74 protein-coding genes are annotated in these 52,163 nt (G+C 52.9%); 45 read left to right on the top strand and 29 right to left on the bottom strand.

Features of this window, described 5'->3' with window-relative positions; translation table 11 throughout:
• Positions 1–203 precede the first annotated feature (203 nt).
• Both pntA and pntB read left to right on the top strand, forming a co-directional pair.
• Positions 204–1,733 carry a Re/Si-specific NAD(P)(+) transhydrogenase subunit alpha gene (pntA, locus tag ACJBF3_RS06335; protein WP_045329101.1) on the top strand — a complete coding sequence of 510 codons (1,530 nt, stop codon included), beginning with the start codon at positions 204–206 and terminating at the stop codon, positions 1,731–1,733.
• A gap of 10 nt (positions 1,734–1,743) precedes the next feature.
• A complete protein-coding gene (gene pntB / locus ACJBF3_RS06330; RefSeq protein WP_045329100.1) occupies positions 1,744–3,132 on the top strand; it encodes a Re/Si-specific NAD(P)(+) transhydrogenase subunit beta in 1,389 nt (462 codons plus the stop codon).
• Between the two features lie 120 nt (positions 3,133–3,252).
• Here pntB and uspE read toward each other — a convergent pair whose 3' ends face one another.
• The 22 genes from uspE to ACJBF3_RS06220 all read right to left on the bottom strand — a co-directional run bounded on the left by uspE (position 3,253) and on the right by ACJBF3_RS06220 (position 15,151).
• Positions 3,253–4,203 carry a universal stress protein UspE gene (gene uspE, locus ACJBF3_RS06325; RefSeq protein ID WP_032640084.1) on the bottom strand — a complete coding sequence of 317 codons (951 nt, stop codon included), beginning with the start codon at positions 4,201–4,203 and terminating at the stop codon, positions 3,253–3,255.
• 135 nt (positions 4,204–4,338) lie between these two features.
• Positions 4,339–5,625: an Arm DNA-binding domain-containing protein gene (locus tag ACJBF3_RS06320; RefSeq protein WP_406544836.1), complete on the bottom strand. Its 1,287-nt coding sequence runs from the start codon at positions 5,623–5,625 to the stop codon at positions 4,339–4,341.
• A complete protein-coding gene (gene xisR, locus ACJBF3_RS06315) occupies positions 5,625–5,840 on the bottom strand; it encodes an excisionase family protein (RefSeq protein WP_047717825.1) in 216 nt (71 codons plus the stop codon). The genes ACJBF3_RS06320 and xisR overlap by 1 nt, the downstream gene beginning before the upstream one ends.
• Before the next feature lie 160 nt (positions 5,841–6,000).
• Positions 6,001–6,273, bottom strand: coding sequence for a hypothetical protein (locus ACJBF3_RS06310; RefSeq protein ID WP_045328204.1), 273 nt, complete (start codon positions 6,271–6,273; stop codon positions 6,001–6,003).
• A 40-nt stretch (positions 6,274–6,313) separates the two neighbouring features.
• Positions 6,314–6,583, bottom strand: coding sequence for a hypothetical protein (locus ACJBF3_RS06305; RefSeq protein ID WP_223239933.1), 270 nt, complete (start codon positions 6,581–6,583; stop codon positions 6,314–6,316).
• Complete coding sequence (locus tag ACJBF3_RS06300; protein WP_102053938.1) at positions 6,573–6,887, bottom strand: DUF4222 domain-containing protein; 315 nt, start codon at positions 6,885–6,887, stop codon at positions 6,573–6,575. The genes ACJBF3_RS06305 and ACJBF3_RS06300 overlap by 11 nt, the downstream gene beginning before the upstream one ends.
• Positions 6,865–7,548, bottom strand: a complete 684-nt coding sequence (locus tag ACJBF3_RS06295; protein ID WP_186436264.1) for a hypothetical protein — start codon at positions 7,546–7,548, stop codon at positions 6,865–6,867. The genes ACJBF3_RS06300 and ACJBF3_RS06295 overlap by 23 nt, the downstream gene beginning before the upstream one ends.
• Positions 7,549–7,559: 11 nt before the next feature.
• The gene (locus ACJBF3_RS06290) at positions 7,560–7,781 is read right to left on the bottom strand and encodes a TraR/DksA family transcriptional regulator (RefSeq protein WP_063923935.1); all 222 of its coding nucleotides are present in this window, start codon (positions 7,779–7,781) and stop codon (positions 7,560–7,562) included.
• Positions 7,782–8,099: 318 nt separating this feature from the next.
• A complete protein-coding gene (locus ACJBF3_RS06285) occupies positions 8,100–8,318 on the bottom strand; it encodes a hypothetical protein (RefSeq protein ID WP_284968191.1) in 219 nt (72 codons plus the stop codon).
• A 2-nt stretch (positions 8,319–8,320) separates the two neighbouring features.
• Positions 8,321–10,588: a Dam family site-specific DNA-(adenine-N6)-methyltransferase gene (locus ACJBF3_RS06280; protein ID WP_284968192.1), complete on the bottom strand. Its 2,268-nt coding sequence runs from the start codon at positions 10,586–10,588 to the stop codon at positions 8,321–8,323.
• Positions 10,585–10,737, bottom strand: a complete 153-nt coding sequence (locus ACJBF3_RS06275; protein WP_006809793.1) for a DUF1317 family protein — start codon at positions 10,735–10,737, stop codon at positions 10,585–10,587. Before ACJBF3_RS06275 ends, ACJBF3_RS06280 begins: the two co-directional genes overlap by 4 nt.
• Entirely contained in the window at positions 10,737–10,958 is a 222-nt protein-coding gene (locus tag ACJBF3_RS06270) for a hypothetical protein (RefSeq protein WP_047717812.1), read from the bottom strand. The genes ACJBF3_RS06275 and ACJBF3_RS06270 overlap by 1 nt, the downstream gene beginning before the upstream one ends.
• A 25-nt stretch (positions 10,959–10,983) precedes the next feature.
• On the bottom strand, positions 10,984–11,481 hold the full coding sequence (locus ACJBF3_RS06265; RefSeq protein WP_284968193.1) for a single-stranded DNA-binding protein: 498 nt from the start codon (positions 11,479–11,481) through the stop codon (positions 10,984–10,986).
• A complete protein-coding gene (locus ACJBF3_RS06260; protein WP_047717808.1) occupies positions 11,482–12,207 on the bottom strand; it encodes a Rad52/Rad22 family DNA repair protein in 726 nt (241 codons plus the stop codon). It abuts the gene before it with no gap.
• Positions 12,204–12,362: a hypothetical protein gene (locus tag ACJBF3_RS06255; protein WP_165816352.1), complete on the bottom strand. Its 159-nt coding sequence runs from the start codon at positions 12,360–12,362 to the stop codon at positions 12,204–12,206. The genes ACJBF3_RS06260 and ACJBF3_RS06255 overlap by 4 nt, the downstream gene beginning before the upstream one ends.
• Complete coding sequence (locus tag ACJBF3_RS06250) at positions 12,359–12,556, bottom strand: hypothetical protein (RefSeq protein ID WP_047717807.1); 198 nt, start codon at positions 12,554–12,556, stop codon at positions 12,359–12,361. Before ACJBF3_RS06250 ends, ACJBF3_RS06255 begins: the two co-directional genes overlap by 4 nt.
• An 8-nt stretch (positions 12,557–12,564) precedes the next feature.
• Positions 12,565–13,479: a hypothetical protein gene (locus ACJBF3_RS06245; RefSeq protein ID WP_284968194.1), complete on the bottom strand. Its 915-nt coding sequence runs from the start codon at positions 13,477–13,479 to the stop codon at positions 12,565–12,567.
• Between the two features lie 76 nt (positions 13,480–13,555).
• On the bottom strand, positions 13,556–13,762 hold the full coding sequence (locus tag ACJBF3_RS06240) for a cell division protein FtsZ (RefSeq protein WP_001752704.1): 207 nt from the start codon (positions 13,760–13,762) through the stop codon (positions 13,556–13,558).
• Positions 13,759–13,917, bottom strand: a complete 159-nt coding sequence (locus ACJBF3_RS06235; protein WP_023294196.1) for a hypothetical protein — start codon at positions 13,915–13,917, stop codon at positions 13,759–13,761. The genes ACJBF3_RS06240 and ACJBF3_RS06235 overlap by 4 nt, the downstream gene beginning before the upstream one ends.
• The gene (locus ACJBF3_RS06230; protein WP_174412786.1) at positions 13,914–14,270 is read right to left on the bottom strand and encodes a hypothetical protein; all 357 of its coding nucleotides are present in this window, start codon (positions 14,268–14,270) and stop codon (positions 13,914–13,916) included. Before ACJBF3_RS06230 ends, ACJBF3_RS06235 begins: the two co-directional genes overlap by 4 nt.
• A 159-nt stretch (positions 14,271–14,429) precedes the next feature.
• Entirely contained in the window at positions 14,430–14,822 is a 393-nt protein-coding gene (locus tag ACJBF3_RS06225; protein ID WP_284968195.1) for a hypothetical protein, read from the bottom strand.
• A 116-nt stretch (positions 14,823–14,938) separates the two neighbouring features.
• Complete coding sequence (locus ACJBF3_RS06220) at positions 14,939–15,151, bottom strand: hypothetical protein (protein WP_001514161.1); 213 nt, start codon at positions 15,149–15,151, stop codon at positions 14,939–14,941.
• 345 nt (positions 15,152–15,496) lie between these two features.
• Between ACJBF3_RS06220 and ACJBF3_RS06215 the strand changes: the two genes are divergently transcribed.
• The gene (locus ACJBF3_RS06215; protein ID WP_023313997.1) at positions 15,497–15,694 is read left to right on the top strand and encodes a hypothetical protein; all 198 of its coding nucleotides are present in this window, start codon (positions 15,497–15,499) and stop codon (positions 15,692–15,694) included.
• Positions 15,695–15,826: 132 nt separating this feature from the next.
• On the opposite strand, the gene ACJBF3_RS06210 is transcribed toward ACJBF3_RS06215, so the two are convergent.
• Positions 15,827–16,714: a P63C domain-containing protein gene (locus tag ACJBF3_RS06210; RefSeq protein ID WP_045328216.1), complete on the bottom strand. Its 888-nt coding sequence runs from the start codon at positions 16,712–16,714 to the stop codon at positions 15,827–15,829.
• A gap of 51 nt (positions 16,715–16,765) precedes the next feature.
• Positions 16,766–17,407 (bottom strand): LexA family transcriptional regulator, encoded by a 642-nt coding sequence (locus tag ACJBF3_RS06205; RefSeq protein ID WP_052254344.1) that lies wholly within the window; start codon positions 17,405–17,407, stop codon positions 16,766–16,768.
• Between the two features lie 103 nt (positions 17,408–17,510).
• On the opposite strand from ACJBF3_RS06205, the gene ACJBF3_RS06200 reads away from it, so the two are divergent.
• From ACJBF3_RS06200 to ACJBF3_RS06140, 13 genes are all read left to right on the top strand, one after another.
• Positions 17,511–17,726, top strand: a complete 216-nt coding sequence (locus ACJBF3_RS06200; protein ID WP_006809779.1) for a helix-turn-helix transcriptional regulator — start codon at positions 17,511–17,513, stop codon at positions 17,724–17,726.
• Positions 17,727–17,756: 30 nt separating this feature from the next.
• Positions 17,757–18,302 carry a toxin YdaT family protein gene (locus ACJBF3_RS06195; protein ID WP_032665738.1) on the top strand — a complete coding sequence of 182 codons (546 nt, stop codon included), beginning with the start codon at positions 17,757–17,759 and terminating at the stop codon, positions 18,300–18,302.
• Positions 18,303–18,387: 85 nt separating this feature from the next.
• On the top strand, positions 18,388–19,257 hold the full coding sequence (locus ACJBF3_RS06190; protein WP_284968196.1) for a replication protein: 870 nt from the start codon (positions 18,388–18,390) through the stop codon (positions 19,255–19,257).
• Positions 19,242–20,114, top strand: coding sequence for an ATP-binding protein (locus tag ACJBF3_RS06185; protein WP_196607612.1), 873 nt, complete (start codon positions 19,242–19,244; stop codon positions 20,112–20,114). The genes ACJBF3_RS06190 and ACJBF3_RS06185 overlap by 16 nt, the downstream gene beginning before the upstream one ends.
• Positions 20,111–20,410: a protein ren gene (locus ACJBF3_RS06180; RefSeq protein ID WP_284968197.1), complete on the top strand. Its 300-nt coding sequence runs from the start codon at positions 20,111–20,113 to the stop codon at positions 20,408–20,410. Before ACJBF3_RS06185 ends, ACJBF3_RS06180 begins: the two co-directional genes overlap by 4 nt.
• Complete coding sequence (locus ACJBF3_RS06175) at positions 20,407–20,637, top strand: hypothetical protein (RefSeq protein WP_284968198.1); 231 nt, start codon at positions 20,407–20,409, stop codon at positions 20,635–20,637. Before ACJBF3_RS06180 ends, ACJBF3_RS06175 begins: the two co-directional genes overlap by 4 nt.
• Positions 20,634–21,362: a hypothetical protein gene (locus ACJBF3_RS06170; protein ID WP_406544826.1), complete on the top strand. Its 729-nt coding sequence runs from the start codon at positions 20,634–20,636 to the stop codon at positions 21,360–21,362. Before ACJBF3_RS06175 ends, ACJBF3_RS06170 begins: the two co-directional genes overlap by 4 nt.
• Positions 21,363–21,546: 184 nt before the next feature.
• Positions 21,547–21,978, top strand: coding sequence for a recombination protein NinB (locus ACJBF3_RS06165; RefSeq protein WP_047723645.1), 432 nt, complete (start codon positions 21,547–21,549; stop codon positions 21,976–21,978).
• A complete protein-coding gene (locus ACJBF3_RS06160) occupies positions 21,971–22,543 on the top strand; it encodes an NUMOD4 motif-containing HNH endonuclease (protein ID WP_284968200.1) in 573 nt (190 codons plus the stop codon). Before ACJBF3_RS06165 ends, ACJBF3_RS06160 begins: the two co-directional genes overlap by 8 nt.
• The gene (locus tag ACJBF3_RS06155) at positions 22,536–22,706 is read left to right on the top strand and encodes a NinE family protein (protein ID WP_047723641.1); all 171 of its coding nucleotides are present in this window, start codon (positions 22,536–22,538) and stop codon (positions 22,704–22,706) included. Before ACJBF3_RS06160 ends, ACJBF3_RS06155 begins: the two co-directional genes overlap by 8 nt.
• Positions 22,699–23,331: a recombination protein NinG gene (locus ACJBF3_RS06150; protein WP_047723640.1), complete on the top strand. Its 633-nt coding sequence runs from the start codon at positions 22,699–22,701 to the stop codon at positions 23,329–23,331. The genes ACJBF3_RS06155 and ACJBF3_RS06150 overlap by 8 nt, the downstream gene beginning before the upstream one ends.
• On the top strand, positions 23,328–23,444 hold the full coding sequence (locus ACJBF3_RS06145) for a hypothetical protein (RefSeq protein ID WP_102053937.1): 117 nt from the start codon (positions 23,328–23,330) through the stop codon (positions 23,442–23,444). The genes ACJBF3_RS06150 and ACJBF3_RS06145 overlap by 4 nt, the downstream gene beginning before the upstream one ends.
• Complete coding sequence (locus tag ACJBF3_RS06140) at positions 23,444–24,208, top strand: antitermination protein (RefSeq protein ID WP_047723639.1); 765 nt, start codon at positions 23,444–23,446, stop codon at positions 24,206–24,208. Before ACJBF3_RS06145 ends, ACJBF3_RS06140 begins: the two co-directional genes overlap by 1 nt.
• A gap of 18 nt (positions 24,209–24,226) precedes the next feature.
• On the opposite strand, the gene ACJBF3_RS06135 is transcribed toward ACJBF3_RS06140, so the two are convergent.
• Entirely contained in the window at positions 24,227–24,613 is a 387-nt protein-coding gene (locus ACJBF3_RS06135) for a hypothetical protein (RefSeq protein WP_131701690.1), read from the bottom strand.
• A 180-nt stretch (positions 24,614–24,793) separates the two neighbouring features.
• Between ACJBF3_RS06135 and ACJBF3_RS06130 the strand changes: the two genes are divergently transcribed.
• From ACJBF3_RS06130 to ACJBF3_RS06000, 27 genes are all read left to right on the top strand, one after another.
• A complete protein-coding gene (locus tag ACJBF3_RS06130; protein ID WP_023622516.1) occupies positions 24,794–25,018 on the top strand; it encodes a class II holin family protein in 225 nt (74 codons plus the stop codon).
• Positions 24,996–25,490 carry a lysozyme gene (locus tag ACJBF3_RS06125; protein WP_047723638.1) on the top strand — a complete coding sequence of 165 codons (495 nt, stop codon included), beginning with the start codon at positions 24,996–24,998 and terminating at the stop codon, positions 25,488–25,490. The genes ACJBF3_RS06130 and ACJBF3_RS06125 overlap by 23 nt, the downstream gene beginning before the upstream one ends.
• On the top strand, positions 25,487–25,948 hold the full coding sequence (locus ACJBF3_RS06120) for a lysis protein (protein WP_047723637.1): 462 nt from the start codon (positions 25,487–25,489) through the stop codon (positions 25,946–25,948). The genes ACJBF3_RS06125 and ACJBF3_RS06120 overlap by 4 nt, the downstream gene beginning before the upstream one ends.
• 111 nt (positions 25,949–26,059) lie before the next feature.
• A complete protein-coding gene (locus ACJBF3_RS06115) occupies positions 26,060–26,278 on the top strand; it encodes a hypothetical protein (protein ID WP_047723636.1) in 219 nt (72 codons plus the stop codon).
• Between the two features lie 165 nt (positions 26,279–26,443).
• Complete coding sequence (locus ACJBF3_RS06110; protein WP_047723632.1) at positions 26,444–27,046, top strand: hypothetical protein; 603 nt, start codon at positions 26,444–26,446, stop codon at positions 27,044–27,046.
• The gene (locus ACJBF3_RS06105) at positions 27,046–28,518 is read left to right on the top strand and encodes a terminase (RefSeq protein WP_047723630.1); all 1,473 of its coding nucleotides are present in this window, start codon (positions 27,046–27,048) and stop codon (positions 28,516–28,518) included. Before ACJBF3_RS06110 ends, ACJBF3_RS06105 begins: the two co-directional genes overlap by 1 nt.
• Positions 28,519–28,529: 11 nt before the next feature.
• Positions 28,530–29,981, top strand: coding sequence for a DUF1073 domain-containing protein (locus tag ACJBF3_RS06100; protein WP_406544822.1), 1,452 nt, complete (start codon positions 28,530–28,532; stop codon positions 29,979–29,981).
• Complete coding sequence (locus ACJBF3_RS06095) at positions 29,935–30,915, top strand: phage minor head protein (protein ID WP_406544879.1); 981 nt, start codon at positions 29,935–29,937, stop codon at positions 30,913–30,915. The genes ACJBF3_RS06100 and ACJBF3_RS06095 overlap by 47 nt, the downstream gene beginning before the upstream one ends.
• Before the next feature lie 37 nt (positions 30,916–30,952).
• On the top strand, positions 30,953–31,291 hold the full coding sequence (locus ACJBF3_RS06090) for a hypothetical protein (RefSeq protein WP_047723626.1): 339 nt from the start codon (positions 30,953–30,955) through the stop codon (positions 31,289–31,291).
• Between the two features lie 70 nt (positions 31,292–31,361).
• Positions 31,362–32,747 (top strand): DUF2213 domain-containing protein, encoded by a 1,386-nt coding sequence (locus ACJBF3_RS06085; protein ID WP_047723624.1) that lies wholly within the window; start codon positions 31,362–31,364, stop codon positions 32,745–32,747.
• A gap of 3 nt (positions 32,748–32,750) precedes the next feature.
• Positions 32,751–33,182, top strand: coding sequence for a hypothetical protein (locus ACJBF3_RS06080; RefSeq protein ID WP_047361809.1), 432 nt, complete (start codon positions 32,751–32,753; stop codon positions 33,180–33,182).
• 11 nt (positions 33,183–33,193) lie between these two features.
• On the top strand, positions 33,194–34,279 hold the full coding sequence (locus ACJBF3_RS06075; RefSeq protein WP_047723622.1) for a major capsid protein: 1,086 nt from the start codon (positions 33,194–33,196) through the stop codon (positions 34,277–34,279).
• 11 nt (positions 34,280–34,290) lie between these two features.
• Complete coding sequence (locus tag ACJBF3_RS06070) at positions 34,291–34,668, top strand: hypothetical protein (protein ID WP_047723620.1); 378 nt, start codon at positions 34,291–34,293, stop codon at positions 34,666–34,668.
• Between the two features lie 2 nt (positions 34,669–34,670).
• Positions 34,671–35,051, top strand: a complete 381-nt coding sequence (locus tag ACJBF3_RS06065) for a hypothetical protein (RefSeq protein WP_047723618.1) — start codon at positions 34,671–34,673, stop codon at positions 35,049–35,051.
• Positions 35,051–35,224 carry a hypothetical protein gene (locus tag ACJBF3_RS06060; protein ID WP_032669786.1) on the top strand — a complete coding sequence of 58 codons (174 nt, stop codon included), beginning with the start codon at positions 35,051–35,053 and terminating at the stop codon, positions 35,222–35,224. The genes ACJBF3_RS06065 and ACJBF3_RS06060 overlap by 1 nt, the downstream gene beginning before the upstream one ends.
• Positions 35,224–35,574, top strand: coding sequence for a hypothetical protein (locus ACJBF3_RS06055; protein WP_284968207.1), 351 nt, complete (start codon positions 35,224–35,226; stop codon positions 35,572–35,574). The genes ACJBF3_RS06060 and ACJBF3_RS06055 overlap by 1 nt, the downstream gene beginning before the upstream one ends.
• Before the next feature lie 2 nt (positions 35,575–35,576).
• Positions 35,577–35,945, top strand: a complete 369-nt coding sequence (locus tag ACJBF3_RS06050; RefSeq protein ID WP_047723610.1) for a hypothetical protein — start codon at positions 35,577–35,579, stop codon at positions 35,943–35,945.
• On the top strand, positions 35,942–36,325 hold the full coding sequence (locus tag ACJBF3_RS06045) for a hypothetical protein (RefSeq protein WP_047723608.1): 384 nt from the start codon (positions 35,942–35,944) through the stop codon (positions 36,323–36,325). The genes ACJBF3_RS06050 and ACJBF3_RS06045 overlap by 4 nt, the downstream gene beginning before the upstream one ends.
• A 57-nt stretch (positions 36,326–36,382) precedes the next feature.
• The gene (locus tag ACJBF3_RS06040) at positions 36,383–37,138 is read left to right on the top strand and encodes an Ig-like domain-containing protein (protein WP_047723607.1); all 756 of its coding nucleotides are present in this window, start codon (positions 36,383–36,385) and stop codon (positions 37,136–37,138) included.
• A gap of 50 nt (positions 37,139–37,188) precedes the next feature.
• Positions 37,189–37,932, top strand: coding sequence for a DUF6246 family protein (locus tag ACJBF3_RS06035; protein WP_047723605.1), 744 nt, complete (start codon positions 37,189–37,191; stop codon positions 37,930–37,932).
• A gap of 71 nt (positions 37,933–38,003) precedes the next feature.
• Positions 38,004–38,378, top strand: coding sequence for a hypothetical protein (locus ACJBF3_RS06030; RefSeq protein WP_047723603.1), 375 nt, complete (start codon positions 38,004–38,006; stop codon positions 38,376–38,378).
• 56 nt (positions 38,379–38,434) lie between these two features.
• The gene (locus tag ACJBF3_RS06025; RefSeq protein ID WP_284968208.1) at positions 38,435–40,738 is read left to right on the top strand and encodes a tape measure protein; all 2,304 of its coding nucleotides are present in this window, start codon (positions 38,435–38,437) and stop codon (positions 40,736–40,738) included.
• Positions 40,738–41,235, top strand: coding sequence for a hypothetical protein (locus tag ACJBF3_RS06020; RefSeq protein ID WP_047717749.1), 498 nt, complete (start codon positions 40,738–40,740; stop codon positions 41,233–41,235). Before ACJBF3_RS06025 ends, ACJBF3_RS06020 begins: the two co-directional genes overlap by 1 nt.
• Positions 41,235–41,705 carry a hypothetical protein gene (locus ACJBF3_RS06015; protein WP_047723599.1) on the top strand — a complete coding sequence of 157 codons (471 nt, stop codon included), beginning with the start codon at positions 41,235–41,237 and terminating at the stop codon, positions 41,703–41,705. Before ACJBF3_RS06020 ends, ACJBF3_RS06015 begins: the two co-directional genes overlap by 1 nt.
• Positions 41,668–42,084, top strand: a complete 417-nt coding sequence (locus tag ACJBF3_RS06010) for an NlpC/P60 family protein (protein WP_047723597.1) — start codon at positions 41,668–41,670, stop codon at positions 42,082–42,084. The genes ACJBF3_RS06015 and ACJBF3_RS06010 overlap by 38 nt, the downstream gene beginning before the upstream one ends.
• Positions 42,071–44,548, top strand: coding sequence for a host specificity factor TipJ family phage tail protein (locus ACJBF3_RS06005; protein WP_047723595.1), 2,478 nt, complete (start codon positions 42,071–42,073; stop codon positions 44,546–44,548). The genes ACJBF3_RS06010 and ACJBF3_RS06005 overlap by 14 nt, the downstream gene beginning before the upstream one ends.
• A 57-nt stretch (positions 44,549–44,605) precedes the next feature.
• Positions 44,606–46,828 (top strand): hypothetical protein, encoded by a 2,223-nt coding sequence (locus ACJBF3_RS06000; RefSeq protein WP_052951237.1) that lies wholly within the window; start codon positions 44,606–44,608, stop codon positions 46,826–46,828.
• A gap of 53 nt (positions 46,829–46,881) precedes the next feature.
• On the opposite strand, the gene ACJBF3_RS05995 is transcribed toward ACJBF3_RS06000, so the two are convergent.
• From ACJBF3_RS05995 to ACJBF3_RS05985, 3 genes are read right to left on the bottom strand one after another with little or no spacing between them, the layout of a single operon-like run.
• The gene (locus tag ACJBF3_RS05995; RefSeq protein WP_047717746.1) at positions 46,882–48,345 is read right to left on the bottom strand and encodes a glucosyltransferase domain-containing protein; all 1,464 of its coding nucleotides are present in this window, start codon (positions 48,343–48,345) and stop codon (positions 46,882–46,884) included.
• Positions 48,342–49,265, bottom strand: coding sequence for a glycosyltransferase family 2 protein (locus tag ACJBF3_RS05990; RefSeq protein WP_047717745.1), 924 nt, complete (start codon positions 49,263–49,265; stop codon positions 48,342–48,344). Before ACJBF3_RS05990 ends, ACJBF3_RS05995 begins: the two co-directional genes overlap by 4 nt.
• Entirely contained in the window at positions 49,262–49,624 is a 363-nt protein-coding gene (locus tag ACJBF3_RS05985; protein ID WP_047717744.1) for a GtrA family protein, read from the bottom strand. The genes ACJBF3_RS05990 and ACJBF3_RS05985 overlap by 4 nt, the downstream gene beginning before the upstream one ends.
• A gap of 113 nt (positions 49,625–49,737) precedes the next feature.
• Between ACJBF3_RS05985 and ACJBF3_RS05980 the strand changes: the two genes are divergently transcribed.
• A complete protein-coding gene (locus ACJBF3_RS05980) occupies positions 49,738–50,055 on the top strand; it encodes a hypothetical protein (RefSeq protein ID WP_047717742.1) in 318 nt (105 codons plus the stop codon).
• Positions 50,055–51,320 (top strand): Y-family DNA polymerase, encoded by a 1,266-nt coding sequence (locus tag ACJBF3_RS05975; RefSeq protein WP_047717740.1) that lies wholly within the window; start codon positions 50,055–50,057, stop codon positions 51,318–51,320. The genes ACJBF3_RS05980 and ACJBF3_RS05975 overlap by 1 nt, the downstream gene beginning before the upstream one ends.
• On the opposite strand, the gene ACJBF3_RS05970 is transcribed toward ACJBF3_RS05975, so the two are convergent.
• Complete coding sequence (locus tag ACJBF3_RS05970) at positions 51,313–51,984, bottom strand: SOS response-associated peptidase (protein ID WP_047717739.1); 672 nt, start codon at positions 51,982–51,984, stop codon at positions 51,313–51,315. The two genes, ACJBF3_RS05975 and ACJBF3_RS05970, sit on opposite strands and share 8 nt — an antisense overlap.
• Positions 51,985–52,163 lie beyond the last annotated feature (179 nt).

Here is a 52,163-nt window from a genome sequence, read left to right as displayed (position 1 = left end):
GCTTATTTTTCACAGATAAAGTAAGAAATAGTGTTTTCTGGCGGTAGATCGCGGGCGCTATTTTCAGTAGGTTATAGACAGTTTGTTACTGTTTTATTTTCCGGGGTTAATTCTGTCCCGTCGCTCGCGCGATGGCGAAAAATGATACAAACCGCGGGCATTTATCGATAAACCATCATCAAAAACCGATGGAAGGGAAAACTATGCGTATTGGGGTACCAAAAGAGCGGTTAGCCAATGAAACCCGCGTAGCGGCAACACCGAAAACGGTGGAGCAACTGCTTAAGCTGGGTTTTACGGTCGCGGTTGAAAGCGGCGCAGGCAAGCTGGCGAGTTTCGATGACGAGGCCTTTATCCAGGCTGGTGCGGAAGTGGTCGACGGTGCAGAGGTCTGGCAGTCGCCGGTGATTCTGAAGGTGAATGCACCGGAAGAGAGTGAGATTGCGCTGCTGAATCCCGGCACCACGCTGGTGAGCTTTATCTGGCCTGCGCAAAACCCTGAGCTGATGGAAAAGCTGGCGGCCCGTGGCGTGACCGTGATGGCGATGGACTCCGTGCCGCGCATATCGCGCGCGCAGTCGCTGGATGCCTTAAGCTCCATGGCAAACATTGCCGGCTACCGCGCGATTGTTGAAGCGGCCCACGAATTTGGTCGTTTCTTTACCGGTCAAATCACCGCTGCGGGTAAAGTCCCTCCGGCGAAAGTGATGGTGATTGGCGCGGGCGTGGCGGGTCTTGCCGCTATCGGTGCGGCAAATAGCCTGGGCGCTATCGTACGCGCCTTTGACACCCGCCCTGAAGTGAAGGAACAGGTCCAGAGTATGGGCGCCGAATTCCTTGAACTGGACTTCAAGGAAGAAGCCGGCAGCGGCGACGGCTACGCGAAGGTGATGTCCGAAGCCTTTATCAAAGCCGAAATGGCACTCTTCGCCGCCCAGGCGAAAGATGTCGACATTATTGTCACCACCGCGCTGATTCCGGGTAAACCGGCGCCGAAGCTGATCACCCGTGAGATGGTTGACTCCATGAAGCCGGGCAGCGTGATTGTCGACCTGGCGGCGCAAAACGGCGGTAACTGCGAGTATACCGTTGCCAATCAGGTGACCACGACCGCGAACGGCGTGAAGGTGATCGGCTATACCGATCTGCCGGGCCGTCTGCCAACGCAGTCTTCTCAGCTCTATGGCACCAACCTGGTCAACTTGCTGAAGCTGCTTTGCAAAGAGAAAGACGGCAACGTTACCGTTGATTTCGACGATGTCGTGGTCCGCGGCGTGACCGTGGTCCGTGAAGGTGAAATTACCTGGCCTGCGCCGCCGATTCAGGTCTCTGCCCAGCCTCAGGCGGCACCGAAAGCTGCACCCGCGCCAAAAGAACCCGCTAAACCGGCTTCTCCATGGCGTAAATACGCGATCATGGCGCTGGTGATTATTCTCTTCGGCTGGCTGGCTGACGTCGCGCCGAAAGAGTTCCTCGGCCACTTTACCGTCTTCGCGCTCTCCTGCGTGGTGGGCTACTACGTGGTGTGGAACGTCTCACATGCGCTGCATACCCCACTGATGTCGGTCACTAACGCCATCTCCGGGATCATCGTGGTAGGTGCGTTACTGCAGATTGGTCACGGCGGCTGGATCAGCTTCCTGAGCTTTATCGCGGTGCTGATCGCCAGTATCAATATTTTCGGTGGTTTCACCGTGACTCAGCGCATGCTGAAAATGTTTCGTAAAGGCTAAGGGGTAGCATATGTCTGGAGGATTAGTCACAGCTGCATACATTGTTGCTGCAATCCTGTTTATTTTCAGTCTGGCGGGGCTTTCCAAACACGAAACGTCTCAGCAGGGAAATAACTTTGGTATCGCCGGGATGGCGATTGCGCTGATTGCCACCATTTTCGGGCCGGATACCGGCAACGTAGCGTGGATCCTGGTGGCGATGATCGTCGGCGGTGCGATTGGTATTCGCCTGGCAAAACGCGTTGAAATGACCGAGATGCCGGAGCTGGTTGCCATTCTGCACAGCTTCGTGGGTCTGGCGGCGGTGCTGGTGGGCTTCAACAGCTACCTGTACCACGAACCGGGTCTGGAACCGATTCTGGTGAACATTCACCTGACGGAAGTGTTCCTCGGTATCTTCATCGGTGCGGTGACCTTCACCGGCTCCATTGTGGCGTTCGGCAAACTGCGCGGGAAGATCTCCTCTAAACCGCTGATGCTGCCAAACCGCCATAAGCTGAACCTGGCGGCGCTGGTGGTGTCGTTTGTCCTGCTGGTGGTCTTCGTGCGTACCGAAAGCGTGGGGCTGCAGGTGCTGGCGCTGCTGGTCATGACCATTATTGCGCTGGCCTTCGGCTGGCACCTGGTGGCGTCCATCGGCGGTGCCGATATGCCGGTGGTGGTTTCGATGCTGAACTCCTACTCCGGTTGGGCGGCAGCGGCGGCGGGCTTTATGCTGAGCAACGACCTGCTGATCGTCACCGGTGCCCTGGTGGGTTCTTCCGGTGCGATCCTGTCCTACATCATGTGTAAGGCGATGAACCGTTCGTTCATTAGCGTCATCGCCGGTGGTTTCGGCACCGATGGGTCTTCTTCCAGTGCGGATGAAGAAGTGGGCGAGCACCGTGAAATTTCTGCGGAAGAGACCGCAGACATGCTGAAAAACTCGGACACGGTCATTATCACCCCAGGCTACGGCATGGCGGTGGCGCAGGCACAGTATCCGGTGGCGGAAATCACCGAGAAGCTGCGCGCGCGGGGCATCAAGGTGCGCTTTGGTATTCACCCGGTGGCAGGGCGTCTGCCGGGCCACATGAACGTGCTGCTGGCGGAGGCGAAAGTGCCTTACGACATCGTGCTGGAAATGGATGAGATCAACGATGATTTCTCGGATACCGACACGGTTCTGGTCATCGGGGCCAACGATACCGTTAACCCTGCTGCACAGGACGATCCGGGCAGCCCAATTGCCGGTATGCCGGTTCTGGAAGTGTGGAAGGCGCAGAACGTAGTCGTGTTTAAACGTTCCATGAATACCGGCTATGCCGGGGTTCAGAACCCGCTGTTCTTCAAAGAGAACACCCACATGCTGTTTGGCGATGCTAAAGCCAGCGTGGATGCGATTCTGAAAGCGCTGTAAGTTGCATTGAGACGAAAAAACCGCCGAATCCGGCGGTTTTTTTATTGCCGGGTGGCGCTGACGCTTACCCGGCCTACGGTTTTGTAGGCCCGGCAAGCTTGCGCCGCCGGGCTTCAGGGATCAATCGTCTTCCGGATCGTCCAGCTCAACCGGCGTCTGGTACTCATCCGGCTTAATGACCAGCAGGTCGCAGCGCAGATGGTCGATCACCTGTTCGGCGGTATTGCCGAGAAACGCGGCAGAAATACCGGTCCGGCCGATGGTGCCCAGCACCACAATCCCCGCCTGCAGGTGTTCCGCCAGGTCCGGGATCACCTCTTCAGGCAGTCCTTTCTCCACGTGGGTCATTTTCTCATCAATGCTGAATTTCTGGCGCAGCGCTTTCATGGCCAGAAGGTGCTGACCGCGGATCGCGTCGTTGTACACGCTCGGGTCAAATTCCGGTAGCTCAATGGCAATGTTAATCGGGGTGACCGGATAGGCGCCCACCAGATGCACTTCGGTATGATTCACCTGGTCGGCAAGCTGGATGGTCTCCTTCACCAGCTTCTCGTTGAGCGAATTATGGTAATCCTCTTCGCTCGCGAGGTTTACCGCCACCACGGCTTTCCCGCCTTCGGGCCACGGCTGGTCTTTCACCATCCAGACCGGGCAAGGGCATTTGCGCAGCAGGTGCCAGTCGGTCGGGGTGAAGATCACGGATTCCAGCTTGTCGTGCTGGTGCGCCATCTTCAGCAGCAGGTCGTGCCCACCGGCGACAACTTCCTGGATGATGGCTTCGAAAGGCCGGTTGTGCCAGACCACTTTGATATCAATAGGCACACCCGCTTCCAGGTAATACTTCGCCTGTTCGCGGATCCACGCGGTACGCTGGCTGATGACGCCCTGACGCATAGCGGTGCGTTCGTCAGGCGACAGAAGGGTGGTCATCTCATACGAGAAGTCATAGATCGGCAAAAACGCTTTGATTTTGCCACCAATCCGTTGATGTAAATACACAGCACGTCGTAATGCCGGCTGATCGTCCTGGTTCGGATCGATAGCTACCAGCATGTTTTGATACTTGGCCATACAGGTCTCCTTACTACTGTCACCACAGTCTGTAATTAAAAGAGTAACCTATATATCCTGAATGAAACAGAGGGGAGGTTTTGCCAGCTCAATAATTCATGAAAATTTATCACTTAATGTTGTTTCATTCTGAATTCAAAGGATTTTCTTCAACTTCAAATCGCCTTGGGGGCGTGGCGGGGGCATGTTGGCAAGAATTCTCTTGTTTATGATGGCAACCTGGTCCTTGTCCATATCACCGATCCACTTCGCGTAAACCTCATAAACCATCCTTGAATCCTCATGGCCCATCTGAGTTGCAATAAAGGAAGGGTTTGCCCCAGCAGAAAGCGACCAGCATGCGTAGGTGTGTCTGGACTGGTACGGATGCCGGTTACGAACGCCAGCACGACGTAAGCCATTCTTCCATCCATAGGATATAGAATTTTTCGAATAGTACCCGACCTTTCTTGTCGATCGACTCGATGGAACGAATACTGGCCTGATAACCTGCATTTCAGTTTTACCATGCTCACGATGATGATAGACGATCTCGTGCTGCGGTAGATGGCCAGTAAGCTCAAACTGTTTTTTCAGAGCATCCAGAGCAGGCTGGAGCAGGGTAATTGTCCTGATCCCGGCATCCGTCTTAGGCGGTACGAATAAGCCTTTCCGGGTCAGGTTCCGTGAGACATGAATCTCTCCATTTAACAGGTCAACATCTTCCCATGCGAGAGCGCAGAGTTCACCGTGCCTCAGACCGGTATGAATAGCCACAATCCATAAAAGCGAGTGCTGTTTAGAGAGATTAGCGATGAATGCCTGGTATTCGTCAAATGTAAGAGGATCAGGAGTTCGTTTCGATACCTTTAATGTCGATATGCCTTCGTATGGCGTATGAGATATGAACTGGCTGCGGTGAGCTATCCTGAGCATCTCTTTGAGGGCGCTCATTAGAGTATTTACGCGTGCTGGTGATCGGCCCTGCTTCTTAAAATTCGGTAAACCGGGATTCACCACCTCACCAAACAACAGCTCGCGACGATATGAAAGTATGTCGGCGTTCTGTATGTCAGTTAAGGCTGTCATGTCGCCAACAACGCGCCTGAGGGTGTTTACCGTTGAACGGATCGTGAGCATAGTGGCATGAGATACCTCCAGCGCCTTTGAGTCAGTAAAGAGCTCGCATAATTCCGCAAAAGTGTTTATCCGCTTTGTGGTACCGAACTTGCTCAACGCCTTTGATTCAGGAAAGCGGGTTGCGTAATCGAAAGTACCCATCTGAATTTCACTGACAATCATTGCCCTCAGATTGCCAGCTTTCTTTATATTGCTGTTGTTCACCAGCCAGCCGCGAAGAACCTCGCGGCATCTCACGCCACGATAGTAAAACGTGATGCGGATTTTTCCGTTATGTAGCTCTACGCCGGTAGGGAGATTCATCAGATATCCTGCACTAACTGGTTTATTTTAGGTAGGTTGTACCAGAGCAATCCTTTGGAATTGTCGGTTTGCCCCAGGGCTGTAAGATGCTTGAAATGAACCCCTTCAACCCAAAGCTTCAGTCGGTAATTTTTGATTTGGCCTTCTGTGAGACCGGTTCTTTCGGTGAGTCTGGACTCAACAACCCACTCTTCATTGAAAATGACCTGTGCCATAGATGACTCCTGGCAACCGGCGTGAGTATACCCACGTCTGTTGCGTCGTGTTGATTATTCGAAATCAGAAAAAAAGAACCCGGCGCGGGGCCGGGCAAAAGGGATAACGGAGCAGTGCTTTCGCACCCAATAGCCAGCTCATAACTGGCTATCAGTTGCGTCATTGCATAAGGCACAGGTCGTAGTTGAGGTTTTCAAGACATTCCCGGTCCTGTTCGAAGCAATAATCCCACAGCTCCTGATCGTGCCATTCACGAACCAGTTGCCACTTCCAGCCGCCGTCATGCTTGACTCGGCGGACCTTTCGCTTAACGACGGCGTCCTGGTCGAAAATAACCCCCCAGCCAGAACCAATCCCGTTGCGCAGCACATCCAGGTCAACCTCGATAACGCGGAACAGCTTCGGTAATTTCGGTAACTCTTCAATGCGCATAGCCTCTCCTCATGCCGCGCGCTGTGCACGCAGCGTTAAATTACTTCCGCCAGGCGAAGCTAATTGGCTCCGGCGTAATCCACAGGTGACGCATGTTCGCCACGTTCACCACATCAGAATCCCGCGGGTAAATCTCCACGGCATCACGATCGCCATAGCCCACGGATGACTTTATCTCCTGCAGCGCATCCCAACTGATGCCATCCTTCCACCGTCCGGAACTGCCAATGCTGGTGGTATTCACCGTCAGGCGAATGAAACCGTTGTCTTCCTGAAACTCCTGGACCAGAAAGTAAGAGTTAGCCCACACGTTGCTCCGCTTGGGGTCGTGGCATCGTACCGGCCACTGCGACTCCGGTACCGGCTTGAGTATTCCGATCACGTCTCATGCTCCTTAATTTTTCGATGTGCTCTGCTGTTTCGATTTCTTCGGCGATCCGCTCGGCCTGTGCTTTGGTCAGCGGCTCGAAATCCTGATTAAAGCGGCCCATGCTGGCAATGCAGGTGCGACCGTTGCGGATGTAGTGGATGACTTCGTGGGTAGCTCGGAGGATTTTGCAGGGCTCGCCGTGGGGATCGGTGTACCAGGTGTTAGGCTGGATTATCCTGAACATTGGGCACCACCTTAAATTCGATTACCCATACCCAGGGGTTGGCCTGCCAGTTTTCTTCGCCGTAGATTGACTTCCACAGTTCTTCCCACACCTGAAATCCATAAGTAGCAGGGCGGAAGTCGTAAAGACCACAGCCGATTTCCTTACAGATATCCCCAAGGGTAATGGCCTGCAATCGCTCAACTCGCACTCCGGTAATCTCCAGAGTTAGACGACTGGCCCAGCGCGGCATGTGAATTGATGGGCACCATGTCCCATCGTACTGAAGATCGTCAGTATGTGGTTTCCAGTAGGCATCATCTGGAATCGACCACAGGCCATAATTACCTTCTTTCTGCTCGCAACTGGCTCGATAAATACGTGCTGCTTCAGGCCCGCCGCCTTTGACAAGGTTGTCGTTCCAGTCAATGGGGCACCCGTCTTCATTACCCAATTGGGCCCATGTCTCCCGAACCCAGATGTGATCGCCGACAGCGCCAAAAGGGCAATTGAAAATGCTGCTTTCTCCGTAATGCCCGTACCACTGAAAACCACCATCCACATTTCTGATTAGGGCTGGTGTGTCTGGGTAATCTCCGGCAGGCTGGTTTTTCATGATTCGACGCGTCTGCGTCTTCCGGCCGTCGAGGATGGCACGCACCATCTCGGCGTTAAAAATCATTCCGCGCTCTTTCACTGGACCCCCCTCTGCTTATTCCTCAACTCGATGACGCCTTGGCACTCCGCGCACGTCTTGCAGCCGGGAACGGCAGCGCGGTGCGGCTCGGGAATTGTTTCGTCGCATTCTTCACAACGCTCAGCTGATACAGCGTTGCGGTTTACTCGGTGAGCGGAAAGGGCAGCGTTACGCTGAAGCTCTTCAATCTCTGCTGCGGTATCGATGATGTCTGCCATGGTCAATGCTCCCGGAAATGTCGGTTAATTCGGTTGAATGTGAACGCCAGCAATAAAAAAGGCCGCGATAGCGACCTGGTGATTTGCGATTTCATGGCTGAATCCACCCTTTACCTTTGACGTGCTGAATAACACCAAGCTTCCTGAGAGACTGGAGCCGGCGGTCAAGAATGCGGAAGACGTCCATTGGGTGCTTTCCTTCTGCCTCAGCAATGACGAGGCACTCCTGCCTGACGGAAGGGCTAAACAGCTCCGAAAACGAGGTTGGATGCGCACCGATAGCGCTTAACACCTCACTATCCAGTTTCGCGTATTTGGTCACGATTCCACTCCGAAGCGGCGATTAAGCCTGCCTGTGTATACGACGAACTCCAGGAGGCTAACTCCCAGAACTTCAATTTTCTTGTGGTGCTTGTTGATGATGGGAGGCACCGTTTCGTTCCAGTTAGGCTTTGGCTTCTTGCGCATGGCCTGCTGGATTTCCTCGGTGCAGCGGCGGCAGGCTGAGCGGATGGCGTTGTCTGTTTCTGGCGTCATGGTTAAACCCCCAAAGTGGCGACGATGTCCTTCGCCGTCTCACGCGTACTGCCCTTGCTGGATATCGCCCGCCGGGCATCAACATGGTGAAGGATGAATCCGTGCTGCTCATAAAGCTCAAGAACTCGTGGCGCTGTTGAGTTACTGATAAGAACTTTCGCGCCTCGCTGGTGTGCTGCTACACAGCTTTCCGCAAGTGAAATCTGATCAGCCCATGAGAAACCGCCTGCGGCGTAATTTGTGAAACCTGCGGTACCAGGCAACGGCTCATACGGCGGGTCGCAGTAAACCACATCACCTTCACCGGCCAGCGCCAGGGTTCTGCGATATCCAGCATTCAGGAACACGCATTTATGCGACTTCTGCTTGAATGCCTTTATTTCAATCTCTGGGAAATAGGGCGCTTCGTACTTGCCCCAGCCAACATTAAAGAAACTATCACGGTTGTATCGAATCAGGCCGTTAAAGCAGTGTCGATTGAGGAAGAGAAAGGCTGCTGCGCGCTCCGGCGCGCCCATTCGCTGGTTATTAAACTCATCCCGAAGCTCTTTGTACGCCACCTCACTGTTGGCGCGCTCAAACAATATTTTGGCAAGCGAGCATACTCTGATGTGGTCAACTTCAAGCATCTGATAGAGGTTAATCAGATCTGCATTGACGTCAGCAAGTAGGAAAGATTCGTGTTTTTCGGAGTTGAGAAATACCGATCCGCCCCCAACGAATGGCTCAACGAGGCGTTTCCCCGCGGGGATCAGGCGATCCAGTTCCGGAAGCAGCGAATATTTCCCGCCAGCCCATTTCAGGAACGGGCGCTGCCAGTTTCGCGGAGTAGGTTGTTCAATCGGCAGCGCTGCGGCGATGCGCTCACCAATCCAGCGCATTACCGGTACTGCCATGCTATTGCCGATAGCTTTGTAGCGCGGCCCGTCCGGGCATTCAGCAGCATCCTTTCCGCGCCAGCCGATCAGAGTGTGATTATCAGGAAAGCCCTGAAGGCGCTCGCACTCAATCGGTGTGAGACGGCGAACTGACATACTCATTGCGACTCCATGCCGGTCGGCAACGGTAAGGCACGGTGCAACATCATGCATAGGTTCTGTTGCGTTGCCTCCGTTCTCCGGTGCGCGGCCTATCCAGTTGCCAGGAATGCCGTAAGCAGCGATAGGCGCTTCGTGGTTGCAGGTGAGCGTAGGCGCGGAATTGTCCGTTTTAATCTCGGCACCCCCCTGCCCGTGAGCCATAGCGATAATCGGCGTTCCGCGACCAGTGCCGTCTTCGCTGCCGTCAAATCCTTCCGCTTTCAGTGTGTGCGCGATATCGCCGTTGACAGACTGAGTTATGACAGGTTGACAATATCCGTTCTGCCAGTCCTGCTGCCCCCAACCAAAACCATGTTTGTTTTTTGTGTCTCCACTTGAGGACATGCATCCTACTGTTTCAGAGGTAGCTATTGTTATGCCGCTTCCGCGCTGGCTGAATAGTTCCTGATTGCTCTGGCCTATTCCTCCGATGTTGTGTGACTGGTTGAGGGTTGGGTGTGGGTTTGCTGGGTTATCCCAGTGGCTACCGACTTTAACGCAGCTTCCAGTAGTTCCGGCAGTTGCCTTCCCCGCGCCTCTGCTCGGCGCAGAATCCCGGCGCACGCAGTCGAGCTCAAAAAGTACCGCTGCGGGATCGAATCCTTTTCGAGTACTTGCGACAACAAACACACGGCGGCGGCGTTGGGCCACTCCGAAAAATTGAGCATCAAGGACGCGCCAGGCGATAACCCTTTCTGGTCCAGACACACAACCTGCGTGCGTCCATTTTCCCCCTGCTGGCTGCAACTCACTGCTTTCTCCGGCAAGTCCTGCCAGAAAGCACCCGAAGGCATTGTCTTTGCTGCTGAGCACGCCGGGGACGTTTTCCCAGACGATGATTGCTTCTGGCTCACCGCGTTCGCGGCGCTTTGCGTCGATTGCATTGGCTAATTCCACGTAAGATAGGGTTAACTGGCCGCGGTCATCAGACAGGCCTTCACGCAAGCCTGCGATACTGAATGCCTGGCAAGGCGTACCGCCGACCAGAACATCAGGCGCTTCTACTTCACCAGCGCGCACCGCATCGGCGATTTTGGTCATGTCGCCGAGGTTGGTTACTTCCGGCCAGTGATGGGCGAGGACGGCTGAGGGGAATGGTTCGATTTCAGAGAACCAGGCAGGTTTCCAGTCGAGAGGTTCCCACGCTTTACTGGCAGCTTCGATTCCGCTGCACACGCTTCCGTATTTCATGCCGCCTCCTGCCTTTCCCGATATTCCTCAGCGAGCCGCTGCGCCTTTAATGGATTGCTGACCACTTCACCCCATGGCATTAGCCAGCCGTTACCAATGAAGGGAAGGCATAGTGTGCCAACCCTGATGTCGTCGTGAGCGTGAGTCATTAGTCACTCCTTGAAGCGCCGCCGAGGCCCTTGCGGTTGTCGTTGAGATATGGGTCAACTGGCGTGTAATTGGATGGGGCAGGGGGTGAATCGTCGTTGGATCTTTCTTGCTGGATAATTTGGTAAAGCTCTTTGCGATCGGTTCGCTCAGAGGGTGAAAGCTTCCGGTCAGGGATTGGCCGGAGAAGATATTTTCGATACTCGGGGGTAAATTTGTTCATTGGTTCCTCCTGACCGGGAGATGCTTCAAAAGGGTATATCGTCGTCGAAGTCCATTGGCGGTTCGTTTGATGGGGCGGGTGCCGACTGCTGCTGAGGACGAGACCGTGCGCCGCCGCTGAACTGATTTCCGCTCTGCGGTTGGCCGCCACCTGCTGGTGCCGCTCCACCGCCCTGACGGCCACCAAGCATCTGCATTGTGCCGCCGACGTTTACCACCACCTCTGTGGTGTACTTCTCGACGCCAGCCTGATCTGTCCATTTGCGGGTGCGCAGCTGACCCTCGATATAGACCTGATATCCTTTGCGCAGGTATTCTCCGGCCACCTCAGCCAACTTTCCGAACAGAACAACGCGATGCCATTCCGTATGCTCTTTTTGCTCGCCAGTAGCTTTATCTCGCCATGACTCCGATGTCGCCAGCGTCAGGCTGCACACTGCGCCGCCGGACGGAAGATAACGGACCTCGGGGTCTTGCCCGAGGTTGCCGACGAGGATCACTTTATTTACGCCTTTTCTAACCATTTACGCCGCCTGTTTAAGTTCTTTGAGTCGAATGCCAGTTACGTCTTTGCATTTGCCCTGGTGCTCAGCAAAGCCGTTCAGCAATTTCCATGTTTCTTCATAACGATGCTTAAGCCGATCGCTATCATTTTCCGAGTTGGCGTAGTCAGAGAATTCGGCGAGGATTTTGTCCGCATCCACTGACTGCGGTGCCTGGTCTCGCTGCTGGTGACCATCCTGCGTTTGTTGGTCCTGCTCGACTGGAGTTCCTGATGGCAATGCCCATCCCGGGAGAGCAGGCGCCTTCCAATAGAAAACGCCAACCTCTTTTGATTTGGCGTACTGGAACCCGGGCGCGCGCGTTGCTGAAACAACTGCGAACCCTTCTTCCAGGTTGTAGAGGTAACGACCGATCCCCCATTGCACGGCGGCGCGCTTCATGGCGCCTGAGCGACCACCTTTCACGGCTTCAACCTGTGTGTTTTCTGCCGCATCCCACTTGGTTATCCACTCGCCTTCAACCTTGATGGAAATACCGCATTCAACGCCGCCATTGTTCGGAATATCTCGGTACTCGTTACGCCAGCCAGCCTTGCCGCATACTTCATCCAGGCGCTTCATGATTGCTCGGTTGGTGACGTAGGCCAGCACCTTTGCCCAGATGCCGTTATTGTTTTTTCCCGCCTGCTGAATGCGCCACTCAATATCCTCGCTGGCAAATGGCGCATCTAATTCATCAAGGTTCATGTGTAATTCCCCGCAAATTCATCCCATCTAATGACCGGGTTCAGCCGCTCGGCGGCCAGGTTAACTGGCTCGTCGTCACCCTCCGGCTTTTCCGGCAGCACGTCGCGCATAAGGCGTAGGAATGACTCTTCATCACACCGTTCTGCTGCCGTCATGCTGCACGCTCCTGATGTGTGATGACGTAACCCTGCTCAGCCAGCCACTCGATGACTTCTGTGCCGTCGAGCTGGGGGAGTACGTCACGGGTTTTAACGGTGCCGGCCAGCACAACGCCTTCCATCTCAACTTTGATGGTGTTGTGGGGGCCGACAGATGTGCGCATGTCCACGCACTCGCATGTGATATTCATGAATCACCTCAATATTTGATGTGCGCGTCCTGCACTTTGCCGCCAGCGATAGCCAGCAGTGCTTTCTGCGCGAATTCTTCGGGGATGCCATGAGCTATCAGGTCGGCGATGACGCGGCGATTGACGGTGCGGCTGTGCTCTTTGTCTGCGGCGCGGCGCGCTTCTTCTTCAGCTTTGCGCTGCTCTTCGGCCAGACGGTCGGCTTTTTCCTTTTCCTGGCGGCGGCGTTCTGCAGCAACGGCTTCTTCTTTTTCGCGTGTTGCACGCTGCTCCGCTTCGACACGCTGTCGTTCAGCCAGCTCTGCACGGCGTGCTGCGGCGTCAATCTCCGCTTTGTGCTTCGCTTCGGCATCGCGGCGGGCTTGTTCTGCCGCTTCGCGCTTAATGCGCTCTTCGTGCTCACGCTGAGCCTGTTCCGCCAGTCGGCGCTGCTCTTCGCGGTCACGGTCAAACTTGTCATTCATCAGCAAAGCCATTTCGTGGTCTGCTTCGATCTGCGCGGCACGCTGTCGGTCGAACTCTTCGTTCATCCCCAGCGCTTCGGCGTGCAGCGCGTTCATGGCTTCTTCAGCCTTAATGCGTTCCTGCTCGGCTTCCCATTCGGTGAGTGGGCGACGGGTTGCATCGCGCAGCTCGTCGCAGGCATCAACGAACCGCTTAATTTCGGCCTCAGCAGGGCGGACAGCCTCTTTCAGTCGCTTCAGGTACTCACGGCCAGGCTTTTCGATTGCCGTCTTGCTGCGGGACACCTGCGCTGCCAGAGAGGCGACACGGTCGCGGCCTTTCTTCGTGGACAGGTCCGGCACTTCGTTCACTGCCTGGCGGATTTGCTCGAGGTAAGCGTCAAGGCCGCCCGCTACGTAAAGCGCTGGCGCCTGATCCGGCTTGATTTCGATGACAGTTAAATCCGTTACTTCGCTCATGGTTTCTCCTGAAATTTGGATGTGCAGATCCCGCCCGCGTAATGCCAGGCCGATCGGTTGAATAGGGTGGTTGGTATCAGTGAACCATCGGTTCGCCGCGCTCATTCAGGAGCACAACGACGGAATCACTTTTGATGATGGTTTTTTCGAAGATGTTGAAGGCGTAAAGGCCTTTCTCAACGTTCGCAGAGGCGCGATATGTTTTGCCGTGGTGCTGCAGCATTGTGCCCGGTAAAACCTCGCTACGTGGCACTGATGCAGTGCCGTAGTGCATCCCGATCATACCTTCACCTCAACCTGTTCCAGGAGGCCAGCAATATGCATCTGCCAGCGGTTAAGCGTCAGCTTGTCACGCGGTGCCGATACCGACGTAAGCTGCCACTCGTTATCGTTGAGTTTTTTTGCGGTGTACTGCTTGCCGTTGTGGGTGACTGTCATGACGCCTCCCGAGCGCGGAGCATGGCGTCGGCAATGCTGTATGCATCGCTTGCTAAATCACTAAACGCTCCATAGTTGCATTCGCTGCTGATGATTCCCTGCATAGCCTTAGCTGCAAAGTAGTCACGGATCGTCATGTCATCTGTATTGACTGAAACTTCTTCTGGATATGGCTTGTCATCAAACCGGTAAAGCAGGTCGTAATCGCCGGCATCGTCAAAGCTGGTGACTTCGTACGCCCAGCGGTGACCCGCCAATTCAAATGACTGGCCATTTCTGGCGCCGTCGGATCGCGCTTTCAGATAAGCAGCATGGTCATCAGAGTTTTTATAAACCTTCATGGTGTATTTCATAATCATCTCCGCGCTTAAGGCCGCGCCGCCGAACGGTTAATACAAGACTTCAACGCATTTATTCAGTGTTTCAATGGGCGGTGGATGGCCGCCGGTTGTCATAACTAAACCGCCTCGGTGAAGCGACTGAGGTATGAAAAAACCCGCCGTGGCGGGTCTTCAGAAATAGTCTTTGTGGTCGTGCATCGCTCGCTCGAGGATTACCTTTGCATCTTCAAAGTTGGCGGATTCAAAAGCCTCTCTTACGGCATTAGCCAGGCAAGTTGCATCGCTTTCATAGTCGTCAGCTCTGCTTTCCCAGTTTGATGCTTCTTCCTCAGCCTCATAAAGACGATCGCCATACTCGCACTCCAGTTCCTGGCGCACTTCATCACGAAGCTTCTCCTTGATGATCTCGGAGGCTTCTTCAATCGGCATTGTTTCCAGAATCGTCTCTGGCTGATGAGTGCCGTATTTCAGTGAGATGTCAGTAGCAAACATGCAACCTCCAAAAAAATGCCCGCGCGCTGGCGGGCCAAGAAGACTTTTCCAATCCAACCAGAACAGGATCATCGTCTCCTGTGTGGTTGAGATGGCAGTATTACCATCACCAAGCATCGGCACCCGGTGCTTGAGGCTGGCTCTGTCGTTACCCGCTGATGCGGGAGAAATTCTTTATCTATCAGCTGCTACAACTCATCACGAATCTGTGAGAGTGTGCTGATCGCCTGGTAATGACCGCGACGCTGCTCTTCTGTTTTGAATGCACGCATATCGTCTTTTATCGATGCGATTGCCTTATTCAGAACTTCCACTTGCGCTTCTTTAATCGCCTGTTTGCGTGGCTTCTGACGCTTCTTAGGAAGGTCTCTTAAACACGCCGGAATGTATGTCTGAGTCATAAAAAATCCTCTTGTGATTCAGCACAGCCCACTCAGCTTCAAATGGACTGGAATAAATCTTTTTTCGCTTTGCCATAATTGCCGCTCTCCCTGAGCCCGCCTATGGTCCGACGCATGGTTTACTGTCGCGCCGTTCGACTGACCGAATCTCAACTTCGCCGCTGGCTAACTTCGCTCAGCTGTCGATGTTTCGTTTCGATGGGTGGATAATCACATATTGTGTTTTATTGGTCAACACGAATTGTGATTAATGATGACAACAAAGCGTGTTGTTGCTGATTTGAAAGGGAATTTATTTTTTTAAATACCAGTGCTACGCTTAAAAAAACAGCAGGAGGGATGTGCATGGTTCTGGATGAAGAGCGTATAAGCATGAAAATTCAGGCGATGGGGCGGGCGGTGATGGAATTGTCACTGGCTGATTTACCCATGACCCAGCAAAACATCATCGACAAGCTGAAGCAGTACCGGAAGGAAACAGGAAACGTGATAGGGAAGGGAGCTAATAGGGATGCTGCGGAGTTGGTGAGGAAGGGGCAATAAAAAAGCCCGCACGGGCGGGCAGGTAGTGTTGCGATAGTTGTTGTTATCAGCTTCAGGCTGGATAGTTATCGGCAGAATGGGGGATAGCTTTATGGGTGGGCAATAAAAACCCGGCGCGGTGGCCGGGGCTCTTCATTTAATAGAGTCTGGAATGTCATTGAACATGGTCAATTGTTCCGGCTTCTTGCCATAGTAAGCTGCAATTTTATCTCTGAGCTCGCGCATGGTCTGGCACGTCTTGGCAATACCAATAACCTGATGAATATGGCTTACAAGAGCTTTTAAACCAACATCTTGAGTTAACCATTGATGGTAATTTTGCCCTGTTTTCGGAGGGGGCATGTTTTTCTTCAGGTGTTGAGCAATATCAGGGTCAAGAGCATCATATATTAACTCCAGAACCAATTTCCCCCACCATTTAGGCCGGGAGTTAAAGCTTCCACTCCAGTTGGTTAACCTGCCAAACTCTTCCCACAATTCATCAGGAAAAGTTTTTTCCCATCCTCGCAACTCCTCGGCAATGAAAGCCCTTAATTTCAATTGAAGCGCGTCACCTTCTCGCTCAGATTGATAGCCTGTCGCTTCATCAATAAGCGCTATCAAGCCGACTTTGGCGCAAGCACTTAAAAGAATGCTTGCTTGAATGGCTATCTCCCTCTGTCTTTGGGTTTCAAGCGTTCCGGCTCTCAAGGCAGATACGTAAGCGTTGCAGATATCTAGAAATGCTTCCGCTGTAATACCCCTGGATCTAAATTGAGTTCCAGGTAATGCAAAATCAATAGTTTCGCCCAGGATTAACTCGCTGTTTAAAAAAGGTTTTAGTCCATTAGCGCCTATGTAACTGCCCAGGTTTCCACTCTCGGTGGAGGCTATTGCTTTAACTACTGTTCTAAGGCTAATTACTCGTTTCCCATCGTCCAGAACATAGCACTCGAGGCCAGAGTCACCCCCAAGCTGCAAATCTCCTTTGTGCTTTGCAAATGGGGATTCCGGTAGAGATGGCACATCTAATTCAGACATTTTCTCATCCTTTTGCTGTGTGAAAATTCATCAAAATGCAATTCTCTTAGCCTAAACCAGCCGCATCTTCGTCTCTACAGCAACACCGATAATTCGACAGTTACCATTCACCGCTACCAATGGCCACTGTGGATTTAAACCCTTCAGGTACTTCTGCGCACCGTCGATCACTAACTTCTTAAATGTTGCCTCGTTCGAATCGGATAGCTTTGCTATTACCAGACTGCCGTTGATTGCCTCGCGCCCAGTATCGAAGAGGACAAAGGTTCCTTCTGGGATGCTAAGACCCGCCGGTGCTGTCATTGAGTCACCATCAACCTGCAGCCAGAACGCCTCCCCCTGAATGTGAGCATCTGATTCAAGCCAAAGGTCGATATCTTTAAGGGTGTACGGCTCAACAGCTTCGCACCATGCTCCTGCCTGCACCTTGCTTATAACTGGGTATTTATCACCTGGCTTGTAAGGGCCTTTGTAGTCATCGCCAAAAAGCAGCTCGGCAGGCGCAACCCCCAGCGCCTTAGCTATTACAGTTGCATCATCAACGCTAACGCTCCTGGTGCCTGATTCGTAATTCCCTATGCGTGACTGCGAGGCCCACCCGCAAAGCTCTGCGAGAGCCTTTTGTGACAGCCCTTTATCTTCGCGAAGTCGCTTAATGCGGCCCGCTATATCTTCGATTCTATTCATTCTCATTTTGTATCACGCGCCGTGTTAAAAAGCTTTACACGAATTGTGTTGATTAATAATCACGAATTGTGTTTAATGATGCTGAGTGACCATTCTTGAAAGGATCAGCATGAACAATATCGCCAACGAACGTAAGAAGCTTGGCATCACTCAATCAGAGTTAGCAGGTTCGTGCGGCTGGAACCAGTCCCGCCTTGCTAACTATGAAGCTGGCATACGAGCACCAGACCTGGATTCGTGCCGCCGCCTGGTTGACGCGATGAATAAGCTGGGGAGCAATACATCTCTCGATGCGTTGTTCCCACCAAAAAATAATGCCGCCTGATTGGCGGCCCTAACCACGAAAGGGAAAGCAATGCATTCACTTGCGTATCAACAAGGTAACAAATTTTCGCCAACGGCGATGATTTACCAGAATCGCCGGGAACCTGATTCCAAGGCGTTAAACATCGATGGGATCCGCGCAGCTGTACGCGCCTGGGCAGCTGACTGCCGCAGCCGTGAGTTCGTCGCAGCGCTCATTGTGGAAGAGTGGCGGGCAACCGGCGGCACCGGTTTGGATATCCCGACTGACTCGCACCGCCAGATGCAGAAAGTGTTTCGCTGGATTGATGGCGACACCGAATACGCCGCCAACAACATTCGCCAGCTGGCGCCAGCAATCATGTCGGTCCTTCCGCTGGAGTACCGCAACCGCCTGGCGCCGCAGAACGACACGATGTCGCTGATAGCCTCTGCGATGAAAGAGTGTGCAGAAGCTAAGCAGGCCGTGCTACTGGACGCTCCAGAGCATCAGAAGCTCAAAGAGGTAAGCGAGGGTATAGCGTCGCTGTTCCGCCTCATGCCGGAGCAGGTAGGGCCGCTGATGACGATGGTCACGTCGATGCTGGGGGTCATGTGAGAGGCACCAGAAAAGAAAAAGCCCTTGAAGCGGTAACTTCAAAGGCCCTTATCACACTGTGTTACGCCAAGTAACGGGAGTAAGTATGTCAAACACCGCAGAAATTCTCAACTTTCCCGCTGTAGTTTCGGGAATACAGGAGCAACGCGTGGCCGATACAGACGATGGGTACACCCGTCTGGCAAACGAGTTGTATGAGGAGCTTATCGGCGCGAACCTGACCAAAAATCAGGCCAAGGTAGCTCATGCTGTTTGCCGCAAAACCTATGGGTTCAACAAGAAGATGGACCGCATAGCAGACTCACAACTTTCTGAGCTGACCAGACTACCTCGCCAGAAGGTTAACGCTGCCAAAAACGAACTCATTGCGATGAATGTTTTGGTGTCCGACGGCATGCTGATCGGGCCCAACAAAAACCTGAGTGAGTGGGTAATTCCGGGCACTAAGCCTGCGCCAAAGTGTCACCACAGTAGTGACTGTCACCATGGTAGTGACAGTGTCCCTACGGTGGTGACAAAAAGTGTCACCAAAACAGTGACAACCATGTCACCAAAATGGGGACACACAAAAGACACTATTACAAAAGACAATAAAGACAATATTAATAAACCCACTAAATCCCCCAAACCGGCTTCGTTCGATCCGGCTGGTGTTGACCTTCCTGAGTGGCTGTCAGTTTCAGTCTGGAAGTCATGGGTAGATTATCGTCGTGACCTGAAGAAACCGATCAAGTCTCAACAGACGGTTACCCAGGCCATCAACCTGCTCGAGCGTTGCAAGTGCAGCGGATACCAGCCTGAAGAAATCATCAACCAGAGCATTGCGAACGGCTGGCAGGGATTGTTTGAGCCTAAGGGCGCCAAGCAGCCTTCCCGTACTCCGTCACGCGTATCTGAGAACTTCGCTGGCAAGGACTATGGCCAGACTGAAATTCCTGCATGGGCGAGGGACTAATCATGACGCTGGATGAAAAAATCAATCAACTTGAGAAACGCATTGCTGAGCTGAGCCAGCCGCCAGTTCAGCATGAAGATATCGAGCTAACTATCAGCACCGAGAACTGCGAAACGCATGGCCCCTTTGAATGCAGGACCAGGCATTTCTTAAACTCTGTCGTGAAAATTCCCCCGCGCCCAAGCTGCTGCCCTGAATGCCTCAAAGAGGAGTTAGGCCGCTTGCAGGCGGAAAGAATTAGCATCAACGAAGCAGCCCGCAAAAGAAACATCGAGCGCCTGCTGGACGGACTGAACATCCCGGCGCGCTTCGAAAACTGCACGCTGCAGAACTATGAGCCAGTGAACGACGACGCAAAACGCGCACTTAAGGTGTGCCAGGCATATGCAAGCCGTTGGCCAGAGCGTTTGCAGAAGGGTGGCGGTCTTGTGATGTGCGGCAAACCAGGTACCGGAAAGAATCACCTGGCACTGGCTATCGCACGGCATGCGATCACAGAACACCAGAGTTCTGCAGTGTTTACCACGGCGCTGAAAATTGCCCGTGAGTACAAGTCAACCTGGTCGAAAGGGGCAAGCCGTACTGAGGATGAGGTTATCCGTTACTTCACGAAACCTGATCTGCTGATTATCGACGAGGTCGGCGTGCAGTTCGGAAGCGACGCCGAGAAGCTGATCATGTTCGAAATCATCAACACCCGATATGAGCGGATGAAGCCAACCATCCTGATCAGCAACCAGACCAGGGAGGAGTTGTCTGCATTCATCGGCGAACGCGTTCTTGATCGCATGAGCGACGGCGGCGGATGCACGCTCTCATTCACCTGGGATTCTTACCGCTCCAAGGGGGCAGCATGAAAGGCAAACAGGCAATTCTGCGTTATCTAGAAACGCACCGGACCTTCACCGCGAAGGATGTGGCCACAGAGTGCGGTATGACCATCAACTGCATCACGAAAAACGCTCTCGACCTGGAGCGGTCCCGCAAGATTGTCCGGGTGAGCAAGGTCTGGCGAACGGTGACTTATCGCCTGGCGACGCCGGAAGAGCAGGATGGTACCGCGCGCAGCTGCACCAACGGAATATTTCAGGAGTGCCGCAACAGCGCGGCGATGAAGCGAGTATTGATGGTTTGGGGGAGGGTAGGGGTATGAAACTGAAAATGCATACGCCGGACGGATCGGTGATTGTCGAAAGTAATTTGGTAACGCAGTTCTACCCTGATTTCGAAAGCGGCGGCGAACTGACCACCATCGAAACGGTATCGGCAACAGGAGAAACCTTCTCGGTTAAAGTAAAGCACTCGCTTATGCAGGTGACTGGCGCGCTGGCTACAGCCTGGAGCGTTGACGAAAAGAAAGCAGAAGGAGCCGCCCAATGAGCAACATCGACAAACATGCCGTGCAAGCAGTCGCCGATTTGAAAGCTGGTTACACCCTCGGTAACGCTGACGTGGCAATCCTGAACGAGCTGGCGCGTATCGCACTGGCATCGCTCGAAGCGGAGGCGTCGGGGCGAAATCCAGTGCTGGCCTATGCAGACAGTTATCGCGATATGGCTAATCAGGGTGTTGAATCTATTCCGGTATGGAGCGTAATTACCGACCTGGAAAGAAATATCGCCCCGCTATTCACCGCCACGCCAGCGCCGATATCTGTGCCCGCTGCGATGGAAATGGATGATGACTTTGACAGCGCGTTTGAACACGGAAAAGCTGTCGGCTGGAACGCCTATCGCGCAGCCATGCTTCAGGGTGCCGATCGACCACAAAACGAACCGCAAAATATTCCGGAAAATATTCCAGCCACACAGTTTAAGCCAGTAGCAGACCTGTACGGCTTAACCTCACCAACTGGCGGCGAAACATCATTCACTTTCGACGCTGTTGAAGCTCGCGATTTTATTGATGGCGGGTGGTCATGTCAGGATTATGTGGAGCTTGAACGCTTCCAGGAGGCCGTGAGCGGCAACTCTCCGGTGATTCCGGATGGTTGGGTGATGGTGCCAGAAGATCCAACCCATGAAATGCTTGAGGCTGGTGATGAACAATTCGGAACTTACGATGTCTATCGCAGGATGATTGAAGCAGCGCCGAAGTTAGAGTGATTCTTGATAATCATTTTTCAAAAGTGATGTTATAATCATGTCATCGGAGCCTGAACAACTCCGGTGACTTCTGCGCATTTAAGGGGACTTAAATGCGACCACAATCTGAACTCCTCACCTTGTCACAGTTGCAGAAATGCACCTGCGATTTTTTGCATTCTGCGGTTTCCATTAAGGAGGCCGTATGAGCATGAACAAAGACGGCATCCGTCTCCACAAATCCAATTTTTCCGCAATCGGGCAGCAGATACAGCCAATGCTGGAATCTGGCGACTGCTATCGCCTCATCATCAAGCCCTGGAAGGACAAGCGCAGCCTCTCCCAAAATGCCCTTCTCTGGATGTGGAATGGTGACGTTGCATCTGCCGTCAACCGGCACGCTGAAAGCAAGCTAACAGAGGAAGACCTTCATGAATTTATGAAGGATATGTTCTGTCCCGCCAAGCCTGTAACCGTCCTTGGTGAAACCAAGATGGTGAAGTCCACCAAGCTACTCGACACCGAAGAGATGACCTTCTACCTGCGCCGCATTGAAGTCTGGTGCGCTGAGCGCGGTATCAAATTACGGATCCCTGCCAACTCCGAATATCACTCAAAAGGACACGACCATGTTTGAAGAAGAGATTTGGGAAAAAACCTCCATATCAAGCGATTATGAAGTCAGTAATCATGGTCGATTCCGATCCTTAACACGCACCGTTAGCGTGATGAGTGGCTACAAGAAGGTTTTAGAAGGTAAGGATTTAAAGCCGTTTGACGTGCATACCACTGGTTATCTTCAGATAAAGATTCGCGGCAAAAAGTATGCGGCACACAGGCTTGTCGCCATGGCATTTTGCGACGGTTACGCCGACGGATTAGTTGTTAACCATAAAAACGGCAACAAAAAAGATAACCGAGCTGAAAACCTTGAATGGACAACTCCGTCAAACAATCTTCGCCATGCCTATAGCGATCTTGGTGTTATCCCAAATCAGCTCGGAAGATTCGGTGAGGATCACAACTCAAGTAAAGCGGTAATCGCTACATGCCGTGTTACTGGACAAGAGGTCCGCTACGCAGCCGCTATGGATGCGGTTCGTGATGGGTTTGATAGTGGCTGCATTAGCAGGTGCTGCACAGGTCAATCATCTTACCATAAAGGCTATAACTGGCGATTTGATGGTGAGCGCAATGAGTAGCCCACTTTCCCGCGTCATCACAAACGAAATCTTCCGCGTTCCGGCACGCCGCAAGCGTAAGCCAGCGGTTAAGCCGTCCGACATCCCGACTTTCAAGGACTACACCGCCCGCCTGGTAGATCAGAAATGGCTGCGTCTCGCGGCGAGGAGGAAACGTGCGTAAGCCATCCCGCCGTAAGTGCAAAGTATGCGGTGAATACTTCGTGCCGAAATTCCACGACATCCGGATCCGCTGGTGCTGTCCGGAGCACGGCGCAATCCTCGCGATGGAGGAGCGCGAAAAGGAGAAGGTTAAAGCCGCGGCTAAGCGCATCAAGGAGCGCAAAGAGAAAGAGCGCGCGGAACGCCGGGATCTGAAAGCGAGAAAGGTGGCGCTAAAAACGAAACCGCAGTGGAGATCGGAAGCGCAGGCGGCATTCAACCGGTACGTCCGCCTGAGGGATGCTGGTAAGCCGTGCATCAGCTGCGGCAGGATGCCGGAGCAGAAGTTTGGCGGAACCATGGACTGCGGCCACTACCGCACCCGCGGCGCAGCGGCGCACCTGGCTTTCAATCTTCACAATACCGCTGCCCAGTGTGTCTATTGCAACCGGGATCGGGACGGCGCGCAAAAGGCATTTGAACAGGGCCTTATTGAGCGCATCGGTGCCGAAAAAGTTGAAGTGATAAACAACGACAATTCCGTCCGCCGGTTCGACATCCCATACCTGCAGCGCATCAAATCCATTTTCACACGCAAAGCCCGCGCTCTGGAAAAACGCCGTGCCCGCCGACAGGAGGCAGCATGAACCACGCCGATTTCCTGCGGTACCAGGCAGAAAGCGTTAAGCGCGCCAGCCTGCCGCCAGTAGCAAAGCACAGCCAGAATCAGACCAACCAGCCACAGAAGGAAGCCGCATAATGAACCTTGAGAACACGCTGAAGTTCCACTTCGCAAAATCAACCATGATCAGTGATTCTCCTCGCGCTACTGCGTCTGACTCTCTGACTGGTACGGACGTAATGGCAGCCATGGGGATGACTCAGGAACGAGCATCGATGGGATACACCGCTTTCCTGGGGAAAATGGGTATAAGTTCCCTTGACCGTGATAAGGCGGTTGATCTGCTTACTCAGTACGCGCTGAAGAACTGCGACAAGGTGGCCGCCCTACGCAAACTTGAATCTGATGTTAAGCCGAAGGTCATGCAACTGCTCGCAACCTTTGCCTTCGAGGACTACTCCCGCAGCGCTGCCAGCACCCGCACGTGCGACTGCTGCAATGGTGATCGCTTCGTTGAAGCAGAGGTCATGACCATGAAGCACATTGGAAGACCACACCTGAAAGAGAAGCGGGAGACGGTGAATGTTCTTTGCCAAAAATGCAAAGGGAAGGGCGTGGTCAGCAACGCATGCCGCTGCAATGGGAAGGGTGTCGTACTGGACGAAGAGAAGACACGTCAGCAAGGTGGCGTACCGGCCAACAAAACATGTTCACGCTGCAATGGTCGTGGTTATTCGCGTCTGCTTCCAGAAAGCGTCCGCAAATTCATTAGTGAAAACGTTATCGAAATACCGGAGACGACATGGCGCCGATCCTACAAAGACTTCTTCGAAAGCCTGGTTGGCGAGTGCCTCAAGCAGGAGGAATATGCCAACAGCATGCTCAAAAAAGTTACGCAATGAGAAATAGTTCCTACAGGATTAACTTTCTGTAGGAAATCTATTTACAAAGTGGCGATTTTTGGTTAATCTCGATTCTAACGATGGGTTAATGCCTTCGTTGAGGTGATGAAGTGCAAGATGACAGCGCTCATGAATCGGGGACATCGAAAGCCCAAAAGCTGAATTGTGTGGCGACAGCCAAAACGCGACTTGAGCCATCACCAATAATTTAGAGCCACTGGTTAACGCCGGTGGCTTTTTCATTTCTGCATAACGGAAATCGCTTTGAGTATGTGACGGCATCCCGGTGAGACCAGGTACATTTCCCTGGCGCGGCAAAGCGATCCCCGTTGTGGTGAATGTCCTGATGGCGTCGTAAAGCGATAGCCATGAATGCCGGATAGCAGCACCGGTCACCACACCCAAACCCACTGCCTGGGACCCTTCGGCCAGAGAGCCGACATTGCCATACCCTCATCTTCCCGGCCTGTCGCCGGGTTTTTTATTCAGGCCGCAGACAATCAATTCCAGATGCCACGTAGCTATCGTGTCTGACGGCCTTTCCCACTACACGAACAGCACCCGCTAACTACGCGAGGTGAGAGCATGTATCGCATGGAAAAAATAACCACTGGTGCTGCCTATGGCGCTTCAGCCGGGAGCATCCTAAACGGCATGCTTAATGCCTACAGCCCCGAGCAGTGGAACGCTATCGGCGTGCTGGTGGGTATCATCATTGCCGTACTGACGTATCTGACAAATCTCTATTTCAAGATCCGCGAAGACAACCGCCGCAGCAGGAGCCGAGATGAACCCAACGTTGAGGAATAAGCTGGTGGGTGCCATCGTTGGCGGGTCCGGAGCAATCACCATTGCTGCAGTAATGCTGGGCAATGCGGATGGACTGGAAGGGCGGCGCTATTACGCCTATCAGGATGTGGTCGGCGTCTGGACTGTTTGCGATGGGCACACCGGTACCGACATTCGCCGCGGTCACCGCTACACCGACAAAGAGTGCGACAACCTGCTGAAGGCCGATCTGCGAAAGGTGGCAAATGCTATCGACCCGCTGATCAAGGTTCGCATTCCTGAGCCAACCCGCGCCGCGCTTTACTCCTTCACCTATAACGTTGGCTCTGGTGCTTTTGCCAGCTCGACGCTGCTGAAGAAGCTGAACGCCGGAGACGTGCCGGGGGCATGCAAAGAACTGCAACGCTGGACGTATGCCGGTGGCAAGCAGTGGAAGGGTCTGATCACCCGGCGAGAGATTGAGCGTGAAGTTTGCGAGTGGGGCCAGAAATGAGCCGATTAACAGCCATCATCAGGGCTGTCGTTATCTGCCTGCTGGTTTCCATGGCCTGGGCGATTAACCACTACCGCGACAACGCCATCACCTACAAAGACCAGCGCGACAAAGCCACCAAGAACCTCCGTCTGGCTAACGACACCATCAAAGACATGCAAACTCGTCAGCGTGATGTCGCTGCGTTGGATGCCAAATACACGAGGGATTTAGCTGATGCGAAAAAGCAGCTTGATGATCTGCAGCGTTGTGTTCGCGATGGCAAGTGTGGGCTGCACGTCAACGCCAGATGTCCCGCGAGCGGAACGGCCGGCACCGGCGGCCTGGGCGATGCTTCCGGCCCCCGACTTACTGACTCCGCTGAACGGGATTATTTCACCCTCAGAGAGCGAATCGTCACAGTGACGAAACAGGTCGGTTATCTGCAGGACTACATCAAAGAGCAGTGCCTGAAATGATTTGTGTAACCCCGCAAGGATGGTGATCACATCTTGCTGACGGGTAAGCCGTAAGTGGCTAAGCACTTCTGAGAAGCAGGGCAACAGCTGCGACAAGACAACGAGGTAATCATGTCTGACATCTACAACATAAAACTGACGACGAACGACGGCGGCGAGTACACGGGCAAGATGTCACGACGTCAGCCTGAGCTGGTTAACGGCTTTGTACCGCTGGCGACCGAGACTGGGCAGTGGCTGTACTTCGCTCCTGCTGATGTAAAGCGCGTGGAGTTCACTCCAGTACCTGTCGAGGAAGAAACCAATGGCGACGTGCAGACTGTCAGTTGAAATCAAGAGCAGGTGGTGGGTTCCTGTCTATCTCAGGACGCTGACACTGCTCTGCTTGATGATGCGGTGCGAGCCTGATTACCAAAAGGTGGGTAACTTCATCGTTAAGTATGGCATTAGCCAGAAGTTGAAGTATGAGCCTGTAAAGAGATAACGGAGTAACGAATGAGCAAACCGGACTGGGAGGCCATCGAGACGGCGTACCGGGCCGGAGTGATGTCCCTCCGAGAAATAGCATCACAACACGGCATCAGCGAAGGCGCTATTCGTAAGCGCGCCAAGCGTGACGACTGGTCGCGTGACCTGAATGCGAAGGTGAAAGAACGAGCCGACGATCTGGTACGCAAAGCTGAGGTACGCAAACAGGTACGCAGTGAAGTCACTTTTAACGAACGCGTACTCATCGAGGCGACAGCTGAGGTAATAGCCAATGTTCGCATGGAGCACCGCGGCGATATTAAGCGTGCCCGACAGATAACGAATGCCCTGTTTGATGAGTTGGGGGCAGAGTGTGCAGACGTGGCCGCACTGGAGAAGCTCGGAGAGTTGATGTTAGACCCTGACGACAAGGGTCAGGACAAGCTCAATGAGATTTACCACAAGGTCATCAGTATGCCGGAGCGCGTTAAGTCGGTTAAGGCACTGAGCGACGCGCTGAAGAATCTGATCGGGCTTGAGCGTCAGGCCTACGATATCGACGGGCCGGAAGGCGACAACTCTGTTAAGCAACTGTCTGACCTGATGGATTCTCTGTCTCAGGGGGCGTAATGAAACCTGAGCACATCAAGCTGCTGGCCGACAAAGACTGGCGGCTTAACAATCTTTACTGGATCACCGACAAAGAGGGAAAGCCTACGCGGTTCAGGATGACACCTGAGCAGCGGGAATACTTCGAGGGGATCCACACCCGCAACATCATCCTTAAAGCTCGTCAGCTCGGCTTCACAACAGAGGTGTGCATCATCCAGCTCGACGCGGCTCTGTTCGAGTCGGCGAAGTGCGCGCTGATTGCTCACACGTTGAATGACGCAAAGCGCTTGTTCCGCGAAAAGGTGAAGTACGCATACGACAAGCTGCCGGCAGAGATAAAGGCGGCCAACCCGGCGAGCAATGATTCGTCTGGTGAGCTCGTCTTTAAGAAGGGCGGCTCGCTCTACGTCAGCACGTCGTTTCGTGGCGGTACGCTGCGCTATCTGCATGTTTCAGAGTTCGGGAAGATATGCGCCAAGTATCCGGATAAAGCCCGTGAAATCGTCACTGGTGCCTTTGAGGCGGTATCGACCGGATGCTTCGCTACTATCGAGAGCACGGCAGAGGGCCGGGCGGGTTACTTCTTCGATTACTGCCAGACGGCAGAGAAAGCGTTGCTGCAGGGGAAGCCCTTATCCGCGCTGGACTGGAAGTTTTTCTTCTTCTCCTGGTGGAAGAACCCGCAGTATGCAATCGACCCGGTCGAACCTCTGCCGGTGCGCCTGCTTGAGTACTTCGCTGAAATGGAGGCGAAGCACGGCGTAGTTGTCAATGAACGCCAGAAAGCCTGGTACTACGCTAAAGAGAAAACGCTCGGTGATGACATGAAGCGCGAATACCCGACCATTCCGGCCGAGGCATTCCAGCAATCGGTCGAGGGCGCGTACTACGCCAAACAGTTCCGCTGGCTTTACGCCAACAAGCGGATCGGCCAAATCCCTGATAACTCGCACCTGCCGGTGCATACGTTCTGGGATATCGGCGTGGGTGACTCCACGGCGATCTGGTTTGTTCGTGAGGTCGGCGAAGAGTTCCACATTATCGACTACTACGAAAACTCCGGCGAGGGGCTGAGGCATTACATGAAGGTGCTGAAAGACCGCGGCTATGAATACGGCGAACACTGGGGTCCGCACGACATCGAAAACCGCGAGTTCGGCGCTGATGCCAAATCGCGTAAAGAACTTGCGCAGGAAGGCTATGAAATCGACGGACAGGTTTACTCGATGACGTTCAATGTTGTTCCGAAAACGGGTGTCGATACCGGCATTGAGTCGGTGCGTGAAATTCTCCCATCCTGCGTCTTCGATGAGGAGAAATGTGCCGAGGGCATATCTCACCTCGAAGGCTACCGCAAGGAGTGGGACGACAAGCGCGGGTGCTGGAAAGACAAACCGCTTCATGACTTCACATCACACGGTGCTGACGGCTTCCGTTACTTTGCGGTAGCGAAGAACAACCACAAGCAGGTCGGCGCAGTATTCTTCTAAGGAGCTCATCAGTGAGTGAACAACAAAGCGAGGTTTCATTCCTCGTTAATGCCCTTGCTGATGCTATCGGGCGGCAGCGCATGCTGTACGCAGGCCAGCCGGGAAACACCAAACGCACGAAGTTGTGGGATGAGTTCGGCTATCCAAACAGTCTCGAGTTCGACCGCTACTACCGGGCATACGAGCGCAACGCGGTGGCGTTTGCCGCAGTCCATAAGCTTCTTGATTCGTGCTGGGTTGATAACCCGACGATCATAGACGGTGACGACGGCAAGGAGTCAACCGAGACAACGGGCTGGGAGAAATCAGCCACTAAGCTGCTGAAGAAGCACTGGCCGAAAATTAAGGATGCGGATCGCCGTAATCTTGTCGGTCGGTACTCGGCATTGCTCATTCAGTTCCGCGACGGCAGGGAGTGGAGTGAGCCGGTAGACAGGTCAGTGGTAGCGAGGCTGAAAGGCAAGGCCATCGTTAAGCTGATCCCCGCGTGGGAATCGCAGGTCAAGCCGGGCAACTTCGACACAGACACTCTTTCAGAAACCTACGGGCAGCCTGTTTCGTACAACTTCAACGAGCAGCCTGTCGGCGATGATGGTACGTACGGTTCGGTGCGCGGCGTTACCGTACACCCCGAGCGAATCATCATCCTTTGCGAAGGCTCTGAAGACGAAAACATGCTCTCTGGGGTGCCATTCCTGCGCGCAGGCTACAACAAACTGCTCGACCTTGAAAAGGTATCGGGTGGTAGTGCCGAAGGTTTCCTGAAGAATGCCAGTCGCCAACTCGGGATTGCGTTCGATAAAGAGACCAACATTGCGAACCTGACCAAGGCAGCCACGGACGCTGGCTACAAAGACCTTGGCGAGGCGCTTAACGACAAAGTCGCCAAGATGAACCGTGGCACTGATGCTGCCCTGGTAATGCAGGCCGGTACGCCTTCGGTACTCTCCGTTGCAGCGGCAGATCCATCCCCTACATGGACAGTGGCCGCCAACGAGTTTGCATCTTCGATTCAGTGCCCATTCACCATCCTGTTTGGTCAGCAGACGGGGCGACTTGCCTCCGATGAGGACAAAACAGACTGGGCGAAGCGCTGTAACGGCCGCCGCTGGGGATTCCAGTCGATGGTGGTCGAGAGCGTGCTTGAGCGCTTCTGGACGGTTGGTGTCATTGACCCGCCATCATCCGGAGAGGTCACATTGGCATGGTCTGATCTGCTCGCGCCGAGCGAAAAAGAGAAGATAGCCAACATGCAGGCAATGGCTGTCGTGGCGAAGGATACCCAGCAGGCATACGGCACACCGGCGGTGGATGAAAACGAAATTCGCGCAGTTGGTGAACTGGAGCCTCGCAAGGTTGTTCAGCCACCTAACCCTGATAAAAAGCAAACCGATAAGGATCCGCTGACAGATGATGATGACAGCGCAAACCAGAATCGGGACGCCAATCGTACCGCGCAATAAAGCTGACCCGACGCAATCATCGCGGCAGGTCAGCAGGATGTTCAATGATATCGAAGACCGGTATCTGAACATCAAGCGAAGGCTAAAGGCACTGTTTGACCAAAGGCTGACAGGGCAGCAGAGAGAGACTAACGCGCAGCAGTCGTGGATGTTGTGCAACAACGAAGGCGCTGAGCCTTCGCTGTATCAGGTCAATGCTGGTAAGTTCATCTACGACATGACCGCCGCTGAGCTGGCCGACCTGCTGCAGGTAGTTCAGTCGATTCTGGATGATGAGCTTCTTGATGGCGGCAGCCAGAACCTATGGGCGATGGACTATGTCATTGCGGAATATGACCGCGGCACGTTAAACGCCTTCACCAACCTGTCGGTGCAGTCGCAGGTTTACGCCAGTCAGACGACGCTACAGCAGCTTTTAAGCAGCCCCGGCTACCTTAATCAGGTGGCGGCGGCCAGGCTGACAACGTTCAGTGACTGGAAGTTCATCAGCGACACCACCCGCGGCGACCTGACCAACGTCATCACCGACGCAGTGGCGCGGGGCGTTAATCCACGCGAGACGGCCAGCGTCATTAGCAAGCGCCTTGATGCGTCGATGTCGAAGGCGAAGACCATCGCTCAGACTGAGCAGGTTGGCGCGCTGCGGCATGCTCAGTGGAATGAAACGGACTGGGCTGCTGACCGGCTGGGACTGAATACCGGCCTGCTGTGGTTGTCAGCGCTCAAGCCTACGACGCGCACCTGGCACGCCAGCCGTCATGGCAAGGTCTACACCACCGAAGAGGTGCGGGACTTCTACGCTGAGAATGGAAACCGGTATAACTGCTACTGCAGCCAGATTCCGGTACTGCTCAACGACGACGGCAGCATATTCAACGAAGGGCTTGCAGAAAAATTGGCTAAAGAGCGCAAGCAGTGGAATGTAAGTTCATGATATAAAAAACACGAGCATTAACTAATAAGGAGAGCTCATGTTTTTCAATTCTAAGTTACACACAGGACCGGCAAACTGTCAAAAGCCAGACCACGGTATGCTAATTGGCGATCTTCTGCATGTGAGCATGACTAAAGATGGTGCCTTTAATGCTGCTAGATTTACAGCAAAAGCGCATGATGATTTCAAAGAAGCGAACATGATTGTTGATGCTTTAAGGCGTGATCTCCAAAGTAATATCAAAGTTTGGTCCGTTGGGGTGAATGGTGAGACTCTACTGGAAGGTAAGTTGATGAAAGTTGAGACTATTAGTGATATAGCTGCCAACCGTCTCATAGATGAAATCAGCGTTACTATTTACATTCCTATTGTGTAATTAATCAATTAGTTAAAGGCCGCTTCGGCGGCCTTTTTTATTGCCTGTAATCCACCAATGAGGACCCAGCATGAAACGCAACCGCGTTAACGTGCTGACCGTCGTCAACTCCGCTTCAAACATCACCACTGAAACCATCGACGGCAAGCCACATCTCGTGGTTCGCGGCATCACGCCTGTCGTGGACGATATCGTGATGAACCGGAAGTTGTACCCGGCAGCAGAAATCGAAAAAGCCTACAACACGCTTGAGCGTAACCCGATGCCGCTGGGCCACCCGAAAGTGGACGGCAAGCATGTGTCGGCGCGTGATGTCCGGGCGGTGAATGAGTACCACGTCGGAGCCTGGCTACAGAACGTCAGCCATAAAGACGGGAAGGTAACGGGCGACATGTACGTTAACCGCCAGTACGCCGAGTCGAGCGACAAGGGCAAGCGCCTGATCAACCGCCTGGATGAGATGCTGGCCGGTACCAACTCCGACCCGATCCACATATCCACCGGTCTGCTGTATTCCGGCATCGCCGCCAATGGCGAGTCGAAGGGCAAGAAATACAACGAGATCGCCACCAACATGATGTTTGACCATGTGGCGGTTCTGCTTGATGAGCCTGGCGCCGGAACGCCGGAGGAGGGCGTAGGCATCTTCGTTAACTCAGAAGGTGATGAGCAACAGATTGAAGTTGTCCGCCTTGCTGACGGAATCGACTGCACCCGAGATGGCCTGATCAACAAAACCAAATTCTTCTTCACCAATGCCTCCAACTTCTCTTTTGACGACATCTCCCGCGCTATCAGCGACAAGCTGCGCGAAGGTGATGAAGAAGATAAGTGGCTTTGGCCTGAAACGGTGTGGCCGGACAGCTTCATCTACCGCGATGACACCAAATACCTGAAACAGAAGTACCTCATCGATGATGACGGCAAGGCCGTGTTCGTCGGCGAACCTGTAGAAGTCGTGCGCAAACCCACTGAGTACGAGATTAAAACCAACGGAGAGAACGATCCGATGAAAGAACTGATTATCAATGCGCTGCAAGCCGCTGGTAAGCCGACTGAAGGCAAGTCCGACGCCGAGCTGATGGACGCATACAACCAGATGAAGGCCGAAGAAGCCACCGCCAAGAAAAAAGGCGATGAAGAAATCGACCCGGAAACCGGCAAGCCCAAGAAAAAAGAGCAGGCCACCAATAACGAAGAGATGCCAGCGTGGGCGAAAACACTCGCCGATCGCGTGGACGTCGTTTTCAACAGCCTGAACGCGAACGCCGACAAAGAGAAAGGCGAAAAGCGCGCGGCTGTGAAGCTGGCGATGAACATGAGCGATGAAGAAGTCGCAGATCTGGATGGTAAGGCGCTCGACGCCATGTATGCCAAGTGCCAGACATCTTTCGGCCTGAACGGTGCATTCCGCCAGGCAACCAACACCCAATCAGTCAGCGAAATGCCGGAGTAAAAAATGGCTAAAGACGGAAAACACGTAATTCACGCCGGTGGCGTATTCCCTAATCCGCTGCTCAACCGTGAAGGTGCCGCGGCGGCCGCCACTAAGCCAGGTACTGTTGGCTTCTTCTCCGCAGCCAAGTTCACGGCCTCGGTTGATGGCAACGAAGAGGCGATCCTATATGTCGCTGACTTTGACTATCTGCGCTGCCAGACGGTTGACGACTCAATCCCTGTAAATGAGTTGGTGGTAGGCATCCATCCGATGCCTGGCATGTTCCTTAACGTGCGCGCGGCGGCAGGCACCTACAAAAAGGGGCAGCCATTATCCATCGCAAACGGCCAGGTTAAAGCCCATGCCACAGGCGAGTCCATCCGCGCATATGTCGAAGAAGACACGGCGTACACCGTCGCTGCAGGCGATCTGCTGCGCGTCGTTATCAAGTAAGGAGCACATGAATGCTTGTATTTTCTCGCTCTATCGGTGAACGCACCGGTAACCTCGAAGTGAACCAGGCACAGTTCCGTGAACTGGAGATGGCGCGCAACATGAGCGCCCAGGCCGTGGCTGACTTCATTGCCCGAGCTCGTTTTGGTGATAATGGTCACCTGGACGCAGTCAACGCCGTCGACGACATCCGCCGCATGTACCGCGCTTATGATCAGACTGTGTTGGCGCAGTTCGAACCGAACACTGAGTTCACCCTGTTTAACGACCTGATGCCGCTGTCTCGCTCTGTACGACTGGAAGAGTCCGTGTATGAATATGCACGTACTGGCGGTCGTGGCTGGGCGCACACCTCCATGTCTGGCCAGATTGGTGCTGCGCTGGATGCTCGTGCATACAGCTTCGACGGCACGATGGTGCCAGTGCACGATTCAGGTTTCAAATTCCACTGGCGTGACCCGATCTTTAACAAAGGTTCTGCACTGGCCTCCCTGTCTGACGCTCAGCGCGGCTCTGTTGATGATGTGCGCCGTAAAATCGTGGATTACATGTTCAATGGTTTCCGCGACTCGGAAGGCAACTTTGTAACTTTCGACGGAAAAACCTGGAAAGGCCTGAAGAACGATGAGCGCGTCGGTCAGGTTGATTTAGGCGCATCTGGTCTGAACATCGACTTCTCCAGCCGCACTGCAACCGCAGAACAGAACCGAAATGGTGCGATCGCACTGCGCGATACGCTGAAAATCGGTAACAACCAGTACGCACCACAGACCTGGTATGTTTCCAGCGAGATCATGTCCAACTGGGAGCGCTATTACAGCGACAATTACCAGTCTGGCACCATCCTGCAGGAAATCCTGAAACTGTCTGGCATTGCTGCCGTGAAAGAAGATGCAGAACTCACCGGAAACCAGATTCTGGTGGTACCGCTGACTGCAGGCGTTATCGCTCCGATCACCGGCCAGGCCGTAGGTACTGTTGCTGACCCTCGTCAGTTCTATAACAGCGACTACATCTGGCGTACCTGGGGCGCAATGGGCCTGATGGTTAAGCAGGACATCAACCTGAAACACGGTGTGCTCTTCGCGAGCAGCTAAGGAGAAACTGAATGGCACTGGTAGAAATCACATCAGGTAACGTGTTCGCTGGTGCCAACCTCCGCAAGCTGGAGGTTGGTGCGGTATTTGAAGTGGACGATGCAACAGCAGCGCGCTGGAAAGCGAACGGTAAAGCGAAAGATACCGACAAGAAGAAGGGTGAAAAGCTCTTCGGCGAGTCCGTTCCGGCAGCATCACAGCCAAGCGATTTGCTCGAGCAGCTCGCGGCAGTGACGAAGGAGCGTGATGAATCCCTGGAGCGGTTGGCTAAGCTCACTGACCAGGCTGCAGCTGACAAAGTAACTTTCGACGAGCAACTCTCGGCAATGACGAAGCGCGCTGAAGAGGCAGAGGCCGCACTGGCGGAAGCAACCAAGAAGGCGAAATAACCATGGCTGACCAAATCACAGCGGCAGACGTGCAGGCGTTCCTCGGTGAATTGGGTTACTCCATCCCGGGCGCGCTGCTGGATCCAATCCTCTGCGTGGTGAACAAGATTATCCCGTGCCTCGATGGCGCGGGGTATGACGATTGCACCGCGAAGCTGATCCTGATGTACGCCGCCGCGCTCATGGCTACTTCGTCCGGTGCGCGCCGCATCAAATCGCAGGGTGCGCCTTCTGGCGCGTCCCGTTCTTTTGAATATGGCGACGACAGCATCACCTGGTTGCGCGACTCGCTGGCCCATCTCGATACCAGCGGATGCACCGGCGAGCTGCCGATCAGCGCCGGTAACAGCGTCGGCCTGTTCATGGTGGTCGGAGGATGCTGATGACGTACAAATCAGTTAAGCACGGACTGCCGCGCGCATTCACCCGCGTCTGGGTGATGACCGATACCGGGCGGGAGACTACCGGCTACGTGAAATCGGACGGAGAGTGGTTCATCAACTGCCCGCGCATCCGGGCGACTGGCGCTAAGGTGCTGCGCTGGAAGGAGGGCTGATGTCATCGGTAGCGAACTGGTCTTACACCGCGACGGCGACCATCTGGCGAAAGCTGGAAGGCAATGACGAATACGGCGATCCGCTTGGCTATGCCGAACCTGAGCAAATCCTCTGTGATTACGAGGGCGGGCTCAGCAAGAAGTTAGCCAGTTTGGGCGCTGAAATCGTCGTGAAGAACACCGTCTGGACTGAGTTTGCGCTGGCGGCCGCAGGTGATTACCTGCTGGTTGGCGTTTCGACTGAAATCGACCCAGTTGTGGCCGGTGCCGACGAGGTGCGGCAGGTTATTCGCTATGCCGACACGTTCGAGCGCCTGGCGGATGATTACGCCATCCTGACGGGAGTGTAGCCATGGGCATCAAAGCCAGAGGGATTAAGGAGTCAAAGAGAAACCTCGATCGCATCATGAAGGATGTTCAGAGGCGGAAGCTTGTCAGGGGAATGCATGCGGCGTTGATTATCGGAGCAGGCCAGGCTGCGGTTTACACTCCGATAGATACTTCGACCTTAATTAACAGCCAGTATCGAGAGGTCGAGGTTAAAGGCGTTGTCGTGACTGGCAGGGTTGGCTATTCAGCAAACTATGCTGTTTATGTCCACGATCCAGACGTCCCGCAAACATTCCGCAGAGCTACAGCCAAAAAGGAATTTCTTACTCTTGGCATGAATGAGACCCGAAACCAGATGCAAGCGGCGCTACTCAGGGAGCTTTCAAAATGACACCAGCCATGTACGAGCGCGTGCGTAACTATTTTGTTGATGCCGGGCTTACCACTGGCTTCATCGTTCAGCTGCTGGCGTGGGACGACACAAAGAAGCTAACCGACGCATTCATCGTGTTCCGGCCTAACGGCGGTACCGACATCCGAAATGACCTCGGATCTGACCACTACGTGCTGGTGGATGTCATCTCCGCCAAGGACAAGCGCCGCGCAGCAGCAGAGAAGGCTCAGGAAATCATCAATTATATCGAACAGAACGACATTACCGATGAATGCCTTGGCCTTATTCAAAACATCGGCAATATGCCAGCACCTATCCTGACCGAAGAGGGCCGCCTGGTCTTCAGACTCCAGTTTATGTGCGTTTACGGCGAATAACCCCATCACCAACCCATCAGGCTGCCATCCGGCGGCCTTTTTATTTGAGAGGTACACATGCAAGGCTGTGCTAATGATTTTGGCAAGCTGATCGGGAAAGTAGCTGTGCTACGCATGGCCTTTGGCTGCCCCGACGCAGTGCCAGCGCTTTCCGAGTGGAAGCGTCTCGGCGCTATGACGACCAAGGGCATCGACTATTCGATGAACACCATCAACTCCGAGGCGGATGATGCTAAAGGGCTGGTGGAGAACCTGGTCAACAACATGGATCTGACGATCTCCGGCGAAGGGGAGTTTCGCAAGTCTGACAAAGATAACGAGATCGGCGCGTGGCGCCTGTCGAAGTACATCTTTGACGAAGTACAGGCAGGCCGTCAGCCTAACCTGTGGGTGCGTTTCGACTTCGCGGGTGAGAACGCCGGTACTTACATCCAGGGTTACATGAACACAACTTCATGGTCTGGTGATTTCGGTACCAACGATATCTCCACCTTCTCCGGCGAGTGGAAGGTCTACGACGCCGACACCGTTGTGTTTGAAGTCGCTGATTCCATCGCGGCCACTGGCGTTGAAGTAACTCCTGCAACTGCTTCCCTGGTCGTTGGCGCAACTCAACAACTGAACGGCGCGGTTCAGCCAACCGATGCGACCAATAAAGCGATCACCTGGACGACCTCGGCACCATCTATCGCAACCGTCAGCTCAACCGGTCTGGTAACCGCAGTCGCGGCCGGAACCGCGACTATTACGGCTACAACCGCAGACGGCGACTTCACCGACACCTGCGCTGTTACGGTAACTGCCGCACCGTAATCACTACAAAGGGCGGCGTGCTGCCCTTGATACTGGTTATGGAGAACGATATGACACCTTTGAAAGAGATTGGCGAGTGCCTGATTGGTGCTGGCGAGCGGGAATACTTCTTCCGGCCATCGTTCCGTAACATGACGCGGATCGGCGAGCCAGACCATATCGTCAGAACGTTCTATGCGCTGTTTAATGACGATGTGGCGAAGATGCTTGATGCTGCCAGGGAGATTCACAGTGCGATACCAGAGCATCAGCGCAAATTCTACGCCCACTATTTCGGTGACGTTTCGCTGCCACGCTGGGCACTTGAAGCAGCAGGATCTGCCGCGTTTGTGCGTGAGGCGCTTCTCTCGGCTATTAATGTCATCCAGTCCTGCTGTGAAGAGGACGTTTCTGAACTGACAGGATGGCATGAGCCTTCCCGTACTGGCAGGCGTACGTTTGTATGGCACCGCGGCTCTCTCCCGCCTGAGAACCTGGTTCTGATAGGTCAGTCACTGATTATGCACGGCGTTATCGGCCGGGCGAAGGTTCGTAAGTTGCAGAAGCACGAAAGCAAGGAAACGACGCCGGAGTTTCATGCGACTGAATACATCATGGCGGCGAGAAACCATTTCGGAATCAGCAGGGAAGAGGCTGAAAACCTCACAATGACCGAATTTGCCATGATGCTTAACGCTAAATACCCTGACCAGAAAGGCTTCACCAGGGAAGAGTACGACGCGGTTATGGACGATGACGATCGTCGCTGGCAGGAAATGGTTGAGCGAGAAAAATCAGCAAAGAAAGCAGCCTGAGTTAATAATGAATGTACCGTATAGCCTGACCGGGCGTAATATGGCTCGACAATAAAACTCAGGGGTTAAGAGTGAAGAAAATACTTTTGGCTTTGGCTATTCCGCTGGTTCTGGCTGGCTGCAAGCCGGGTGAGGAAAAGGCAATTTCTTTGGCGCAATCAGAAGTTTCAGCAAACCTGCTTGATCCAAGCAGTGCGCAATTTCGCAACGTGAAAGTTGCAAAAATGATGGATGCTGACGAGGGCCGGGTCTTTGCTATAGTTTGCGGGGAAATTAACGGCAAGAACGGTTTTGGGGCCTATGCAGGGTTTCACCCATTCTTCGTTGAGTTGAAAATGAAATCGAAAGGTATGTTCTCGAAAGGCGTCGATTACACGCTTGGCGAACATTTCCTGAGTTCGCGCGACACACCGCCACCGCCAGCCTACACCGAACGATGCCAATAAACGACACGAATAACTAACCCACCTCTCGGTGGGTTTTTTATGCCCGGAGAAAAGTGATGTCTGAAAAAGCAGGCGAGATTTATTACGACATCGAGGCCGATGTTTCTGGCTTGCTGAAGGCGCAGGGAAAGGCCAATAAGTCGCTCGACTCTATCGGCAACTCTGCAACTACCGCAGCCAAAAAGATGGATGAGCTGCAGACAAATATTAACCGCGTTGCCGGTGCTATTGCGGCGTCACTCGTTGTTGACTGGGGCAAGGCTTTCCTCGTTGCTGCAGACAATATGAGTCAGCTCAACGCGCGCATTGAGCGACTGACAGGAAGTGCTGCGACTGCATCAGAGACAATACAGAGCCTGATGCGTATAAGTTCGTCGACGGGCGGTTCGCTGCAGGACACCGCGAAGCTGTGGGAAACACTCAGCACGGCGTTGCGCGATACCGGCGCGACGAACGGTCAGATTATTCAGCTCACCGAGACACTTCAGAAAATCGGGCGCATCGGCGGTTCCTCATCCGAAGAAATGGCGAATGCTTTGCGCCAGTTCGGCCAGTCGATCTCCTCTGGCACTATCCGGGCTGAGGAATTCAACTCCATTCTGGAGCAAATGCCTGAACTGGCGCGCCAGATTGCCGCCGGGATGGGCGTAAGTATCGGAGAGCTTCGTCAGCTTATGCTGGACGGGAAACTGACGGCAGAAGATGCGCTGAACGCCATTCAGAAGCAAACCGGCTCAGTGAATGCAGAATTCGAGAAACTCCCGCGCACGCTTTCACAGGCTAATACCGCGCTGACCAACTCATTCCTGTCGATGATCGACTCTGTTAACCAGGCTACTGGTGCAAGCTCTGGCATGGTCGCCGTGATTGACTCGCTGACGGCAGCTCTCGACAGGCTGGCCGGGAAGGCGATATCTGCCGATGCACAGATATCTGATCTGAACAGCACTGCAGAAATGTTTACGCGCCGGGCCCGCACCTGGTCATGGCTTGGGCTCGACGGTTGGGAGGCGCAAAACAAAGCGCTGGCCGGGCTGAGTAATAAAGCCGCCATGCTGGTTGGCGACCTGGCCGCTGTTTCCAAAGCATCGCAGACCGCGGCTAACACAAAGCCGATCGAGATTAAAACGACCGTCTCAGCTACTGGCAGCAAAGCGAAAGGAGGAAAGTCTGCGGCACAGAAAGAAGCTGAGCAATACGCTAAAGCGCAGGACTCGATAAACGAAAAATTGGAAGCCCTGAGACAAGAATCTATTCTTGCAGCAGGTTCAACCAGCGAATTAACCCGTGAGCAGCAACTACTAAGGGCAGAGATGTCTCTTGGTGCCGATGCAACGGATGAACAGCGACAGAAGGCAAGAGAGTACAAAGCACAGGCTTTGGATACTGCTGAAGCATTGAAAAAGCAAGCCCAGGCAGAAAGAGATAAGCAAGCTGCGCAGTCCAACTTCAGCAGCCTACAAAGCCAAGCTTCTCCTGTGGCTAGCGTTGAAAGCCAGTTTCAGCAGCAGATTGAGCAACTCAACCAGTACGCTGCGCTCTATCCTCAGAAAATAGCTGAGGTAGAGGCTGTAAGGGCTAGCATTGAGGAGCAATATCGCCAAAAAAGACTGGATGCTCAGTGGCAAGAATTAAGCCAAATGAATATCGGCTTCGGCATGCTAACGAGTGCCGTGGATGCCTTTGGCGGAAACGCATCAAACGTCATAACTGGACTGATCACAGGAACGATGTCAGCTCAGGATGCTATGCGCTCACTCGGTAACACGATGCTGAATAGCGTGGTAAATGCGCTAGTCCAGGTTGGGGTTGAGGCTCTCAAAAACTTCATTATCGGTCAGACATTGGGCGCAGCTTCTACCGCTGCTTCTGTCGGTATGGCTACCACGACGGCGGCCGCATGGGCTCCAGCCGCAGCGCTGGCCAGCCTGGCATCCTTTGGCGCAAACTCAGCGCCTGCGATGGCTGGTATTGCATCTACAGTTGGGCTTGCTCAAGGGCTGGCTTTGGCTGGGGCCAGATACAATGGCGGACCTGTGTCAGCGGGAAGCATGTATCAGGTCGGTGAGCGAGGGAAGCCGGAGATTTACCAGGCCAGTACCGGTAAGCAGTACATGATACCGGGCGACAACGGCAGGGTGATCAGCAACAAGGATATGCAGAGCGGAAGTGGTATTCAGGTTAGTGTCATATTCAATGATATGTCATCAGGGCAGCACATGTATGACGCTAGAGCCACGCAAACTGGAAATACGCTGACTGTCGAGGCGTTCGTTGCCGATATGAACAATGGTGGTGTTATGAGCCAAGCAATCATAGGAAATACTACCGCCAAACGCACGCCAAGGGGGCAGGGCTGATGCCAATTATCGACTATCCCGACTGGCTGCCGCTGGCTCAGAAGGCCAGCAAAAACATGACGCTCGATACCGGGTTCCAGACCGATCAGCCAGCGGTCGGCCCGGCCATCTTCGAGAATCAAACCGACGATTTGAAAGTAACCTGGTCGCTGACGTGGATCTTCACCCTGGCGCAGGAGCGTGCTTTCCAGCAGTGGCTGCGCAGCCCGAACTATCTCAACCGGGGCTTGAACTGGTTCCGGATGAATATCAACCTGGGCGGCAGTGGCCTGCAGCTGCAGGAACTTCACTTCACGCAGATGCCGGTGCAAACCAGCATCGATGGCGGAATTGTGACATGGACGGGTACCGTTATTGCGAACCACCTCTACAACGCCGACGACGAGTTCGACGACATCATTGTTGAGCTGCCGCCGCCGTGGGATTCGTGGCTGGATATCGTTGTTACTGGTTATCCAGACGGGCGCGACCCGGAATCTTTACCGAGGGTGCCGTAATGCCAAGCTTCAGGGAATATAAGCAGCAGCGCCCGACGCGCGGTCTGTACGACACCATCACGTTCTACCATCCATCCTTTGGCTATGTGCGCCTCGTCGATAAGCAGTTCTTCCCCAAGACGCTCGGCGGCCAGAAGTACACGCCAGCGCGCTTTGAAATCGAAGAGAGTCAGCAGAGCGGCACGCCGGTGATAGACGCGACGGTGAAGCTTGGGCGGCTGTCGTCGGATATCAAAGCGCTGATGAAACAGTGGAAGGGTGCGGCTCGGCTGACAGCTATCACGGCCACGCGGCAGATATTCGACAGCGGCGATGTCTCTGTGGCGATTAAGTCCTGGCAGTTATATGTCAAGACAGTGGACATCGACGCTGATGCCGCATCGGTAACCCTTTCTGTCACCAATCCTCTGAACAACAATATCGGTCGCCTTTATGATCCAGTCGAATATACAGGACTTCAGTACCTCTGATTTTGTTCGGAAGGTGATCGGCGTACCGTGGGCTAACCGGGCCTGTTCGTTCGAGAAGGTGGATTGCTGGGGGCTGGTGGTGCTGTATTACCGCCATGTCCTCGGCATAGAACTGCACCAGACGCCGGACTACGAAGCCGGTGAGGACTTCTTCACCTGCTATCAGGGTGACGTCGTTTTCTGGCGCCAGGTAGATAAGCCCGTCGATGGCGGGATATTTGTCGGATACCGCGGCTCGCAACCGGCGCACGTTGGCCTGGTGCTGAACAGGATGGCGCTGCACTCGCGCGGCGAGAATGGAAGCGTGCGCATGGACTCGTTGCTGGTCATTCAGCGGGCATTCACCAAAGTGGAGTATTTTTCTTATGGCGCTGGTTGAGATATCGAATTTTCCAGGAACGCCTAAGCTGCGTTGCAGGGTGCCAAACGGCACCCTTTTTTATGACTGGCTGGCGGCCAATGACGCTACATTTCATCGTGATCTGCTTATCGTCCGCAACGGCGTAAGGCTGGGTGATGAAGACGAACTGGCGTTTGAGCTGAGTGAGCTGGACCACATCCAGATTTTCGACCAGCCAAAGGGCATAGTCGGCGACATCCTCAGCCCGATTTTTAAAGTGGTTGGTCAGGTATTTTCGTTCCTGGCACCGAAACCAGCCATCGCAAACACCGGTGGAAATTCTGTCGACTCGCCTAACAATAGCCTGACCGGTCAGACAAACACAGCCCGCGTTTACAAGGCCAAGCCGGACATTTACGGGCAGATTCGTTCGTTCCCGGATCTGATTCAGGAGTCGGTGTTCGAATACGTGCACCAGACGTCCACCGACGGCGGCCTGAAGTACGTTACAGAGTGGATGTGCATCGGGATCGGCAAATACGATTACGAGTCAGTGCGCTACTCAGAGTCGAGCCTGGGTTCTCTGGCTGGTGCTGAATTCCAGTTCTATCAGCCGGGCGAAGTTATACCGCAGATCGTTGAGGGTTACGGATTCGATGACGTCGACGGGCAGGAGGTTCCCGGGCAGAACGAAGCCAGCGATTTCCCGGTAGAGAGCGCAACCGCAACGACTGTGGTTAGTGGCACGTATTCCGGCGGACAGATAGCGATGAAAATCGTTAAGCAGGCCGAGTTTGACTATTTCATGGGGCTGGTGCTGCCGCACGCGGTGACCTTCACCATCAATGTGACGTACAGCACGGCCTCCGGCACCGTTACTACCGATGCTACATTCTCCGGCACGCTGATTTCTGCGGTTGAAACAAACGACGGCGCTGTGGTTAACCCGGTGCGCTGGTACACGTTTACGATGAACCAGCTGGAGGGTCCGCAGGACATCCCGGCGAACGCAACGATCAACACCACGAAGTTCATCCTTAACGATAACGAGGCGCTGGTAGTCGGGCCGTTCTTCTCCCCGGTCGAGTCAACGCAGCTGTGGCTGCATACGCAGTCCAGCCTGGGCGGAAAGAAGGAAACCAACTGGAAGGTAGTCATCTGGAAAATCGACGATGATTACAACCAGGTTCCGGGCACGCAGCAGACTTTCACGTACAGGCAGACGACCCCGCACCAGTCGACCAGTGAGGTTTTCTACCGTACTGACAAAATCACGCCAACCGGCGGCTTCGGGAAATACGCTGTCAGCCTCCAGCGCACGGATAACTCCGGCGACTCGTCACTGCTGAAGGTCGAAGAGATCCACAGCATCAACATCCGGACGAATGTCGTTCACCCGACAGATACCCTTGTAAGGGTGAAGGTGAGGGCGACAGAGAACGCGCTGGGCAGCCGCGAGCGAAAATATAACGCGCTGGTGACGCGCTACACCATCACGTACGACCTGGACACGCAGACGGTAGATTACACGCTGCGGCCGTCGCGCTCGTTCGCTGATGCAGTGGCGCATACTTGGCTCATTATGGGCGAGCAGCCGGTAAGCAGCATTGACCTATACGGACTGTACTCGATTGCCGAAAGCCTGCCTGATGAACGTCTGGGTTACTTCGACTATACGTTTGACGATGAGAATGACTCTCTCGGTGACCGCGTGCAGGCGATCTGCAATGCGGCTTCAGTGGTGGCTTACTGGGATGACGGCGTGCTGACGTTTACCCGTGATCAGAAAGTTGATTATCCTGCTGCCGTATTCAACCGGGCCAACATGAAGACGGACGAGTACAAAATGACGTACGAAGCCACGTTGCCAGGCGGTTACGACGGTGTGCAGGTATCCTACGTTCACCCGACGACCAATAACAAGACGTACATCAACTATCGCGTGCTGAACGGTGCCATCGTCGAGCAGGAAGCGGAGAACCCGAACAAACTGGAGATCGTCGGCTTCCGTAACGAGTATCAGGCCCGTGAGCGCGCGCTGCGCGAAACTAAACGTCTGATCTACTCCCGGGTGAAGATGAACGCCAAAGTATTTGAGGATGGAATCATTCAGGTTGGCAGCGTCATTCAGATGCCGGACATCTACGACAGCAACCAACAGCATGGGTACATCACCGGCCGTGCCGGGAATAACTTCGATACCAGCGAGCCGATCACGTTTACCGGCTCGATGTATGTGCTGGTGACCGACAGCCTGGGTAATCCGACACTGCGCTATCCGGCCACCGCCCGTAGCGATACGAAGTACGGATTCACCGCTGCAATACCCAACATTCAGCTCAATATCTGGAACGGAGACACTGTACAGCTTCCCTCGCGCTATCTCATAGCAACAGTGGAAGAACTGGACAGTCAGCTATGGACAGTAAACAGCATCAAACCTAACACCGATAACACGGTATCTCTGACCGTCGCGGAATACAGCGACGCCATCTATCAATAAGAACCGTCCCCAACCAACCTAACCCGGCCACAGCGCCGGGTTTTTTATGGAATCAATATGGCTACGCAACCGACCAATCTCCCAGTACCAAGTGAATCTCCTCGCGACCTGAAATTTAACGCGGGGAAAATTGATGAATTCGTGACATCAATCGGGTGGACCTACACTGATCGCTTTGGCGTGAAGCACTACACCATCGAGGGAATGAACTATCTTTCTCAGCAGGCAATGGCGGCGTACGGTTACGTAATCCTGACCGGGAAGACATTTAATACCGGCGCGACCCTCAAAAACCCTAATGAAGTACTACTCAACACTGCCGACGGCGAATACTACAAATGGACCGGTTCGTTTGCTTCTGGTGGGAAGGTCGTGCCAGCGAACTCAACACCAGAAAGTTCTGGCGGCATAGGTCCGGGTGCATGGATAGGTGTTGGTGACGCTTCAATCCGTGCATACTTTTTGACATCTTCTGGTGCTTCATCTGTTGGGTATAAATATAAAAACGCGGCTAATGCAAGCAATAGAAAAGTAGCCGAGGTGCTAGATGAAAGAGTAAGTCTCTGGGATTTCCACTGCGACTCTTCTGGAAACGTAATTCAACCCGGCCCGACCGTAGACAGCCGTCAGTTCATTCAGAATGCTATTGATGCTCTTTATGACTCGGGTGGTGGAACGCTTGTCATTCCGGCTGGCACTACCTTCTATCTGGCATCTTATGGTGTATCCGATAAAATTGCGAACTACGGTGGCATCATTCACTGGCGGTCTCGTGTCAATATTCACTTTGAAGCTGGAGCTACTCTAAAACTCACTGATTATTTCAATGAGAAGGGCTATTGCGTTATATGTGGGTTCGATGGTAACGACCCACTGACTGCAGGCGATCTAAGAGACGCAAATATCACAGGAAACGGAGTTATTGATTGTGGTGCAAATATTCAACCTATTGGCTCAGCCCTTTGTTACGCATTTGCTACCGGAAAATCCTACAATGTAAATGTCAGGGATATCCATATTACTGGGGGCGATCTTACATGGGCTGGCACTGTTGGATGGAACGGTTTTGGCTCCAATTGTGATGTGTGCCGCGTCACTGTGACCGAAATAAAGAAAACGGACACAGACCGTAACGTTGACCAGACCTTATTCTACATTGGGTGCCCGTATTCTGGCGTTCGTCACTGCTTCATGAGCCCCGCCCAATCTGGCTTGGCTCAACGAATCACTTGTGCGGTAGAGCTGCATCAAAGTTTCACCTATTGTGAATACAACTACATTGAGGGCTGCGTTCGAGGACTGTTTGTAGTAATGCATAGTAGTGAGATCGCCGGGCATGGTCCACTGATGAGCAACGTCCGTGTAATTGGAAACACTGCGGTAATCACTGGACAGTTTTGTACTATTGGCGCAGAGAAAATATATGCCGATACATCTATAACAGACGTTGTTATTGCTAATAACCAATGCACCATCGTCGACTTTAATCCAATTTCTGGAGTAGCGCCTATAACACAAATTATTAGAACATTTGTTGCCAGCGATGTGTGGACTACGGCACCCCAGGATTCAGAGACATCACGTATCCTAATAACAGATAATACGTTCTTCTGCCCTAACAACCTAACTGGTAGCATGTTCTTTTTCTTCAGAATATCTACTCGCGGATGGGTTTTCTCAGGTAATCACATGGATTGCTGTCAGGCAGTTTCAGGGGATGGAGCAGGAACCACCACAGTAGAGTTACGAGATATTTTATGGGATAACACAAATACATTTGGCACTCATTGGTTGGCTAAACGCGCCGGTGCCCCAAACCTGTTTGAGTTTTACGTGGCCGCAATGATTAGATGTAAGTTTGATGTCAAGCTGTCTTATGAGGATGCAACCATTGCTAACGTGATTTACGTACAACCTGCCTGCTCTGTATCCTACAGCGCACTCCGTGTCGCACCGGATTTCGTGAAATTGCCTACGAATGGGCTTGGTATCGGTAACGCCGCTAAAACTATTGGGACAAACCACATAAGTTATCCTGCAAGTGTCAGCATGTCTTGCTACAACACTACGGGCGCAGTAACGTGCTTCAGTACAGATACCAGCTATGCGTGGGTCACTCATGCTAAGTCACTATCCCGTGGAACGGATGATGCTACATTTTCTCCTCCCGCTTCACTGGCATCTAAAGTTAATGGACAACTAATAGGTGTTGGAGTAGCAGAAAGCGGGTCAGCACGTACATGGACCCAGCGCTTCCTGCTCGAAGGAGGGAGAGCGTAATTGTGGAGAAGGGCCCCGTCGCGACGGGGGCTTCTCACTGACTTGTAACGTAATTATTTCATGCAGTCTTTTTTGCTAAAGTCTACAACTAAATTTATACCTTCATGATAAAGGTTATAATCTTGAGCTCTACTTATCTGCTTGTAATTGCAAAAATCCCTGATTGATGTATTTACTATCTCGCTGTTAAACCCAGGATCTCGCTGTTTAAGTCCGTTCATTGACATATAATTATACGCCCACATCCAGTTACCAAAATAACTTACAACTAATGTATCTAGTAGCGGGAAGTTTCTCTGGGAGTTTAAAAGAATACTGGATCTTGGTGGTGCACCATTGAAAATTATATAGTTTGTGTTGTAGTCGATTTCCTTTGTGTCACCTTTTATAGAATCAATAACTTGCTTGTCAACAGAAGCCTGATGCTTACTGGCATTCGCATACGCGCATGTAAAAACAATCATGTACAAGTATAAAGGAAGAACAAATAAAGATGGCACTTTGCTTTCTTTGCATGCCAGCGTAGCAAGGAATAAAACAAAAAGTACATAAGCTCCAAAGCCTATGTAAATTCTTGCGAATCTTACCATTGGGTTGTCAAGCACCAAAAGCGATCCTATCGCGGCAACCGGAGTAATAAATATTATAACGAAAGAAGCGGCAAATATTAACCACGCAAACTTTCCTTTATTTACTTTTAAATAACGATAAGAAACAATCAAAGCAGAAATAAGTGATATGATGATAAGGGTTGGCAAAATATAACTACCCATTCCATAAGGTAGTATCACCTCTTGCACGTAAGAGTAGTAAGCATTAAGGTTATCGATTACTGTGGTAATCAGATTATCTGATACTCTCGGATGGTTGTCGCTATGCTCTGACATTAATGTTAAAGGCAATATTATCTTCATGTAAAATGCCAGCCCTGCCAGCGTACTTGCAACCCGCAAAGCTGACATTTTTATTATTTCAAATGGTTTTTTTAATTTGTAAACATCAAAGAAAAATGAAAGCGAGATAAATATAAGAACAATGTTGACCGATGCCTGATATAAGCACATCACGCCAACAACTAAAGCCGTGTTAATCAATGCATTGGTGTAATTATTTCTGGAAAAATTAAATAAAAAAGCAAAAGAAAGTACTGCCGAAAAAATTATCGTCAAGCTATCAAATCTGTAACTGAAAATCTCAACGAAAAACGGGTTTATCAAAAATGACAAAGGGATTAAAAACAGTCCTTTTTTGTTGTTGAAGAACTCTTTGCCAAATCTGTAAAACGCCCATGACAGCATAATGCATGCAGCAAGAAGAGGCACAGGGGCGATGTCGGCCATGGTTCCGCTAAACATAATAACAGACATCAATAGATCAGAAAGTGGGCGGCCATCCTCCCACCAGAACCTGTATCCTAGTGTTGACCGGCCTATGTCATCTATGTAATAAATGTTTGCTAAAATTATTGGTGCAACCAATACAAGAATAATGATGAAATATTCCTTTATCTGCTTCATGCATTATCTCCGGTCTTTAAAATATATCTAGGCCTTTTTTTTGATTCATTATAGGTCCTTCCGATGTACTCACCCAGAACACCGATACCAATGAGTTGCACTCCGCCAAGGAACAGAATGGAAACCAGTAATGACGGGTAACCACTTACCGGGTTCCCAAACGCCATGGTATCAACAATCACCCATGCGCCATAAATAAAAGACAATCCTGCGACTAACAAGCCGATGTAAGTCCACATGCGCAGAGGGAAGGTAGAGAAGCTGGTTATTCCCTCAATTGCAAGATTCCATAGCTTCCAGCCATTGAATTTTGAGTCACCAGCTACCCTTTCAGCCCTAGTATACTCAACAACAACAGTATCTCCTCCTACCCAGCTAAGGATACCTTTCATAAAGAGATTTCGCTCTGGAAGGAGTTTAATGTTTTCCACAACATCCCTCGACATCAGGCGAAAATCCCCGACGTTTTCCTCAATTTTGGGGTTGCTGATTTTGTTGTGCAGCTTATAGAACCACTCAGCAGTCTTACGCTTAAGTCGTCCATCGGTTGATCTGTCTGCGCGCTTAGCCAAAACCACATCAGCGCCTTGTTGCCACTTCTCAATTAGATGAGGAATAACTTCAATCGGATCCTGTAGGTCCACATCGATTGGAATAATTGCTTCACCAGTAGCATGATCAAGACCAGCAAAGAGAGCTGGCTCTTTGCCGAAGTTACGAGTGAACGATAGCGGCTTGACGAGAGGATCTGATATAGCAATCGAATTTATGATCGCTTCTGTTGCGTCCTTACTTCCGTCATTGATGAAGACAATCTCGACTTCATGCTGCTGAAGCCCTTCAAATTCCCGAACCGCTTTATAAAAAATAGGTATCGCGTCTTCTTCGTTGAAGACTGGAACGACCAAAGAAATTTTCATTTCGCATCCCTAAAGACAATGAACTTTGAATAGATGAAACCGCAAACCAGACTGATTGCGGAGAATACGATTAACGTGATGACTGGTGCCATTCCAGTTTTATCAGCAGCCCAGCCAACCGCAGCGCTTAGCGTGCCCATAAATCCAACATACAGCATGTAGCGTAGGGTCGTGGTTGATGACTTAAACGTGAATCTGGCATTTGCGAAGAAGCTGAATGACACAGCGACAACAAACCCGGCAAAGTTGCCAAGCGCCTGACCAGTATGGAATGCGTAGATGCATATGGCGAACACAATCCAATGGATGAGTGTGTTGATGATGCCTATTGATGTGTACTTGGCGAATAACTTTAACATTATAGAAATCAGTGAATTCGGAAAGGTCTGAAGTGTAGCACTATAAACGCTATTGATCGATACCGCCGATCGATAATACTGTATGCATATACAGTAACTATCGGAGGTGCATCATGGGATTCCCGAGTCCTGCAGCAGCCATACACGCCGCCTTTGTTGCGGTCACTGAGCCATTCCTTCCTTCTTCTGCCAGCATTGTCGAAACGCAGGAAGGCTATGATGTCATTGAAAACGCATCGGCATTTAATCGTGGAGACACGTTGCTCATCTGGTTTTGCGGCCGCCAGCAGCATGCGTACTGGGCAGGTGACGTGCTCATTACCGATGATGGCGAAGCCATAGAGGGCGAAGCTCTTGATGATGTTCGCCTGGTTGGTGTGGTAACCCATACCATTAGCCCTGTATGGGTCGACGATAATCCGGTGATGTGATGTTTGCGCTGGTGGATGTGAACTCATTTTATGCGAGTTGCGAGACGGTATTCCGCCCGGATCTGTGGGGAAAGCCTGTCGTCGTCCTTTCGAATAATGACGGCTGCGTGATAGCCCGTTCGGCGGAGGCCAAAAAGCTCGGCATTAAAATGGGCGATCCGTACTTCAAGTGTAAGGACTACTTCCGCCTGCATGGAGTGGTTTGCTTCAGCTCCAATTACGAGCTTTACGCAGACATGAGCAACCGGGTGATGACCACACTGGAGGAGATGAGCCCTCGCGTCGAAATTTATTCAATAGACGAAGCCTTTTGTGACCTGACTGGCGTGCGTAACTGCCGCGTGCTGGAAGAGTTCGGTCGCGAGCTGAAAGATGCCGTGCGCAGGAATACCGGTCTGGCAGTCGGCGTAGGGATTGCTCAGACAAAGACGCTGGCAAAGCTCGCCAATCACGCTGCAAAGACATGGAAGGCTACTGGCGGCGTAGTGGACCTGTCGAATGTCGACCGCCAGCGAAAGCTCATGGCATTGTTACCAGTTGATGAAGTGTGGGGAGTGGGGCGCCGTATCAGTAAAAAGCTGGAAGCAATGGGCATTAAGACCGTCCTCGACCTGGCTGACACCCATATTGCCGTTATCCGCAAACACTTCAACGTTGTGCTGGAGAGAACGGTGCGCGAGCTGCGCGGGGAGCCTTGTCTTGAGCTTGAAGAATTCGCGCCGGTGAAACAGGAAATCGTCTGCAGCCGGTCATTCGGCGAACGCGTGACCGAATACGAGCAGATGCGTCAGGCAATCTGCAGCTATGCCGCCCGCGGCGCCGAGAAGCTACGTGTAGAGCATCAATACTGCCGGTACATATCGGCGTTCGTGAAAACCTCACCATTCGCGCTTAATGAGCCGTATTACGGTAACAGCGCTTCAATGAAGCTTCTCACCCCAACTCAAGATTCCCGCGACATCATTAACGCCGCGGTAAGGTGCTTGGACAAAATCTGGAAGGATGGGCACCGGTACCAGAAAGCGGGGATCATGCTCGGCGACTTCTTTAGTCAGGGCGTGGCTCAGCTAAACCTCTTTGATGAGAACGCACCGCGCGAAGATAGCGCGCAGCTGATGCAGATCCTTGACCATCTCAATGCCAAAGGCGGCAAGGGTACACTTTATTTTGCCGGGCAGGGCATACAGCAGCAGTGGCAGATGAAGCGTGAAATGCTGTCGCCGCGGTATACGACCAGATATTCGGATCTGCTCGTTGTTAAGTGACCGGTTCGATTAACTCTGGTCCCTGATTTTTCACATTACCCACGGCGCGCGTCACGGCGTGCCAGATAAACTTGTCGGCTGGCACGGCACCGTCTGCTGCTATCTCTTCAGCTTCTTTCCCGCCTATGTCCTGGCGCATCCATTCGCGCGCCGCTTCAGGTGACAGAACCAGTGGCCGTCGGTCGTGAATATCGACCAGGCCCTTATCAGCTGCAGACGTCACTATCAGGAAACCTTCTGCTTCATCGCCTCGTTCGAACGGCGTGCTTCCGATCGCCGCCATGAATATGGGCCTGCCGTCGGCTCGGTGTATGAAGTAGGGCTGTTTCATGTCGCCTTCCTTCTTCCATTCGAACCAGCCATCAGCGAAGCAGATCGCCCGGCCATGCTGCCAGAGAGGTTTAAACATTCGGCTGGTGGCTGCCGTCTCGACGCGCGCGTTTATCAATGGTGCTTTATCCCACCACCCAGGCGAGTAAGACCACAGGACCGGGTCAAGATGCAACTGTTCGTCGCGTTCGCTCAGCAGCAGAACTTTTGTTCCGGGAGCAACGTTATACCGGCCAATGGGTTCAGGGTCATAGGCAATGTCGCGATCGGCTTCGTCGGCAAGGTAAGCAAGATATTCTTCACGGGTTTGTGCTTGTGCAAAACGTCCACACATAGAAACCTCCAGTCAGTCAGACTGAAAGTATAGGGCAGGGAGAAAAAACAGGTGCGCACCGAAACGTTATGATTTTGAAACAGGGACATGATGATGGAAGCCGGCGAGGCGGTAAAGCGGGGTTTTGCGAAACTGGAAGGAGCTACGCATAGTTGGGGATTTTGGGGGCGGATTTGGGG

The organism is Enterobacter sp. PP-008-ECC_S150, from assembly GCF_045257065.1.
In the GTDB taxonomy this organism is placed as follows: Bacteria; Pseudomonadota; Gammaproteobacteria; order Enterobacterales; family Enterobacteriaceae; genus Enterobacter; species Enterobacter chengduensis.
The sequence above is the reverse complement of the archived record's forward strand: the minus strand, read 5'-3'. Positions and strand labels throughout refer to the sequence as shown.

Bases quoted from the DNA above. Each gene is read 5' to 3' on its own strand.
- pntA (WP_045329101.1), top strand. From the start codon at position 204: ATGCGTATTGGGGTACCAAAAGAGCGGTTAGCCAATGAAACCCGCGTA.
- pntB (WP_045329100.1), top strand. From the start codon at position 1,744: ATGTCTGGAGGATTAGTCACAGCTGCATACATTGTTGCTGCAATCCTG.
- uspE (WP_032640084.1), bottom strand. From the start codon at position 4,203: ATGGCCAAGTATCAAAACATGCTGGTAGCTATCGATCCGAACCAGGAC.
- ACJBF3_RS06320 (WP_406544836.1), bottom strand. From the start codon at position 5,625: ATGAATCTCCCTACCGGCGTAGAGCTACATAACGGAAAAATCCGCATC.
- xisR (WP_047717825.1), bottom strand. From the start codon at position 5,840: ATGGCACAGGTCATTTTCAATGAAGAGTGGGTTGTTGAGTCCAGACTC.
- ACJBF3_RS06310 (WP_045328204.1), bottom strand. From the start codon at position 6,273: ATGCGCATTGAAGAGTTACCGAAATTACCGAAGCTGTTCCGCGTTATC.
- ACJBF3_RS06300 (WP_102053938.1), bottom strand. From the start codon at position 6,887: ATGTTCAGGATAATCCAGCCTAACACCTGGTACACCGATCCCCACGGC.
- ACJBF3_RS06295 (WP_186436264.1), bottom strand. From the start codon at position 7,548: ATGATTTTTAACGCCGAGATGGTGCGTGCCATCCTCGACGGCCGGAAG.
- ACJBF3_RS06290 (WP_063923935.1), bottom strand. From the start codon at position 7,781: ATGGCAGACATCATCGATACCGCAGCAGAGATTGAAGAGCTTCAGCGT.
- ACJBF3_RS06285 (WP_284968191.1), bottom strand. From the start codon at position 8,318: ATGACGCCAGAAACAGACAACGCCATCCGCTCAGCCTGCCGCCGCTGC.
- ACJBF3_RS06280 (WP_284968192.1), bottom strand. From the start codon at position 10,588: ATGAAATACGGAAGCGTGTGCAGCGGAATCGAAGCTGCCAGTAAAGCG.
- ACJBF3_RS06275 (WP_006809793.1), bottom strand. From the start codon at position 10,737: ATGACTCACGCTCACGACGACATCAGGGTTGGCACACTATGCCTTCCC.
- ACJBF3_RS06270 (WP_047717812.1), bottom strand. From the start codon at position 10,958: ATGAACAAATTTACCCCCGAGTATCGAAAATATCTTCTCCGGCCAATC.
- ACJBF3_RS06265 (WP_284968193.1), bottom strand. From the start codon at position 11,481: ATGGTTAGAAAAGGCGTAAATAAAGTGATCCTCGTCGGCAACCTCGGG.
- ACJBF3_RS06260 (WP_047717808.1), bottom strand. From the start codon at position 12,207: ATGAACCTTGATGAATTAGATGCGCCATTTGCCAGCGAGGATATTGAG.
- ACJBF3_RS06255 (WP_165816352.1), bottom strand. From the start codon at position 12,362: ATGACGGCAGCAGAACGGTGTGATGAAGAGTCATTCCTACGCCTTATG.
- ACJBF3_RS06250 (WP_047717807.1), bottom strand. From the start codon at position 12,556: ATGAATATCACATGCGAGTGCGTGGACATGCGCACATCTGTCGGCCCC.
- ACJBF3_RS06245 (WP_284968194.1), bottom strand. From the start codon at position 13,479: ATGAGCGAAGTAACGGATTTAACTGTCATCGAAATCAAGCCGGATCAG.
- ACJBF3_RS06240 (WP_001752704.1), bottom strand. From the start codon at position 13,762: ATGATCGGGATGCACTACGGCACTGCATCAGTGCCACGTAGCGAGGTT.
- ACJBF3_RS06235 (WP_023294196.1), bottom strand. From the start codon at position 13,917: ATGACAGTCACCCACAACGGCAAGCAGTACACCGCAAAAAAACTCAAC.
- ACJBF3_RS06230 (WP_174412786.1), bottom strand. From the start codon at position 14,270: ATGAAATACACCATGAAGGTTTATAAAAACTCTGATGACCATGCTGCT.
- ACJBF3_RS06225 (WP_284968195.1), bottom strand. From the start codon at position 14,822: ATGATCCTGTTCTGGTTGGATTGGAAAAGTCTTCTTGGCCCGCCAGCG.
- ACJBF3_RS06220 (WP_001514161.1), bottom strand. From the start codon at position 15,151: ATGACTCAGACATACATTCCGGCGTGTTTAAGAGACCTTCCTAAGAAG.
- ACJBF3_RS06215 (WP_023313997.1), top strand. From the start codon at position 15,497: ATGGTTCTGGATGAAGAGCGTATAAGCATGAAAATTCAGGCGATGGGG.
- ACJBF3_RS06210 (WP_045328216.1), bottom strand. From the start codon at position 16,714: ATGTCTGAATTAGATGTGCCATCTCTACCGGAATCCCCATTTGCAAAG.
- ACJBF3_RS06205 (WP_052254344.1), bottom strand. From the start codon at position 17,407: ATGAGAATGAATAGAATCGAAGATATAGCGGGCCGCATTAAGCGACTT.
- ACJBF3_RS06200 (WP_006809779.1), top strand. From the start codon at position 17,511: ATGAACAATATCGCCAACGAACGTAAGAAGCTTGGCATCACTCAATCA.
- ACJBF3_RS06195 (WP_032665738.1), top strand. From the start codon at position 17,757: ATGCATTCACTTGCGTATCAACAAGGTAACAAATTTTCGCCAACGGCG.
- ACJBF3_RS06190 (WP_284968196.1), top strand. From the start codon at position 18,388: ATGTCAAACACCGCAGAAATTCTCAACTTTCCCGCTGTAGTTTCGGGA.
- ACJBF3_RS06185 (WP_196607612.1), top strand. From the start codon at position 19,242: ATGGGCGAGGGACTAATCATGACGCTGGATGAAAAAATCAATCAACTT.
- ACJBF3_RS06180 (WP_284968197.1), top strand. From the start codon at position 20,111: ATGAAAGGCAAACAGGCAATTCTGCGTTATCTAGAAACGCACCGGACC.
- ACJBF3_RS06175 (WP_284968198.1), top strand. From the start codon at position 20,407: ATGAAACTGAAAATGCATACGCCGGACGGATCGGTGATTGTCGAAAGT.
- ACJBF3_RS06170 (WP_406544826.1), top strand. From the start codon at position 20,634: ATGAGCAACATCGACAAACATGCCGTGCAAGCAGTCGCCGATTTGAAA.
- ACJBF3_RS06165 (WP_047723645.1), top strand. From the start codon at position 21,547: ATGAGCATGAACAAAGACGGCATCCGTCTCCACAAATCCAATTTTTCC.
- ACJBF3_RS06160 (WP_284968200.1), top strand. From the start codon at position 21,971: ATGTTTGAAGAAGAGATTTGGGAAAAAACCTCCATATCAAGCGATTAT.
- ACJBF3_RS06155 (WP_047723641.1), top strand. From the start codon at position 22,536: ATGAGTAGCCCACTTTCCCGCGTCATCACAAACGAAATCTTCCGCGTT.
- ACJBF3_RS06145 (WP_102053937.1), top strand. From the start codon at position 23,328: ATGAACCACGCCGATTTCCTGCGGTACCAGGCAGAAAGCGTTAAGCGC.
- ACJBF3_RS06140 (WP_047723639.1), top strand. From the start codon at position 23,444: ATGAACCTTGAGAACACGCTGAAGTTCCACTTCGCAAAATCAACCATG.
- ACJBF3_RS06130 (WP_023622516.1), top strand. From the start codon at position 24,794: ATGTATCGCATGGAAAAAATAACCACTGGTGCTGCCTATGGCGCTTCA.
- ACJBF3_RS06125 (WP_047723638.1), top strand. From the start codon at position 24,996: ATGAACCCAACGTTGAGGAATAAGCTGGTGGGTGCCATCGTTGGCGGG.
- ACJBF3_RS06120 (WP_047723637.1), top strand. From the start codon at position 25,487: ATGAGCCGATTAACAGCCATCATCAGGGCTGTCGTTATCTGCCTGCTG.
- ACJBF3_RS06115 (WP_047723636.1), top strand. From the start codon at position 26,060: ATGTCTGACATCTACAACATAAAACTGACGACGAACGACGGCGGCGAG.
- ACJBF3_RS06110 (WP_047723632.1), top strand. From the start codon at position 26,444: ATGAGCAAACCGGACTGGGAGGCCATCGAGACGGCGTACCGGGCCGGA.
- ACJBF3_RS06105 (WP_047723630.1), top strand. From the start codon at position 27,046: ATGAAACCTGAGCACATCAAGCTGCTGGCCGACAAAGACTGGCGGCTT.
- ACJBF3_RS06095 (WP_406544879.1), top strand. From the start codon at position 29,935: ATGACAGCGCAAACCAGAATCGGGACGCCAATCGTACCGCGCAATAAA.
- ACJBF3_RS06090 (WP_047723626.1), top strand. From the start codon at position 30,953: ATGTTTTTCAATTCTAAGTTACACACAGGACCGGCAAACTGTCAAAAG.
- ACJBF3_RS06085 (WP_047723624.1), top strand. From the start codon at position 31,362: ATGAAACGCAACCGCGTTAACGTGCTGACCGTCGTCAACTCCGCTTCA.
- ACJBF3_RS06080 (WP_047361809.1), top strand. From the start codon at position 32,751: ATGGCTAAAGACGGAAAACACGTAATTCACGCCGGTGGCGTATTCCCT.
- ACJBF3_RS06075 (WP_047723622.1), top strand. From the start codon at position 33,194: ATGCTTGTATTTTCTCGCTCTATCGGTGAACGCACCGGTAACCTCGAA.
- ACJBF3_RS06070 (WP_047723620.1), top strand. From the start codon at position 34,291: ATGGCACTGGTAGAAATCACATCAGGTAACGTGTTCGCTGGTGCCAAC.
- ACJBF3_RS06065 (WP_047723618.1), top strand. From the start codon at position 34,671: ATGGCTGACCAAATCACAGCGGCAGACGTGCAGGCGTTCCTCGGTGAA.
- ACJBF3_RS06060 (WP_032669786.1), top strand. From the start codon at position 35,051: ATGACGTACAAATCAGTTAAGCACGGACTGCCGCGCGCATTCACCCGC.
- ACJBF3_RS06055 (WP_284968207.1), top strand. From the start codon at position 35,224: ATGTCATCGGTAGCGAACTGGTCTTACACCGCGACGGCGACCATCTGG.
- ACJBF3_RS06050 (WP_047723610.1), top strand. From the start codon at position 35,577: ATGGGCATCAAAGCCAGAGGGATTAAGGAGTCAAAGAGAAACCTCGAT.
- ACJBF3_RS06045 (WP_047723608.1), top strand. From the start codon at position 35,942: ATGACACCAGCCATGTACGAGCGCGTGCGTAACTATTTTGTTGATGCC.
- ACJBF3_RS06040 (WP_047723607.1), top strand. From the start codon at position 36,383: ATGCAAGGCTGTGCTAATGATTTTGGCAAGCTGATCGGGAAAGTAGCT.
- ACJBF3_RS06035 (WP_047723605.1), top strand. From the start codon at position 37,189: ATGACACCTTTGAAAGAGATTGGCGAGTGCCTGATTGGTGCTGGCGAG.
- ACJBF3_RS06025 (WP_284968208.1), top strand. From the start codon at position 38,435: ATGTCTGAAAAAGCAGGCGAGATTTATTACGACATCGAGGCCGATGTT.
- ACJBF3_RS06020 (WP_047717749.1), top strand. From the start codon at position 40,738: ATGCCAATTATCGACTATCCCGACTGGCTGCCGCTGGCTCAGAAGGCC.
- ACJBF3_RS06015 (WP_047723599.1), top strand. From the start codon at position 41,235: ATGCCAAGCTTCAGGGAATATAAGCAGCAGCGCCCGACGCGCGGTCTG.
- ACJBF3_RS06010 (WP_047723597.1), top strand. From the start codon at position 41,668: ATGATCCAGTCGAATATACAGGACTTCAGTACCTCTGATTTTGTTCGG.
- ACJBF3_RS06005 (WP_047723595.1), top strand. From the start codon at position 42,071: ATGGCGCTGGTTGAGATATCGAATTTTCCAGGAACGCCTAAGCTGCGT.
- ACJBF3_RS06000 (WP_052951237.1), top strand. From the start codon at position 44,606: ATGGCTACGCAACCGACCAATCTCCCAGTACCAAGTGAATCTCCTCGC.
- ACJBF3_RS05995 (WP_047717746.1), bottom strand. From the start codon at position 48,345: ATGAAGCAGATAAAGGAATATTTCATCATTATTCTTGTATTGGTTGCA.
- ACJBF3_RS05990 (WP_047717745.1), bottom strand. From the start codon at position 49,265: ATGAAAATTTCTTTGGTCGTTCCAGTCTTCAACGAAGAAGACGCGATA.
- ACJBF3_RS05985 (WP_047717744.1), bottom strand. From the start codon at position 49,624: ATGTTAAAGTTATTCGCCAAGTACACATCAATAGGCATCATCAACACA.
- ACJBF3_RS05980 (WP_047717742.1), top strand. From the start codon at position 49,738: ATGGGATTCCCGAGTCCTGCAGCAGCCATACACGCCGCCTTTGTTGCG.
- ACJBF3_RS05975 (WP_047717740.1), top strand. From the start codon at position 50,055: ATGTTTGCGCTGGTGGATGTGAACTCATTTTATGCGAGTTGCGAGACG.
- ACJBF3_RS05970 (WP_047717739.1), bottom strand. From the start codon at position 51,984: ATGTGTGGACGTTTTGCACAAGCACAAACCCGTGAAGAATATCTTGCT.